Genomic DNA, 57,671 nt, shown 5'->3' on the forward strand with positions numbered 1-57,671 from the left:
GATTTGAGCTTCGTTACGCTCGCCTTTGTTTGGACGTGGTTGACCCAACGTTTCGACAAACAGCGAACGTAGAAGTCCTTCAACATGCTTATCGTTATGAAATTCGGCGGCACTTCCGTTGGCAGTGCCGAACGCATCGCCCAAGCCGCAGACCTCGCCGTCCGCAGCGCCCGGCAAGGCCACCAGGTCGTCGTCGTCACCTCAGCGATGAGCGGCGTCACCAATAAGCTAATCGCTGCGGCGGAAAATGCCGCCCAGGGCCATTGGCACAAAACGGTCAGCGATGAGCTTTACGAACCGCATCGCCAGGCCGCGCACATCCTGATGCCCGATGATGGCACGCGCCGCCGGCAGGCGTTGGACACCTTGCGCCAGCGCATCGAACGTTTCGAGACGTTGTGCAAGGGTTTGACGATGGTGCACGAGTTGACGCCGCGTTTGCTGGATGTGATTTCTGGCATGGGCGAACGGCTCTGCGCGCCCTTGCTGGCCGGGGCGATTGCCGCGCGCGAGGTTGAATCCGAAACCATCGAAGCCACCGAGTTGATCGTCACCAACGATCAGTTCGGCGCGGCGGAACCGTTGATGGAACAGACGCGAGTCAAGACACGCGCGCGCTTGTTGCCGTTGTTGGAAGCGGGCGCGATCCCAGTCATCACCGGCTTCATCGGCGCGACCGAAGACGGCGTGCAGACTACGCTGGGGCGCGGCGGTTCGGACTACTCTGCCTCGATCATCGGCGCGGCGCTGGATGCCGGCGAGGTTTGGATTTGGACGGATGTGAACGGCGTGATGACCGCCAATCCCAACGACGTTCCCGAAGCCCGCACGATGCGCGAGATCAGTTACAGCGAGGCTTCGGAACTGGCCTACTACGGCGCAAAAGTGCTGCACCACAAAACGATTCTGCCGGCCTTCAAGCAAAACATTCCTGTCTTGATCTTGAATAGCTTTCAACCCGGAGACCCCGGCACGCGGGTATCGGTGGAAGGGCACCCTTCGTCGCGCGGCGTCAAGGCGGTGACTTCGATCCGCAACGTCAGCCTGATTTCGATCAGCGGCAAAGGCATGCAGGGCATTCCGGGCATCGCGGCCAAGACCTTTGCCGCCGTCGCCAACGAACGCGCGAGCCTGTTGATGATTTCGCAGGCATCGTCCGAGAACAATCTCTGCTTCGTCGTCGGCGCAGGTGAAGCCGCCCGCGTGGTCAAAGCCTTGCGCGCCTCGCTCGAATTGGACTTGCTGCAAGGCCACATCGAAGACATTTCGGTTGATGATTCGATTGCCGTCGTCGCGGCGGTGGGCGACCGCATGCAAGGTTCGCCTGGCATCGCGGGCAAAGTCTTCGGCGCGTTAGGCACGGTGGGCGCAAACGTCATCGCCATTTCGCAAGGCTCCTCCGAACGCAACATCTCGTTGATTGTGCACGAAAACCAGGCCGCCGATGCGGTGCGCGCGATTCACCGGGCGTTTGAGTTGGATCAGCCCTCGCAATAATTCGCGGTTCGCAACAGCCAATAAAGAGAGATTACGGAACAGACGGAAATAACAGAACAAACGGAAGAAGAACCGAACCAACCCAAAAACTTTCCGTGTGTTCCGTTATTTCCGTCTGTTCCGTAATCTCCTTCTGCCCTATCTCATTTCCTGCCCGCGCAACGACTCGCGCAGATTCCAAAGATCGCTTTTGTCATGCCCCTTCGCAGTCTAAACTGTGTGCGCGGCTATAGCCGTTCACGATCAAAACACTACTCTCGATTCATGGTTTCCTATTTTTATGCCTTCACTGAAATGTATTCACTGCCAAACCGAATTCCCTACGACCGAACACCTTTACACCTGCCCGCAATGCGCGGGCTTACTGGATGTCGCCTATGACCTGAGCGCCGTCTCTGGCGAACGCTTGATCAGCGGCTGGGACTGGCGGCGCGCGTCGCCCAAAGCGATTGACCAGAGCGGCGTCTGGCGCTTCCGCGAATTGCTGCCCGAAGCGAGCGAGGACGAAGTCGTCACGCTGACCGAAGGTAATACGCAAATCTGGGATGCGCCGCGTTCGGCGGCCTACGCCGGGATGGAGCGGCTGGCCTTCAAACATCTGGGGATGAATCCGACCGGTTCGTTCAAGGATTTGGGCATGACGACCGGCATCACGCAGGCGCGGCGTTTGGGGGCGACCGCGGTCGCCTGCGCCAGCACGGGCAATACGTCGGCTTCGATGGCAGCGTATGCGGCGCGCGCGGGGATGAAGGCGTTCGTATTCATTCCCTCCGGGCAAATTGCATTGGGCAAGCTGTCGCAGGCGCTCGATTACGGCGCGGAGGTCTTGCAGATCGAAGGCGATTTTGACGATGCGATGCGGCTGGTGCGCGAGGTAGCGAACGAGACGCCGATTTACCTGCTCAATTCGGTCAACCCGTTCCGGCTGGAAGGCCAAAAGACCATCGCCTTTGAATTACTGCAACAACGCGGCTGGCAACTGCCAGATCGCATCGCCGTGCCGGGCGGCAACCTCGGCAATTCGTCGGCGATTGCCAAAGGGCTGCACGAATTGCAGCAGTGCGGCGTGATCGAACGCTTGCCGCAACTGACGATCATCCAGGCCGAGGGCGCGAATCCGCTTTATCGCATGTGGCAGGCACAGGCCGAAACGCTGACGCCGGTTGCGGGCGCGGCGACATTGGCGACCGCGATCAAGATCGGCAATCCGGTCTCGTGGCCCAAAGCCGTGCGCGGCTTGCGTTGGTGCGACGGCCTGGTCGAACACGTAACAGAACAGGAAATCGCCGACGCCAAAGCAATGATCGGGCGCGACGGCATCGGTTGCGAACCGGCTTCGGCAGTCACGCTGGCGGGGATCAAAAAGCTGGTCGCTGCGGGCGAGATTAAACCCAACGAAGACGTCGTCGCCATCCTGACCGGGCACGTCTTGAAAGACCCTGATTACACCGTCAGCTATCACGGCGGCACGCTTGGATGCACAGACAAGGCAGGCCAGCGGCACGCACTGACCTCGCAATTCGCCAATGCCTTTGTCAAAGTGCCCGCCGAGCGTGCAGCGATTTTGCGGGCGTTGGCGCTTTGACGCGCAGCGTCTTTGGAGTGCGGGCGGCACAGGCCGTCGCTTTAGTAATCCTTCGGCGCTTAGTCAATCAAGGGCATACCAAAGCGGCGGCCTGTGCCGCCCGCACTCCAAAGGCTTCGCCAAGCCAGGTGTTTAGTCGAACAGGAAAATACTTATGCAAACTGTCCTCGTTGCCGGAGCCACGGGCCAGCTTGGCCGTTGTGTCGTGCATGAACTCAAACAGCAAGGCCACCGCGTGCGCGTCTTGGCCCGCAACCCTGCCAACATTGAAGCCGATGAAACGAAGCAGGCCGATCTCACCAAGCCGGAGACGTTGGACGGCGCTTGCGCAGGCGTGGATGCAATCATTTCGTGCGCGGGCGCTGCGATGACGATGGGCGGCTTTGGCAATCGGCAGTCGTTTTACCAAGTGGATTGGCAAGGCAACGTCAATTTGCTGACCGAGGCGCAACGGCAGCGCGTGCCAAAGTTTGTTTATGTCTCGCTGGCGCACGCCAATACCATACGACAGGTCGAATACGCCGATGCGCACGCGCGCTTTGCCGAAGCCTTGCAAGCTTCGGGCCTGCCGCACACCGTCGTCAGCCCGACGGGCTTTTTTGGTTTCATGCTGGAGATTTTGAAATACGCCAAACAGGGGCGCGGCGTGCTGATTGGCGACGGCAGTTGCCGCACCAACCCGATTCACGAGGCCGATGTCGCGCGCGCTTGTGTCGAAGCCTTGACGAGCAACGAACGCGAAATGCTGGTTGGCGGGCCGGAGGTTTTCACTCGCAAAGAAATCACCGAACTCGCGTTTGACGTGCTAGGCCGTCCGCCCAAACTGATGAAAGTCCCGCCGGGCTTATTCAAAGCGTTGATCACGCCGCTCAAACTCATCAACCCGCGTCTGCACGCGCTGATGGATTTCGGCGTCGCGGTGACGCAGGTTGATTGCGTCGCGCCCGCGTATGGCCAGCAACGTTTGCGGGATTATTTCAACGCCGCCCTGCCCAGTTTGTAGCCGGAAGCGTTGCCACAGAGGCACGGAGGCACAGAGAAAAGACACGCAGGCGGGCAGTTTGGACACACTCTCTCGTTTCTTCTCTCTGTGTCTCCGTGCCTCTGTGGCAATCCTCTGCTGTGTGATTTAGAATCCGCCCACCTCTTAATCCCCCACACCGCAATTTTCCCTGAGTTGTTCCACCGGCGTGGCCGTCGTCCCAACCGGCTGCGAGTTTTGTAAGGAGATGTTATGCGTAACTGGATTCGCTGCCTGGCCTTCGCTCTGTGCGGCTTTGGCTTATTGCAATCACCCAACGCCACGGCGCAACAGGCCGCGTTCACCGGACCGGGCCGCTATCGCATTGAAAATGTCGCGTCGGGCAAATCGCTCGACGTGAAACAGGAAGACAAACGCACCGTGCAGCAATGGGCCACGCACGGCGCAGCCCATCAGCAGTGGGATGTCGAAGACGCGGGCAACGGCTATTACTGGCTGCGTTCGGCTGCCGATGGCAAGCTGTTGGATTTCGCCGAGAACCGCACGCGCGACGGCGTCAACCTGATCGTGGCTGATAAACGCGACAGCGATTATCAGTTGTGGAAGCTCAACGACGCGGGCAATGGGCAATACACCATCGTCAGCAAAACCGGCAAAGCGATTGACGTGCCCGCGACGGCACGCATGCAGGACGGCGCCAAATTGCAAGTGATGGGCGAGCACGGCTTGGAAAATCAGCGCTTCCGGTTTTATCGCCTGGGCGATTTGCCAGCCGTGGCGGGCGGCATCCGTCCGCGTGATCGCGAACTGGTGATGCGTCCGACGCCCACGCCGACGCCTGCGTTGGGACAGTACAGCGGGCCGGGTCGTTACTCAGTGCAAAGCGTGCACAGCGGCAAATACCTCGATCTGAAGCTGGAAGACCAAGAGACCTTACAACAATGGTCGCCGAGCGGCGCGCGTAATCAGCAGTGGGAAATCGAAGACGCGGGCGGCGGTTATGTTTACCTGCGCTCCGGCGAAAACGGCAAAGCGCTGGAAGTCGCCAACAGCCGGCCTACGGATGGCACGGCGGTGTTCGTGCGCAACAACCGCAGCAACACCGACACGCAAAAATGGCGCATTGTGGAGCAGGGCAACGGCGAATACGCCATCCTTTCGCGCACGGGCCGCGTACTCGACCTGGCCGAATTCAATCAGAACGACGGCGCGAAGCTTTACGTTTGGAAGGAAACGCGCGCGGCCAATCAACGCTTCCGATTCGCGCGCGTCACGCAAGGCGAAACATACACCGGTGGCCGCGTGCGCGGGCCGCAACCCACGCCCACACCAGCGCCGACACCTGCTCCCTATACGCCAGGCAAACTGGTTTGGCGGGGCCGCGTGGACATCGAAATCCTGCTCGATGTGCGCGGCGGCGTAGTGACTGAACGCAGCGTCGCGGGGCAATCTTTCAACAACGGGCGCATTCTCTCTTCAACCGGCGCAATGCCGTTGGTAACGCTGTTTCGGGCCGGGTAAAACGGCGCGCCGCCAGGTTCTTCAACCAGGTTTTTCAACCAGGTTTTTCAACCAGGAGTAGTGTCCTAAAGTTGTGTGGCCGGCGAGTGCAAAGCTTTTTCCCACGAAGCCACACGAAGAAAACACGAAGATGCTTGACGTTCTTCGTGTTTTCTTCGTGTGGCTTCGTGGGAAAACATCTTTATTTTAGGCAGCAACACAGGGACAGGACACAACTCAACCTCGCGGCGCGCCGTTTTGCGTTGGGCAGGAGGGTTACAATTCGGGCATCCGTCCGCTGTCAGTGCCGCCATCAGCCATCATCAAGCTTCCGCGCTGCGGCGACACGTGCAAAACCGCCGCTTCGGTTTGTTGCTTCAGCGCCGGTTTCAAGGGCCGCGTAATCAGCACCGGGCAAGATGCCTGGCGCAAGACGCGGTCGGCGTTGGACCCAAACAGGGCGTGCATCGAGAAACCCGCGCCTTGGGCGCCCAGGCAGATCAAGTCCATTTCGTGATCTTCGGCATACGTCAGAATCTCGCGGTAGGGCTGGCCCGAACGCACGACCTGTTTGATCTGGCACCACAAAAACGCTTCGGCGGGCACGGCGGATTGCAAACGGCGCGCGGCCTGGTGAAAGGCAGCGGCCTCGCTGTTCGGCATCACCGCCAAGGCCGGCACAGGTTCATACGGCAGCACGTGCATCAGATGCACTTCGGCTTGATACTCCTGGGCCAGCAGCAACCCGTAGGACAACGCTAATTCCGAATCGTTGGAAAAATCGTGCGCGATTAGCAGCCGCCGCAACTTGAGGTCGCCCTCTTGCAAGCCCTCCCATTCGTGTTCGTTTGAATGCGTGACGAAGACCGGGCAAGGCGCTGTCCGGCAAATCGCCTCAGCGGTCGAACCGAGTAACGCTGCGGCGAGGGGGCGGCGGCGCGAACGCATCACAATCAAATCCACGCGGCGCTCAGCGGCGGCAGCCGGGATTTCTGACACCGGATCGCCTTCGATCAACAAGACCTGGCAAGCAATCGGCCTAGGCCCATTCAACTCGTGCAAGAGCGCTTCAAAGGTCTGCCGCAAATGCGCCGCGTGCTCTGCGGTGAGCGGGTCTGAAGTGCAATGACAGACAAACAACTCAGCCTCGTATGCGGCAGCTAAGGCGACGGCATAACGCAACGCCTCCACCGCGTCTGCCGCCGTGGGCAAATGATTTAGCGGACAAAGAATGCGTTTGACATCAACCATGGCAACACCGCCTTTCGGAGAAAACCGCCCACACTTGCGTAACCTTGCGCGTGGGCTGAATGCTGCCGTCCTTCTGGCAACGCCCGTGCCGTGCGGCCAACAACGGGCGGAGCAGGATCAGCGTGGAATATGGCTCAACCATTAGCGGGAATTTGCTCAGACCATAAAAGATAGGGCTTACGCAGAAGCATTGCCACAGAGGCACGGAGACACAGAGGAAAGCCTTGCCAGACCGGAAACCTAGCTCTCTGGCTCTGTGTCTCCGTGCCTCTGTGGCAATGTTTCCGGCTTTTGCGTAAGTCCTAAAAGAGAAATGCCGCAGAAAGCGCCTTCAACGGCTTCTTTCTGCGGCATTGGGCTGCGGCATCGCGTTGCTGCGGTGAATCTGGCCGGCTCAGAGAAAGCCTAGGCCGTCTTCACCGCGACTTGCACTGGCGCTGGCGTGGCGATTTTGGTCAGGGTGAGTTCCAGCACGCCTTCCTTGATCGTCGCGGCAGCGCTAGCCGGGTCAACTTCACCCGGCAATGTGAGGGCGCGGCAAAACTGATTCGCGCGCCATTCCGAATAAACCGTCTGCGCTTCCTGTTTTTCTTCCTGCGTGGTGGTCTTGCCGCTGATGACGAGGCGTTGCGGTTCGACGCTCACCTTGATTTCTTCCGCCTTGAAGCCCGGCACTTCAGCACGCACGATCAACTTGCCGCTCTCTTCTTTGATCTCGACGGGCACGCGCCGCGCCATCTCGGCTTCGGCCCGGAACCAGTCGTCCAATTCGCGGCCAAACTCACGCCCCCGCGCTTCAAAGAAATCATAAGCGCGCTTGGCGATATTTTGGGTCAACTCTTTCATCTGCTCGAACAACTGTTCGGCTTCGACAAAGAGCGGTTTGGATTCCGCCGCTGTCACCGCCTTGGGTTTCGCTGCGGCCAGCGGTTCAGGTTGTTTCGCAACTGCTTGAGACGTTTGCATAGTCTTTTCTCCTTATCTCATGGGAATAACGATCTGTTGAGTATTCACCTCGAATGACTCGCCCAAGCAGAGAGGTGCAACAGATGTGCCAGCCACTGCACAGGTATTTTCAGATGATTGTTGCGGAAGCCTGCCCAACGGCTGAGCAAAAGCGCGCAAGCAAGACTGTACAGCAGGCTGCCAGCCTGCTGCGGCCTGCGCCCGGGACGGAATGAAGGTGATCAGGACTTACGCAAAGATTTGCCACAGAGGCACGGAGACACAGAGGAAGACCGCGATCTCCGGCAGAACTGTAACAAAGCTCTGTGTCTCTGTGCCTCTGTGGCTATCGCGCGCGCGTTTTGCGTAAGTCCTGGTGATTTCGGCATTCATGCTATCGTCATCCGCATTGAGCTTGTTGCGACCTGCACGCAGGACCGAGGGAAAGTGATTGCGCCCTTACCGCCAAGCCGCAGCAGGCTCCCCAGCCTGCTGCGCACCGACACCGAAATTATTCGCTGCGCAGCGCCACCAACGGATCAACCGCTGTCGCGCGCCGCGCGGGCAGCCAGCACGCCAGGAACGCCACGCCCGTCAGCAGCAACGCAATCAAAGCAAAGGTCAGCGGATCGGTCGCGCTGACGCCAAACAACATGGCTTTCAACACGCGGGTCAACGCCAGCGCAGCCGCCACGCCCAGCGCTACGCCCAGCAACACCAGCTTCATGCCCTGCCCCAGCATCAACCGCAACAGCGCCCCCGGTTGCGCGCCCAGGGCCAGACGCAAGCTCAGTTCGGGCGTGCGTTGCGCGACGTTGTAACTCATCACGCCATAAATCCCGACAGCGGCCAGCGCCATGCCAAGCAGAGCGAACAGGCCCAACAAAGCCAGGTTGAAGCGTTCGCCCGCGACCGAACGATCCACGATCTCTTCCAGCGAACGCAGCGCCGTCACCGGCAAGGCGGCATCCACTTCGCGCAGTTGTTGCTGTACGGCGGCGCTCAACGCCAGCGGGTCGCCTGTCGTGCGCACCATAAACTTCACTGACAAAAACTTGCGCATCATCAGCGTGAGATCAGCGGGCGCTTGCGCGGCGGGGATGAACATCATCGGCGGCGCCGCTTCGTTCAAGCCGAAGTGTTTGGTGTCGCCGACGACGCCGACGATGCGGTGTTGCAGGGCGTTTGGCCCGCGCCCTATCTGCAACGGCTGGCCCAGCGGCTCAACGTTCGCCAGGAATTTCCGTGCAAACGCCTCGTTGACAACAGCGACGTGTTCCGTGCCCGTGTCATCAGTCGCCGCGAACGCGCGCCCTTGCCGCACGGGCACGCGCAACACGTTGAAATAATCGGCGGAGATCAACCGAAACTGCACCGATTCGCGCCGGGCGGGTTGGCCCGCAATCGCAAAAGGCATGCGGAATTGCGCGGAGAGCGGCAGGTTGCTGGTGACAGCGGCGGATTCGACGCCGGGCAAGGCGCGCAACCGTTCGAGCGCGCGGTCGTAAAAGGCCGCCGTCTTTGCCGTCGTGTCATAATTCGCGCCGTTGGGCGAGAGTTGAAAGGTCAGCACGTTGTGCGCATCAAAACCCGGCTTGACCTCGCGCAGATTGACGAAGGTGCGCGAGGTCAAGCCCGCGCCAACCAGCAGCAACAATGACAACGCAACTTCGGCGACGACCAACGCGGCGCGCAAACGCCCCTGGCTGGCGCTCGCCATCCCACGGTTCGCGCCGTCTTTGAGCGCCTGATTCACATCCACGCGCGACACTTGCCAGGCTGGCGCGAGGCCGAATAGCAAGCCCGTCGTGACCGCCGCCGCCAACGCGAATAGCAGCACGCGCCAATCCAGCGTGATGCCGCCCAGATAAGCCAAGCGTCCTTCTGGCACGCGCGCGGCTAGCCAATCCACGCCCCAGACGGCGAGCAGCAAGCCCGCCGCGCCGCCGCATAACGCTAACAACAGGCTTTCGGTCAGCAACTGCCGTAAGACGCGCGACCAGCCCGCGCCCAGCGCCTGCCGCACGGCCAATTCACGCTGCCGCGCCGTCGCGCGCGTCAATTGCAGGTTCGCCACATTCGCGCAGGCAATCAACAAGACGAAACCGACCGCGCCCAGCAACAACCACAACAGACCGCGCGCATCCGCCGTCATCGCCTGTTGCCAAGGCTCGACGCCGACAGTTTCATTCGGCTGCATGCGGCGCGGAAACTGGGCGCGATACTTTTCGCCGACCAACTGCATTTCGGCCTTGGCTTGCGCGGGCGTCACGCCGATTTTCAACCGGCCCAGCGCGCCGTAATTGGGGTCGCTGTCGCCTTTGAGCGAAGGACGTAGCGGCACATAGACATCGGATTCGGGCAGGAATTGGAAACCGCGCGGCAACACGCCGATGACGGTGTGAGGTACGCTGTCAATCAGCACGGTGCGCCCGATCAAATCAGCGCTTCCGCCAAAACGCCGCCGCCACAGACTTTCGCTCAACACCGCGACGGGTGTGCCGCTGGGCTGGTCTTCTGCGTTGACGAAGCTGCGGCCCAGTTGCGGCGCGACGCCGAGCACGCGGAAAAAATCTTGCGAGACTTTGAGCGCGGGCACGAATTCGGCTTCATTACCGCCCGCCAGATTGACGCCGGAACCGATGGATTGATAAAGCGCCAACGCCTCGAACGCTTGCTGGTTTTCGTGCCAGAAGAGGAACTTGGGTTCGCCCACCGAACCATCATCGCCGCCGGTGCCGCTCTGTCCCAGTTGCATCAACCGCTCCGGCTGCGGATAAGGCAGCGGACGCAGCAACACTGCGTTGACGACGCTGAACAGCGCCACATTCGCGCCGATGCCCAAGGCGAGTGAAAGCACCGCGACCACTGTCAAGCCGGGGCTTTTCAGTAGCATACGCGCACCGTAGCGTAAGTCGTGCAGGATGGTTTCCATCGTTGTTCCTCCTGCCGAGCGAGCTACCAACTCGCGTGCCAGGGCTAAATGACTGTTATGCAAAGCAAAGTTTTGACAAGGTTGTGGATGGCTGTTCGGAAGTGGGAAGGCGTGATCCCAAAAGTGAAGCTCCTGGGTACGCACGCTTCCAGCGTGCGAGCGCGCACATCGTGAGCCAGTCACAGAAACTATAGACTACAGTGTGCGCATGACCTTCAGCCTAAACAAAATGCCACGCTACGACCTCTCGGTCACAAGCTCGCGGCGCTCGCGTTCGCACGCTGGAAGCGTGCGAACCCAGGTGGCACGCAGTTTGGATAGTCTTGGCTGGAAAGGAACCAACATGAACTTGCTGGATGTTTACGAAGGCCGCCTGGCGTGGACGGATTACTTGCGGCAACAGCCCCAACTCGCCGCCACGGCTGAAACACCTTCGCTCAAGCTGGCGTTGAGCGAAGCGGTCTATCAGACCGCGTTGACCAGCGGCCTGGGCGGCGCGCGTATCGAACCACCAACCGTTGAACACACGCGCGAATTTGAACTGGCGGGCGCGCTGGCGCAACTCAACGCCGATTTTACGCCGCTGTTGGGCGATGCCGTGTGGCGGTTGGAATTGCAGCACGCGGCGCTGCTCGAAGTCTTGCAAGAGATTCGGCTGGCCGAATTCGAGCGCGCGGCCCGCGCCTATCGCACGCGGGCCGAACGCGCCTATCTGAATGGCTGGTATGCCGAGGCGCTCAGCGACTTCCTCAAAGCCGAACGGCGCAACTATCCCGATTTTGCCGTGCTGCGTTCCATCGCCAACATTTATCTTTATCATTCGATCAATCTGCCCAGGGCGCTCGAATACTTTCGCAAGGCCGCTAAGTACGCGCGTCCCGCCGATGCGCGGCAGGCCGCCGAGGCGCATTACTTCGCCGGGCTGGTCTGTTTGATCGAACAGCAGCCTGAACCCGCTTTGACCGAATTGCGCGAAGCGGTCGAGTTATTGCCGCAATTTTACGAGGCGCATTACCAGCGCGCCGCCGTGGCCGCCTTGCTCGGACAAAGCGACGAAGCCATCGCCAATCTGGAACAGGCGATCAGCGGCGATGCGCGGTATTACGAGCGTGTCAAAGGCGACGCTTGGTTTAACGGATTGCGCGCGGAAGTGCAGGCGCTGCTCGAACGTTTGGTCGAACCGGTGCAGGCGCGCGTCGCCCAGGTCAAACAGGATGCGGCGCAGTTGCAGGGTTATGTGATTGCCGTGGCCGAGCAGGAAAAACTCACGCGCGTGCTGCAAGAGTTAGAGCAGAAAGCGGCGCACGAAACGACCTATCACGACCGGTTAAAGCTGTTGGAACGGCTGACGCAGTTGCAGGAAGACTTGCAGCACATTCACGAACGTTTCGACAAACGCTATGCGATTGACCCGCGCGATTATGTGCGGGCGATTGCCTTCAGCCACGATGGGCGTTCGTTGGCGGCGGGTTTCTTGCACGGCGGCGTGCAACTTTGGGAAGTGGATTCGATGTTGCAACAGCACACGTTCACGGGCCATTACGCCAGTGTCAATTCGGTCGCCTTTAGCCCCAACGATCTGTTGCTGGCGACGGCCAGCCGTGATCGCGCGATCAAAATCTGGGAGGCCGACACCGGCAAGGAATTGCAAATACTGCACGGCCACAGCGCCGAGGTGCGCGCCGTCACGTTCAGCCCCGACGGTCAATGGCTGGTGTCGGGCAGCCACGACAAAACGATTCGCATCTGGCGCGCCGCCACCGGGCACGAAGTCGAAACGCTGCGCGGCCACACCCGGCCTGTGACCTCGGTGGTTTTTGCGCCCGACGGACAAATGCTGGCGTCGGGTAGTTGGGATCACACGATCATGCTGTGGGATTTGCATTCAGGCCGCGCCAGCAGCTTGCTCAGCGGTCACAGCAACGGCGTGGCGGCGCTGACCATCAGCCCCGACGGGCGCTGGCTGGCGTCGGGCGGCGAAGGCGGTGAGGTCAAGCTATGGGATTTGCAGGCCGGGCGCGAGGTGCGCAGCTTCACCGGCTTGCGCAACAGCGTCACGTCGGTGGCCTTCAGTCCGGATGGCGCGTTGTTGGCGGCGGGCAGTTTGGGCGTCAAAATCATGGTCTGGAAAACGGTGACCGCCGAAGTCGTGCGGAAACTGCAATACGAAAACATCAGCTACAACTCGGTGGCGTTTAGCCCGCGCGGGCACTGGCTGGCGCTGGGCAGCCGCGATTTGCAACTGTGGTTGAAAGCCATTCTGACCGAAGAGGAATACGCGGCGGTCAAAGCGGGCGAGGAACGCGCGGCGCGGGCGGCGCGCGAAAAAGAAGAGAAGCTGTTGCCCACGTATGTTTCGATTCTCACGGGCGCTTGAGCTATGGAACGGTGCCGCGCGCGTCAGCAAGCGGGCATCCGAGTATTGCCCATTCGTAAATGTCGGCGCCACCGCTGGCTGACGCGCGCGGTACTGCCACGGCTGGCTCAATCGAGGATGTCCGCCAGTTTCAAGGTGAACCCCGGCAGTAATGGTTCGCCGGAAAGCTCGGTGGGCTTGTCCGGAATTTCGACCGCCGTATTAGGGCGGTAAATGTGCACCTGCTTTTTCAATGGATCAATCAACCAGCCCAATTGCGCGCCGTTCGCCATGTACTCTTCCATTTTCCGTTGCAACGGTTTCAGCCGGTCTGAGGACGAACATAATTCGACGACAAAATCGGGGCAGATGCGCGCAAAAGTTTGGCGCTGCTCCGGCGATAAGGCGTCCCAACGTTCGCGCCGCATCCACGAAACATCAGGGGCGCGTTTGGCCCCGTTGGGCAAGGTGAATCCGGCAGAGGAGTCAAAACCTTTGCCTGTGCCATCGGCTTCGACCCAAATTGCAAAACGGCCGGTCAACAAAAAATTGCGGCCACCACCTTCGGAAACAACTGGCAGTTGAATAATCATTTCGCCCTCGCTGGTCATTTCGGTGCGGGGTTCAGGATGCGCGGCACAAAATTGCGCGTAGTCCTCATCGGTGCAGCGGTCGTGCTCGGCATCCGGCTGGAGGATGATGGCGCCCAGACCGGCGGGCCATTCAAGCGAAGACCAGAAGCTTTGGCTTGCACTTTTCGGGGCTTTTTTCGGTACCGTGGCAAATGCGGCATTGACAGTCATAAAGCGGTTCCTCCCTGCTAGTACTCCATCAAGCTGAAAATGAGGGATGTAGGGCGGGATTTAATCCCGCCCTACATCCCGGATGCGCTCTCAGCATCCATCACTTACAGCTTGATGGAGTACTAGGTCGTGCGTGAGGCCGCAGCATAGCCGCTCACCGCAACACGGGCAAGACAGGCTGACAGGCAATGGCGACTGTGCGCGGCTTTCAGACAATGCGTAACCACTCGACAGAACTCAGCGTCTGACATATTGTGCGGCAAGCAATCGCTGCTGGAATTGCACTTCAATCCAAAAATACACTGACAATCTGGCGACTCTTGCGAGTCAGTCGCCCAACTTGTCCGCCGCTTGCCGTTTGAGCTGCGGGCACAATCGCAACTCACAAGGAGCTACCTATGAAACTTTATCCATCCATTCTGCTGATCGTGGCGTTGGCCGTCACGGCCTTTGCTCAAAACGCCGCGCCCGCAGCCGCCGCGCCGCAAGCCGCCCCGTCCAACCCGCTCAGCGCCGAGGCCAAACAGATGTACAACGGCGTCAAAACCAATCTGATCAAGATGGCCGAAAAGATGCCGGAGGAAAACTATGCGTTCAAAGCCACGCCGGACGTGCGCACCTTTGGCGAACTGATCGCGCACGTCGCCGATTCGCAAGCGCGCACGTGTTCGACGGTGAATGGCGCGGCCAAAGCCGTCAACGCCGGTCAAAAGAAAACCAAGGCCGAATTGGTCGCGGCGCTCAAAGAGTCCTTCACGCTGTGCGATCAGGCGTTTGAAGGATTGACGACTGATGCCAAAGCCGTCGAATTGGTCACGATGGGCCAGCGCCAGCGCACGCGCATCGGCGCCTTGCTCCAGACTGTCTCGCACTCGAATGAAGAGTACGGCTATATGTGCGTTTACATGCGGCTCAAAGGCGTCGTGCCGCCCTCAAGCGAAGGACGCTAAATCAATTGGGACACTGGTACAGTACCGCGCGCGTGAGCAAGCGGCGCCACAGGTTTGGCGCTGCTTGGGTATGAGGTGACAACCGCCGCTTGCTCACGCGCGCGGTACTGTAAAAATTCTGGATAACCACTGATGAAAAGATTTCTCTGCACAATTCTTTTGCTCACGTTGACGGTGTTGGCCGCGCCCGCTGCCGCACCCATTCGCGTGATGCTGCTCGACGGCGAGAGCGGCGGGCCGTATCACAAATGGCAACTCACCACGCCCGTGCTGAAAAAACAGCTCGAAGAAACCGGCCTCTTTCAAGTTGATGTCGTCACCGCGCCCCCGGCGGGCGGCGATTACAGCGGCTTCAAACCGGAGTTCGGCAAGTATCAGGTCGTCGTTTGGAATTACGACGCGCCCGATGAACGCTGGCCTGCCGCGCTGAAAACCGCCTTTGAGGAATACGTCAAAAATGGCGGCGGGGTCGTCATTGTGCATGCCGCCGACAATGCCTTTGCGGGCTGGTCCGCCTTCAATGAAATGATCGGCATCGGCGGCTGGCGCAATCGCAACGAAAAAGCCGGGCCATTCTGGTACTTCAAAGACGACAAGCTGGTGTCGGACAACACGCCCGGCAATGCGGGCAATCACGGCGCGCGCACGGCTTACCAAATGAACATGCGCGATGCGAATCATCCGATCACCAAAGGCTTGCCGAAGCTCTGGATGCATCAAGGCGATGAACTCTATTCGCGCCTGCGCGGGCCGGGCAAAAACATGAACGTGCTGGCGACGGCCTATTCAGACCCGGCGAACAGAGGCACAGGCCGCGACGAGCCGTTGCTGCTGACGCTCAGTTACGGCAAAGGGCGCATCTTTCACACGGCGTTGGGCCACGACATTGTGGCGCTGAGCTGCGTCGGCTTCATCACGACCTTTCAACGCGGGACGGAATGGGCCGCGACGGGCAAGGTGACGCAAAAAGTCCCGGCCAATTTTCCGACGGCGAATTCGATCAGCTATCGCTCTGACATCTGGGCGCTGGACCCGAATTACAAACGCGGGCTGAACGGGCTGGATGCCGCCCGGTAAATCGAGTTTAGACCACTGGCAGAAAATGCGGCCCTGGCGACCAGGCGTTCAGAGTTCAAGCTTTAGCTTGTCCGGGCGCGACTACGGCGGACCCGGACAAGCTAAAGCTTGAACTCTGAACGCCTGCACCTGACGCACTCATTACGAACTCATCTTCGGAGAACGATATGTGTCATCAACGTAAATTCCGGCTGCTAGCCGTCGCGCTTGGCAGCGTCTTGTTGCTGGCCGTCACGGCAAACAATCCTAGTGCGCAAGAACCCGGCGGTGGCGGCGGACGGCGCGGCGGCAACCTGCGCGAGTTCCTGGGGCTAGGCCCAGCGCCTGATCCGGCGGCGGCGAAAAAGGGCGAGCCGCTCTATAAACAAAACTGTGGCGGCTGTCACGGCGCAGATGGCCGTGGGGCGCAAGCGCCCAATCTGCTGCGTTCGCCGCTGGTGCTGCACGATGTCAAAGGCGAAGAACTGACGCCGGTCATCAAACAGGGACGCGGCAATATGCCTGCCTTCCCTGGCCTGTCGGCGGATGACATTTACGCCATCTCGCAATACATCCATCTGCAAGTCGAATTGACGGCGAATCGTGGCACTTACGGTTCGACCTATGCATCGTTGCGCAATCAGGCGACGGGCGATGCCAAGCAGGGCGAGGCGTTTTTCAAAGCCAACTGCACGGCTTGCCATTCCGCGACGGGCGATTTGGCGAAAATCGGCGCGAAGTTCGCCCAGGTGACCGCCCTCAAGTCGCGCTTCCTCTGGCCTGCTGCGCAAGGCCCGGCCAAAGCCAAAGTGACGACGCCCGGCGGGCAGACGATCAGCGGCACAGTCAAGACGAATAACGATTTCGATATTTCGCTGATTGACGCCGCAGGCAATTACCATCACTGGCCGCGCCAACAGGTCAAAGTCGAAATCGAAGACAAGCTGACCGGCCATCGCGCCTTGCTGCCCAAATACACGGATGCTGACATCAACAACCTCGCGGCCTATCTGGTGACACTCAAATGAAAATCAACCGGCTATTACTCACGTTGACGCTGGCGCTCGCGGCTAGTTCGCTCAACGCGCAAGGGCTTGACCCCAAGACGCTCACCCTCTTCAAACAACCGGCGGATTGCTGGCCGACCTATAACGGCGATTATTCGGGACGGCGTTTCAGCGACTTGAAGCAGATCAATCAGACCAACGTTGACCTGCTGAAGATCGAATGGATGTACCGCATTCGCGGCATCGGCCCGCAGCGCGGTGTCGGCGACCCGACGATCAAATCCACTCCGCTGCTGGTGAATGGCATTTTGTATTTCACCATCCCCGATCACATCTTCGCCATCAACGCGCGCACCGGCGAGCACATTTGGCAATACGATTTTGAAGATCAGGGCGGTCACCTCGTCGGCCAGCGCGGCGTCGGGATGTATGGCGAATGGCTCTATTTTGAAAGTCCCGACGGCTGGTTCATCTCGCTCAATGCCAAAGACGGCAAGGAACGCTGGCGCAAAAAGATTGCCGATGAGAAGCAGCAATACTTCACCACGATGGCCCCGCTCGTCGTCAAAAACCACATCATCGTCGGCGTCGGCGGCGACGCGATGGACGTGCGCGGCTATCTGGAAGCGCGCGACCCCGACACCGGCGAATTGCAATGGCGCTGGTATACGACGCCCGAAAAGATGGGCGATCCCGGCTCTGAAACCTGGCCCGATCTGGACGCCATGCATCACGGCGGCGGCATGACCTGGATGCCCGGCACTTACGATCCTGATTTGAATTTGATTTATTGGGGCACCGGCAACGCGAACCCTGTGTTTGCGGGCCAAAGCCGCAAAGGCGCGAATCTGTGGACGGCCTGCATCGTCGCGCTCAATCCCGACACCGGCAAACTGGTCTGGTGGTTTCAACCTTCGCCGCACGACACACACGATTGGGACAATGTCGAAACGCCCGTCCTGTTTGACGCCGTCATCAACGGGCAGCCGCGCAAGTTATTGGGACAGGCCGCGCGCGCCGGATGGTTCTTCGTGCTGGATCGCACGAACGGCAAGAATCTGGTTTCCAAACCCTTCGCAGGCACCGGCAATTGGGCGCTGGGCGTGGACGCCAAAGGGCAGCCGATTCCCAACCCGGCGAAAGAGCCGACAGTGGACGGTTCGATGATTGACATGCCCGCGATGGGCGCGACCAATTGGCAGCCGCCCAGTTACAGTCCGTTGACTGAGTTGTTTTATTTTACCGGCACGCAAGGCTACGGCATGGCGGTTTTGTATGACACTTCAGAAAAGCCGCAAGGCTATGGTGGTGGGCCGGGCGGCAACTTCGATACGAGTTCGGCGCTCTTTGCGATGGACATTCGCACCGGCGCGGTCAAATGGAAGCACGAACACAAAGGCGGCGGCCCCGGCGGCGGCGCGCTGAATGGCGGCGTGTTGACGACGGCGGGCAGGTTGCTGTTCACCGGCGATTCCGGCGAACTGGTGGCCTTTGATCCGGCCAATGGCAACCCCATCTGGCATCAACGCCTGACCAGCGCGGTCAGCAATGGGCCTTCGACGTGGACGCTGGACGGCAAGCAATACTTGATCGTCGGCGCAGGCGATACGCTCTATGCGCTGACACTGGCGGGAAAAACCAAAGCGGAATAAGGCGTTGTTCAGAGTTCACGCTTCAGCGTGTTTGCCGCGCTCCAAACACGCTGAAGCGTGAACTCTGAACCCTAACTACTGTCCTAAGGAGATCAAATGACTGAGATCAGCAGAAGAGATTTTGTGAAGCACAGCGCCGTGCCGCTGGCAATGAGCGCAATGCCGCCTTCGTTATTTGCCAACACTACTGCACCGCTCAGCAAAATGGGCATCGCGTCTACGTCGTTTACGACCCCGCCAACGTCCGGCAATCCGGCGCAACCGGGAACCGGAACTGTGCCGCGTCCGCAAGGGCGCAGTGCGTATGATTTTTTAGAGAAATGCTACGCACTCGGTGCGGGCGGCATACAAACAGGACTGAACGGCGATCTGCCAAAGCTGCGCGCGCGCGCCGAAGAGTTGGGCATGTATCTCGAAGGCATGGTTTCGATCCCGCGTAACGGCGATATGAGCGCGCTGGAGAAAGGCCTCGCCGATGCCAAAGCCGCCGGGGTGAAAGTGGTGCGCGCCGCGATGCTGGGCGGTCGCCGTTATGAAACCTTCCCGACGCTGGCCGAGTGGAAGAAATGGGTGGATCAGAGCTACGCCGCGTTAACTGCCGCCCTGCCCATCATCGAAAAACACAAAGTCATCGTCGCCGTCGAGAATCACAAAGACTGGACGCTGGAAGATTTTCAGAAATTGCTGCGCACCTATCAAAGCGAATACCTGCAAGTCTGTTTGGATTTCGGCAACAACATTTCCCTGCTCGATGATCCGCTGGAAGTCATCGAGAAGCTCGCGCCTTATGCCAAGGCGACGCACATCAAAGATATGGGCGTGCAGCCATACGCCGACGGCTTCCTGCTGTCGGAAGTGCCGCTGGGCACGGGGCTGCTGGATTTGCCGAAGATCGTCGCCACCATTCAGAAGGCCAATCCGAACACGACCTTCTCGCTGGAAATGATGACGCGCGACCCGCTCAAAGTGCCGTGCATGACCAAGGCGTATTGGGAAGTCTTCCCCGACCGCAACGGCAAGTATCTGGCGCAGACCTTCAAGCTGGTGCAAACGAAGAGCAGCCACACTCCCTTGCCTGTCGTTGCGAATTTGTCGCGCCCGGAACTCATCAAGATTGAGGAAGACAACGTCAAGGCATGTTTTCGGTATGTCAGCGAGCAAAAGCTGATTGCGTAGCTTAGGCTACTGAAGCGTCTCCATTGAATCGTTCGTCAGTAATGCGGAAGCTGCGTTCGGTTTAATGCCGCGTCAATGAGCGTTCCCGCGTAGGCGTTGTCCAGGCTCGCTGGCGTGGCGAAGCTCATTCCGCCGCGCCAATGCTCCGGCGCTTCAGGATGAACGCCGGAAAGAATCACCCAGCCCTTGCCGGACATTCCTTCGACAATGGCAGGCGTCCCGTCGGGATACTTGCCCACCAGCGCACCCCAGCCGGTAAATTGCGGGCCATCCTCCCAGTAATGTTCAAGTGCTGGCGAACCGGCAACGGTGATTGCCACCGCAGCCTTGTGGATATTTCGATTCACGACCGCGTAAAAATCGAACCGCACGCCCGGCGTCAGTCTCAGACTGTTGGAAGGGGCATCTCCGGCAAGAAGTCCTCCCGCACAGATTCCCAGGTAGTTCAATCCACCTTGCACGGCATTGTGAATGTTCTGGGTTGTGCTGGAAGTCAGACCGTTGCCGATGTTGATGTAGTTGCCGCCGGGAATAATCAGCAGACGGTAAGCCATCAACTGTGCTTCGCTCATACCGTTCAACTGCCGTGAATTCGCAGTGGAATATTTGAGATGGTTGTCCTTCAGGATTGTCTCGACCGCCACAACATCATTGGGAGACGTTCCGGTTCCATTGAACAGAAGAAGGGGATGAGCATTGTTCGACGCCGGTGGAGCACAAGCCGTCATGGCAAGTGAGATGAAGATGAGTTGAGCAACTGTATAGATTGAGCCAGGCGCTGTGAACCAAAGACGGCGCGGAACCTCGCGAGGGATAAGGCTCGCTGGCAATTTGGTCATTGGTGCGTTCGCGCCCAGGATGGTAATTGAGCTGATGTTAGGCGCTGCTTGCAAGGAAGCGCACTTGCCGTCTTTCCCGTCGTTACTACGAGTTCCTTTCAAGATCATTGGATACGCATTCCCTTGAGCAGACTTATTAGGCGGCAATCAATCCCCAGCCCAGATGCCCAAGCACTGACTGGCATCGAATTCGACCACGGTACGGTAGGCCGGATCCTCCTTGTATGGAAGGATCACCATCCAGCGCTGCTCCCCGTTATATTGAATATCCTCTCGATCAATTAGCACGTGTGGCCCGATGAGGTGAATAGCAGGCTCAAGTATCTCCGGGTTGAAACCCTTGAACTGTCGCTCTACTTCACGAAGAAAGGACGGAAGGTTTGGCATGATGCTACGTGCGAGGTCTTTCTCGCTATCGCTTGGCAGCGGCGCTGGATGCGCCTCGATCGTGAGTCTCGTCATAAACAAAAGGTCAACTTCTGACGCGAACACAGACCCAAACGCAAGGGGTAAGTGAACTCGCCAGCCGAAAGGGTCGGCACTGAGTTCTGTCAATAGTTGCTCGAAAGATGGTTCACTCATCGCATACTCTTCCTTTGCCGCCTAGACCGGTTTGCAATTGCGTTTACGGGAGCGCGTTGGCCGGGACGGTACTGCGCGCGTGAGCAAGCGGCGCGTCAAGTTTACGCCGTTGGCCGAACCGCTCAGGCTCCGCTTGCTGACGCGCGCGGTACCGTCCCGCTGCGCAAGCCCCGCTTCTTACGCCGTCGGCTTATCCGGCAACGGCGCCGTCGCATAGAAATCCTGATAAAACCGCTCGGTATAACTGTCCAGTAATTCCTTCACTCGTTCGTGCGCGGGCGAGGCGACGATCAGCCCAGCGTGGTATTCCTTGTTCATCCGCCAAACGATTTCGGGATCGGTGTAAGCCGCCGTGTCGGGCCATTCCTGCTTGGCCAGCGAGATCAAAATGCCGGCGTAATCCTGCCGCAGCTCTTTCAAACGATATGGTTTCTCTGCCGTAGCAGTTTCGATCTTCGCCCATTCGCCCCAGAGATTCAGCCCGGTGGCCGCTTCGACCATCTCGGCGATGTTGGCCCCGCCGACGCGCGCGGCGATTTCCAGAAAGTAAAAATGCCCATCGGCGTGGCTGCGGATGAATTCGGCGTGCGTGACGCCGCGCACCATCTTGAGCGCGTGGATGACTTCGTGATTGATGGATTCGAGGGCGGCGGTTTCCAGACTTTCCCGCGGCAGGATGCGCGTGGTGAAGACACCGCCACTGTGCGCCACATTCATCGGCGTGTCGCCATATTTGCTGACGGCGGCAAAGACGACTTCGCGTTCAGAGACGACCGAATCCACATGATAAACACCGCCCGGCACGAAGCGTTCGAGCAGGTGATGCGATTGCTGGTCACCGAGTTGATCAAGCACCGGCCAAAGCTCTTGGGCGGTGTTGATTTTCTTGATGCCAATGGCCGAAGCCGACGAGCGCGGCTTCAACACCCAGGGGCCGGGCACGCGCGTCATGTATTCGCGCAGCTTGTCGTAATTGAGCACGGGCGCGAAATCGGGCACGCGGATGCCGTATTCGTGCGCCTGCGCGCGCATCGCCAGTTTGTCGCGGAAGTGGCGGCTGGTCGTTTCACCCATGCCGGGAATGCGCAAGTGTTCGCGCAAGGCGGCGGCCATCTCGATGTCAAATTCATCGAGCGCCACGATGCGGTCGAGGTGTTCGCGGCGCGCCAGATAGCTGACGGCGTTGCTGACCTCGGCGCGGATGGTCAGGCTGGGCATCAGGTAAACTTCGTCCAGACACTCGCGCGGCCAGTGGGCGTCTTTCAGCTTTTCATCGGTCAACAACAGCACACGCCAGCCTTGGCGCTTGCATTCGCGCATGAACTCCTGGCCTTTTTCATAACTGGTCATGCAAAGGATCGTCAGTTCGGACATAACGTTCGTTGCTCCTGTGTGAAAGTTTGAAGGCGATGATATTGGCGAATTGAAAGCGCCGTGACCGCTGGCGCGCTGGAAATTGCTGCGGTGAAGAGTAGCACAAGGGTTGCGGATGGGGCGAGTCAGCCGTTCAGGCGGATTGCAGTTTTCTACTTTAGCGGCGTGGCGCAGCCGCCAATGCGGTACAGGGAGCGGTAGCGATTTGGTCTCTCGGCGGGCTGCCTACGTGGAGTCGCCAGGTCGCTACCGCTCCTTGTACCGCACCGCCGCTTACAGCAACTGCGCGATGCGCATACCGAGCCAGGCACAGAGCAAGCCGAACAGCACGCTCGCGCTGGCATAGGTCACAGCCAGCACCCATTCACCCGCGCGCAAGAGCGACAGATTCTCCAGCGAATATGCAGAAAAAGTCGTGTAGCCGCCCAGCAAGCCGGTGATCAAGGCCAGCCGCCATTCCGCCGAGGTGAGCACTTGCAGGCGGTAAAGCTCGCCCAACATGCCAATCACAAAACTGCCGCTGAGGTTGATGAAAAGGGTTGCGTAAGGAAACTTCGGGTGTTTGAGCCAACTGTTGACCAGCAGCCCTACCGCGTAGCGGCACCCGCAACCGAGCGCGCCGCCGAGCATGACACAAAGCAGATTTGTCATAGTAGCTAAGACAAAGAAGGCCAGAGCGGTTAAGCCCTGGCCTTCTGAAAAAATGATTGATTGCAACCGGGGCGATGCTTGGCGAACCGCCCCGGTATAGCCTGTCTGCCGGCTTATTGGCAAGCTGGCGGAATGATCGGCACCGTCAGCGTGACGCTCGAATTCAAGGTCAGCTTATGCAAGTTGTGGCCTTGATTGAACGCGCCGGAACTCGAATTCGCATTCGAGTTCTGATTGATCTGCGCACCGATGATGCCGACAGTGGTGCTGGTCGAAGACAGCTTCATCCAGCCCGACCGGCCCGCCGGAATGAAGTTCGTAAAGCCGTTGAACAACCGCGGGAAGCTGTTGCTCAACTGCGAACGGAACTGGCAGGTCGAGACGTTCTGGGTATAGCTCAACCCGACCTCGGCATCGTCGTAAACAAAGCCGAACAGCGAAACCAGCGTCGCGCCGCTGCGGGTGTAATTGCCGCCAATCGCGTCCACAATCAGCAACGTGTTGTTCTGATCGGCCCGGCTCGGAATATTGTCGGACACCAGCAACGCCGGCAACCGGTTGTAATTCATGCCGTTGAAGTTCAGGTTCACAGTGGTCACAGAGGGATCCGTGCCCGCCGGGAACACCATCACTGCCGCCACCGCTTCGGCACCCAGGTTGGCCTGGTGCCCCGTCGCGAACTTCACGAACTCATCACCGATCAGACAGTTGAATGCGACCGGCAAGCCAGTGTTGTGATCAACTGCCACCGCCACAATGTACCCCGTGGCGCCCGGATCGAAGTCCGAAGCCAGGAATGTCGCGGTCTGATTCGGCGTCAGGCAGATGAAGGCATCCAGCACGGAGCAGGAAGCGCCATCCACCACGAACAAGTGCACCGTCGCCTGTTCAACACTTGAGATGTTGGTGACGCTGATGCGCGTGTTCTGCGAGTTCGGGTTCGCCGCATCCGAGGTATAGATCGGATACATCAGGATCGAACCCGCCTTTTGATCACTGATCTCAGCCGTCGCCGGGTAGCCTGGCACCGAACCTGGGCCAGGATCGTTCGGCGGCGGGCCAATGATCGTGTCGAAGAACGCGCGGTTGTTCGCCAACAGCAGCGTCCCCGGTGTGATGATCGAGGCGAAGCCCGAGAGCGGATTCGCTTGCACCGCCAGCGTGCCCGTTTCCGGCAGACAGTTCGTCGAAGTGACGGTCGCCGTGTTGGTCACGATGATGTTCGGATGCTTCTTGGGCACCCGCGCTTGCAGGGTAATGATGACCTGTGTCGCGCGCGGGGCGGCGCATTGATTGGCCGCGCCGACCACGCCCAGATTGATCGTCACCGTTTGCGTGCCAGCCGCATCGGTCGCCGTCGTCGCGTTCGGAGCAGCGATGCCGCCGCCGCCAGCGCCCGCCGTGATGGTCACGCTATTGTTCACCAGCGTGAAGCCTTTCGGCAGCACGTCGGTCACGACTACGCCATTCGCGTTGGACGGCCCCGCATTGTTGACCGTCAAGGTGTAGGTCACTACCGAATCCGGAATCGCCGAAGCCGGGCCGCTCTTGGCGATGCTCAGATCGGATTGCGCCTGTACCGTCGTCGTCGCCGACGCCACGACCGGATTGCCCACCAGATTCGGCGGCGTCAACGAGAAGATATTCGCGTTGTTGGTCAGGTTCTGCACGCACATCTGCGCATCCGTCAGGTTGCGAATCTGCTGGAAGTCCGCACAGACGCGCACAACGATGGTCAGCGTGCGCACGGTGCCGACCGGCGTCAAACCGCCTGCCGTACCGCCCGCTGCATCCCACACCGCCGTCACCGTCGGGCCACCCGCCACACCAGTACCGACCGAACCAACGGCAGGAAAGACCGTCGGCGTGGTTAGTGTTGCACCGGACGAGGCGACCGCCGAAACGAAGGCGGTGCCCTGCGGCAGCAAATCGCTGATGGTGAAGTTGAGCGCCGCGCTCGGCCCTTGCGGCGAAGCCGTGATCGTGTAGGTCAGCAAATTCCCCGCGATGACCGGGTCAGGCGTGTCCACCTTGGCGGCCGTCAGCGGTGAAACAAAGGTGATGTTGACGCGATCACAGACGCTGGAATTGACGAAACGTCCATTGGCGTCCGCCGTCGTATCCGGCAAGCCCGCTTGCACCGTCGGGCCGTCGCCCGCCGTGGTCGGGTCGAACGACATGGACTCGAAGGTCACGCAGTTGTCATAGAAGGTCGGCGCCGGTTGCGGCGTGTTTGGGTCTTGACGAACCTTGAACTTGAACTGAATCGTGCCCGCCGGGTTCGGATCGCCGTTCTGCTTCTTGTTCGGCGGCAGCGCTGGCCCGTCGCAAACCAGCGTCGCGCCATTGCCAAAGCCGATCAAGTTTGCCGGAGCGCACGTCCAGCCGGTCGGCAGAGTGATGTCAGCGACCTGCGGCACCACGCCCGCCTTCGCCACGATGGTCTGGAAGGCCGGAATGATGTCGTTCAAGCGCGGCATCGCCGCCGTGCTTGGGCCGTTGTTGGTCACGTCAATCGTGTACTCGAAAATCGTGCCCGCCACGACCGAGAGGCCGTCGGCGGAGGTATTCGTGTGCGATTTGACCGTCACGATGTCCGAAGTCGGGCCAACCGCGTTGGTTTGCACCGCCGTGGCCGACGTAGAGGTGTTGAAGTTGTTGATCGTCGCGTTGATGATCGCCGTGTTGGTCACGTCAACCTTCGTCGCGGGATCAATAAAGACGGTGATGTCGAACGCCGCCGTGTTATTCGGCGCGTTGGCCGACAGCAAGGGGGCAGTACATTGCACCTGACCGCCGTTCCCCGCCGGATCAACGATGCCAGTAGGCGCCGCGCAGGTGAAGGTGGCGCTGAAGGGCGCGATTTGATTGATCGCGACGTACTTGGCATTCGCCGGGATCAGGTCAAGGACGCGCACATTCGAGACATCCGATGGCCCGTTGTTGACGACGTTGATGCGGTAAGTCGCCAATGTACCCGGCACCAGCCCCGTCTGGCCCGCCGCGATGTCCACGAGGGTAACGCCTGGGACATTGCCGACCAGCGTGGCCGCGCCCGACGCCAGGTTGATGGTGTAAAGGCCCGAAGCGCCAGCCACGTTGAGCGAGGCATACGCCGTCGCGCCCCCGCCACTGGTAACGTCGAAGCCCACGTCCGCACTGGTATTGACGCCCAGATTGCCGACGGTCGTGACCGCGCCGGTGTTGGGCGAGGGCACGCCGTTGATGCCGCCGATGGTCACCAACTGGTCGGTGTTGAAGTCAATGCCGTAAAGCGTCGTTTGCGTGGCCCCGGCGTTGTTGCGGTCATACGCCGCCCCTGTCACCTGCGCGCCTGCCGTCAGCGCCGTGTCCACGCCAGCCACCGCACCCGTGATCGGGTTGAGGCGGAAGTTGTCGCGGCTGTTGGCCGTCACACGAATGCGATCCACGGTCGGGTTGAAATCAAACCCGTAATCCGTGCCCGCCGCGACGCCCGCCGATTGCGGCAACGTGAACGAAGCGCCGATCTGCGTCGCCGCGCCGGTGACTGTGTCAATCGTGTAAAGCCGCCCGGTCGTACCGCCGGTAACGCCCAACCCATAGAGCACGCCCGTCGCCGGACGGACATCAATGCCGCGTACCGACTCGCCTGCTTGCAGACCGACGATTGCCAATGGCGCACCGATCAGCGTGCCCGGCGTGGCCGCGTTGAACCGCACCAATTGATTGGCATTGGTCAACCCAAAGACGGTCGTCGTCGCGGGCAGCGCCTGGGCGAAGGTTCCGTTCTGCACGACCTTGGTAATCGCCAGTTGCGAGTTGGCGACCACCAGATTGCTGGTCGTCAGGCTGGTGTTGTTACCGGGGTTCGGGTCGGAGGTGCCCGGCGTGCTGCCTTGTGGCGCGGACGTGATGTTGGCCGCATTGCCCACAATCGTGCCGCCCGAAACCGATTCGTTGACCTTGACGAAGAAGGTCAGCGTGCCGGTGTAACTGGCAGGCAACACGCCCGCCAGGAAGGCCGGATTCACACCCGTGTTGTCCGCCGGTACGCACGTGATCTGCGCCGTGCCGGGGTTGCCCGCCACCGTGCAAGTCAGATTGATCGGGGCCGCTGGTGTGGTGTCGGCCTGGATCGTGAAGGTGAACGGCAGCGCGGGCGGTTGCGCCGCCGGCACGAAGACGCCACCGGTCGCCAGCGCGCCGACAAAGGCCGTGTTGCCCGGCACGTTGTCCGTGATGCGCACATTGACGGCGCTGGACGGGCCAGCATTGCCAAACGGCACGTCGTAGCGGATGTAACCACCCGCCGCCACGGAACCGGTCGGCGAATTGGCCGGGGGCAGCGCCACGGGCACAAGCGGGCCTGCGCCATCCGGGTCAACCACCGGGCTGGAAGTCTTGGCGATGCCCAGATCAGCCGACCCACGCACCAACGTCGTGTCGCAGGATTGGTTGTTGCCGTTCGCCGCCACCGTCACTACGTCAGCGTCGTTGTGTTGGCCGCCGCCGAGCGGATCAATTTCCGGCGTCGGATTGGTGTTGCGCAGCGTCACCGTCGCGCAATTAACCAGGTTCGTGCCGTCGGGCACATTCGAATCAATGTCAACCTTGACGATGATGTCGAGACTGGCCCCGGCGAAGAAGTTGCCCGCCGCGCCGGGCGCGTTCTTACAGAGCACTTCGCGCGTCGCCGCCGTGTAGGTGCAGGTGAAGCCGCCCGGCCCATTGGCAGGCACGAACGGATTGTTGGCGATGTTCGCCAGCGTGGTGCCCACTGGCAACACGTCGCGGACAATGATCGAACCGGCCCCGGTGGGCGGATTGCCTTGCGGCGGATTGTCGCCCAGCACATCGCTGGGCCCCAGGTTCCGCAGCGTCAACCGGTAATCAATGCGGGTACCCGCAATGCCGAAGTCCGGCGCTTCTTTCTTAATGGACATATCCGACTCGTGCCGCACGGTCGTGCGCTGAGTGGAAGTCGCAGTTTGCGCCACCAAGGGGCCGACCACGCCATTGCTGTCAGACCAGTTGATGACCACCGTGTTAAGCAGGCCAGCCGGATCATCCGGATTTTGCGGCAAGGCATTCGGCGGCACGCTCGGCAGCACTTTCACGACAATCGTGATGTTGGCCGTCGCTCCTGCCGGGAACACGCCACCCGGAATCGCGGTGCATGTCACCACGTTCGCTGCTTGCGCGCAGGAGTTGGCGGCGCTGAAGACGCCCGTACCAGTGGCGGAAAGGAACTGCACCTGCGTCGCGGGCGGCAGCGTGTCAACCACGCTCACAGCTTGCGCGTCGGAAGGGCCGTTATTGTTGACCGTGATGGTGTAAGTCAGATTGGTGCCCGCCACGACCGGGTCGGGATTGTCCGTCTTGATGACGGTCACGGCGGAATCAGTCGTCACGGTCGTGTTGACCGGACCGACCGCGTTGTTGGCCAGTACCGGATCGCTGGTGGTCGCTGAAACGGTGGCGTTGTTTGCCAGCACCGTGCCATTGGCGACACTCGCGGCTACCTTGCCGACGAGGGTGATCGTCGCGGTGTTGCTGCCCGAACGCGGCGGAATGATGTTCGGGTCGTTCGCAATCAGCGTCGCCGCCGTGCAATTGACCACGCCCGCATTGCCGTTGTCGGGCGTGCAGGTGAATTGATTGTTCGTGCTCGAAGCCGAGACGAAGCTAACGTTGGGCGGCAAGGTGTCTTTGACCACCACATTCTGCGCGTCAGATACGCCATTGTTAGTCACCGTTAGCGTGTAGGTGATGTTCGCGCCCGCATTGACGCTGGCCGGACCGGTCTTGGTGATGGCCAGGTTCGCTTCGGTGCGCACGCGGTTTTGCGTTTCGTTCGAGAGGTTATTGCCGCCATTCGGATCAGGTGTGGCCGGTGTCGCGCCGACGCCCTCTGAATGAATGGTCGCAGTGTTCTTGATTGCCGTGCCCTCAGCCACGTTTGCCAGCACGCGCGTGCGGAACGAAATCGTGCCGTTGGCACCCGCCGGCAACGTGCCGCCACCCGTCGGGGTGCAATCAAGTTGCGTGGGCAGTGGCGAGACCGTACAAGTCAGCGCTGGGCCAGCCGCCGGTGTCACCACAATCGAACCTGCCACGAATTGCACATTCGCCGGAATCACGTCACGAATATGAACGTTGACCGCATCGCCCAGCCCGCTGTTGCGATAGGTCAAGCCGTAGAAGATCTCGCCCTGACCGGTCACAATTGGCACCGGCAAAGCTGGCGGAGCCGCCGAGATCGCGCCGCCCGCCGTCACTTGCGCATCGAAAGCCGAACCGGCCAGCGTGTAGGAAGCCTTCTGAACAGACAAATCGGCACTCGGCCCAACCGGTGTATTCACTGTCGAAGTGTTATTGGCCGAAACCGGATCTATCGCATTTGATCCCGCGACGATGTTCACCGTCGCGGTGTTGTTGATAAAGCCACCCGGCTGGCCGCCGTTAAAGTTGGCGTTGACGGTGACAGTAAATTTGATCGTTGCCGATGCGCCTGCTGACAACGCTGACGTCGCAGTACAAGGGAACGCCGTAGCCAGGTTGCAACTAAAGCCTGCCGCAGTAATCACGGTGCCAGTCTTGAGCGTCGTACCGGTCGGAGGGAAAGGCGCATCTGCGACAACGAATTCACCCGCGCCGATGTCGCTGGGGCCGACGTTCTTGACCGTAATCGTGTAGTTGATGTCCTGACCAGCCAACACCGCATCCGGCGAATCATCTTTGGTGATTTGCAGATCGGAGCAATGATTGACCGTCGCCGTGCTGGTCGAAGTGCCAACCGCGATCGTGCCGGTACCAGCAGTCGTGATGGTTGCCGTATTTGCCAGCGCCCCACTCGGCGCGGTGGGCGACAGCTTGACCGTGATGTCGAGCGTGCTCTGACCGGTCGGGATGTCCACCGCCGCGCAAGTCACCGTGCCCGGCGTCCCGCCATTGTGTGAACAGCCGGTCAGGAAGCCGCCGTTCCCGCTTAAATTCAGGAACGTAGTGTTCGCCGGCAGCGGATCACTGATGGTCGCGTTGAGCGCCGTGCTCGAGCCACCATTATTGACCGTGATGTGGTAGGTGTAGGTGTCACCGGCACAAATCGTCGCCGGGCCAGCCTTCGTGATCGAAAGCGGCGCGTCCACCACAATGTTCTGCTGGACGCTCGCCGTGTTGGGCGCAACGTTGGGCGTAGGCTCCTGCGTGGCGGAAGCAACTGTCGCGGTGTTGGTGCGAACGCCACTCGCCACATTCGGTACAATCTGCGCAACGATAAAGATCGTCGAAGTAGAAACCGCAGCCGTGTTCGGATCCGGGCCGGGCAGGCTGCCGGTGCAAGTGACCGTTCCATTGGTGGCGTTTGGTGGCCCGGTGCAGATCAACCCGTACCCGGCGATGGCCGGATTGTTCACGACTCCCACATTCTGAAAGACGATGCCCGGCGGCAGCGGATCGGTCACGACGATGTTCTGCGCGTCCGATGGGCCATTATTGGTTACCACCAACGTGTAGCTGAAAGCCGCGCCGCCCGCCGTCGGAGTTGGGTTCGACGTCACTTTGGTGATGCCCAGGTCGGCCTTGGTGATGACCACATTCGAAGTCGTCAGCGAGGTATTGTTGCCAGCATTGATGTCTTCTGAGCCGTTGCTGGTGATCCGCGCCGAGTTGCCAATAATTTGATTAAGCGTGGCCGAAGCCAGCACGCGGAGGCGATAGGCGATGCGCGCCTGGAAGCCCGCCGGCAATACGCCCGGCGTATAGCCCGGATTGATGGCGATGTTGTTGCCCGGACGGCACGTCAGCAGCGCACCCGCGCCGAAGTCATGACAGCCGATGGCAAACGTGGTGGCAGTACCGACCGGCGGCCCACCCGTGTCATTGGCAATGCTCACGGCAATCACACCCAGAGCCGCTGGAATGATCGGCTGGCCTGGCACAGGCCCGGCGACCGGATAATCTTGCGGCGGGGCATTCACGCCCGCAAGCTGTACCGGCCCACCTGGGACTTGATCCTCAATAATGACGTTGGTGGCGTTGGCCGGACCGAGGTTGTTGACGGTCAGGACGTAGCTGATGTTGCCACGCCCTTCGTTCCCGATGCTGCCCAGGCTGATCATGCCCACCGAATTGCCACCCGCCAGAACCGAGTTCTGCGGATCGGGCAACGGCGGCTGCGCAGTCTGTGCGAACTTGGTGATCGCCAAATCGGCGGAGGGCGCGACGATGTGTGACACGATGTTGGAACCGATGAACACTTCATCAACACCATTGCCGTCAAGGTCGGTCTCGAAGAAGGCGGTGTCGTTGATGATGTTATTTGGTGTCGCGGCGGGCGACACGAGCATGTCCACCTTGAGCACTACAGTCTGGTTAGCGGCAAAAGTATCCGCGCCGCCACCAATGCCATCGCCTGCATAGCAGGTGAACTGATTGGTGCCATTTCCATTCGGAGTGATCGTGCAAGGCCCCCAAGCGCTCCCCCCGCCAGGCTGGGTCATCACACCTGTCGGGAACGCCGGGTTGAATTGGAACAGCCCTTGGGTCGTCGAGGTGTCGAAAGAGCGAATGAAACCATTACCAGCCGTCGTATCAGCCGTCGCACCATTCGTAATAGTGATGGTGTAGGTAATGATCTGCCCTTGCCCAACTGAACTGCCGCTGGGCGGTGTCGCAGACTTGGTGATGTTGTAGGGCGTAAACATCGCGGCTGTCGCCACAGGGGCAGCCGCGTTTTTATACGTTGATGGTAAAAGTTGCTTTTTGATGGCGGTGCGCAAGGGTGCGGGAGCGACAGATAATATCTTTTCCGCCGCCGCGCTGGCCTGCACGCGTGCCACCAAAGCCTGGCGGGCAGCCGCCACAGGCCGCATGGGCGCGAAAGCAAAGACCAGTCCTGCCAAAATCAACACTGCGCCGCTAATGAGGAACGCGCGCCGTGTCGTGAGGTGTTGTGTGTGTGTAATTCGCATCGGATTTCTCCTAAATCGCTAAAGGTTAAAACAGCGCGGAGGTCTAGGCCTCAAACGCAATAAGATCTAATGCAGTACTGGAGATAACTTTTCCCTGCGCCCCGGGCACAGAAAATCGCCGCTCTCAGCCAGTCCTTGCAACGAAAGCGTGAAATAAGGATTTGGAACTTGGGGCCGAGTAGCGAGTTCCTCGTGGTCGCAACTAATCGAGCCAGAATTCTTTGCCTGAGAAACGCTGCGCAAGCTTTGTAAGCCAACGCCGCTGCGCCGCGCCCCTTCAAGCCTGTTCCCGGGCTGAGAGCACAAGCAAATAACTGCGGCATTTGTGTGAAGCGACCAGAGCAGGTTGCCGGCCGATTGCTGATCCACCATCAGTTGCAGGGAATTTGAGAACTGATACATTCCAGCCAGGCCCACATCAAAAGGGCGCGAACCGGGGCTGCCGGGGTTAGTGGATGCAGAGGGCAAGACAGCTTGCTTCGAAAAGTGATTGGCGTTTGGTAAAGAGGCAAAATCGGCTGTCTGCGAGGTTGTAAAAGGTGAAACAACGTGCGTGTGGCCAGCCAAAGCTCCGCCCATTAACACGGCGTCAAAAAGCCTCAACAAGCTGTGCGTAAAAGCAGTCCCGGATTTGTGTGTGAGTGTGTGATGCATTCGGCCCCTTGGCGAAACTACCAAAGAACAATCAAAAACAAGGTGCCTTTGTTAAACCCAACCAGCCAGAGTCCTTCCCAAATACCAGCCATAGAAAGGCGATCTGAGATCACCGGCTCCCGCACCAGAACTGAAGACCTTTAATCTCTATAGGTACTAAAGCATATTCGCCGGTTATTCCCAGGCAAACACTAACCGGCGACCAAATTGTTTGGCGTAAGGTACAGAGCTTGTGAAGTGCCCGATGCCGATTGCGACTTCACAACGATAGACTCAACTGAAAATGTTGTAGCTGAATCTTGAGAGATTGATCAAACGGCCCTTGGTTTTCACTTCGACCTGGAATTTCTAGCGGGTCTTAAGCAAATGAGGCGAGAGACGTTTAATCACGTGCCGGAGTATATCGCCCGGTTCTGACCTTGGCAAGACACCGGTCTTAAGGTGCTTTTGAATTTACTGCCAGCCCATATTCTAGCCACGCATATCAGCGAGAAAAGGCAAATCACGGCGATATCTTTCCAAATCCGCCAGGCTCACCTCAGTTTGAATCACACCTTCAGACGCCGTCGCCGTAACCAACAGGTCGCCGCGCGGGCTGATAATGCGGCTGCTGCCAGAGTATGACAACGTGGGGTCTTGACCCGTTCGGTTGACGCCCAACACATAAGCTTGGTTTTCGATGGCACGCGCTTGCAGCAACACTTCCCAATGCATGATGCGCGTGACCGGCCAGTTGGCCATCACCAAAATCAAGTTCGCGCCCTGTTTGACCGCCGCGCGAAAGCTTTCCGGGAAACGCAGGTCGTAGCAAATGAACGGGGCGACTTTGAAGCCTTCCCAAGCGAACAGGCATACCTCTTCGCCGGGTTCATAGTGGTCGGACTCACCGCCGTAGGTAAACGGATGCCGCTTGCAGTAACGCGCGATTTCCTGGCCGACGGGGTCATATACCACGCATTCATTGCGCCCTTGGCCTGACTTGCCGGTGGTCACGACACCGCCCGCCAAATACACGCCAAAGGCCTTGGCGGTTTCCGCCAGGAACTGCTGGGTCTCTTGTGAGGCGGTGTCAGAAATGACGGCTGCCCGCATGCTGAAGCCGGTTGCGAACATCTCTGGCAACACGACCAGCGAGCCAGGCGCGGGCGGTGTTTGATCGAGCAACTGACGCACTTTCTGATGATTGGCGGCTTTGTCTTCCCAGACGATGTCCAGTTGGACGGCAAATACATTCATCTTGTTTCTTCTCCCATATCGTTTTCAGGACTTACGCAAAACTTTGCCACAGAGGCACAGAGACACGGAGGAAGTGGGAGAACGGCGCCAATACTATGAAAAGGCTCTGTGTCTCCGTGCCTCTGTGGCTAACCTGTTCGTGTCTTGCGTAAGCCCTGGTTTTGATTCCACGAGCCAGGTGACTCAACCCAATTCTCGGTCTGCCGCATCTGTCGCAGTTTTCCATCCTCACTTCAGGCTTTAGGCCTTACGCGCCCATGTCTCGATGTAAGTCCCCATTTCGACATAATTACTCAAATCCGAAATGATGCGTGCCGCCGCCTTTTCCGCAGCGCTGAGCCACCCGCCCGTGTGCGGCACTAGGCTGGTTCCACCATACATGCGCCATTCCAGCGGCGTCAGGCCATGTTTTGCCAATAACCGGCGCAAGGATTGCGGGGTAAACCCGAAAACATGAAAGGGCGAGAAGGTCGGCGAAAGATTAACCACCCAATTCCGCAAACGTAATCGTTGATAAAGATTACCGATGTGAAAATAGAGTCCCGCCTCGTTCGGAACATCCACAAAGAGCAGTCCGCCGGGTCTCAAGACCCGCGCAATGGAACGAATGACAGCATCCGGTTCATACAGATGTTCCAACACGGCAGCCAGGATAACGACCTCAAACGATTCAGCAGGCAGGCTGCAATTTTCGATGGCTTCGGTTAGCACTTCTACGCCGGAATTGCGCGCCGCCCAACGGGCGAACGGCGGCGATGGCTCGATGCCGACAACCTCCCAACCCGCCTGTTTGGCCGCGTACAAAATCTCGCCACGCCCGGCCCCAACATCCAACAAGCGCCCTTTGCCACGGCCTAGCGTTTCAGCCTTTTGCAACAAACGTACTGCGCTCTCGGCTTTGCCCGCTTCGTCGTGAGCCGCAAAATACTCTTCGGGCGGCAATCCATAATGCTGCTCCAAACCGCCTTTCGGAATGGGCATCGGGTTGGGGAAGATCAACCCACAGCCGCCGCAGCGCCAGAGGCGCGTTTCAATACCTAAACATTGCCGATGCGCGGCGCCGCCACGCCGGCCTAAATACCTGGCTGGTTCAGACACACAGATGGGGCAGGCTTGCGCACGCCAGTGATAGTCAGCTTCCGTGAGCTTAAGCCCTTTTTCCACGTTGAAGACCTCCCGGTTTTTATTCTCCTAAAATCGTTTTCACGCCGTGTACTAACCGCCCAACCCCTGCCCTGACCGTCTCCGGCTGCAACGCGCCATACGAAATGCGCAAGTAACAACCCGCACTGCCAAACGCGTTGCCGGGAATGGCGGCCACGCGGAATTCGCGGATGAGCCGTTCGACCAGCGCCAACGGAGGCAGCGACGTCGCCAGCTTCAGATAAAAATAGAAGGCCCCCTCGGCGGGCGGAACCTGGCAATGCGGCGCAAGCTGCGCCAGTTCACGCAGCACGGCCAACCGCACCTCCGCCAACTGGGCCAGATAGGCCGCGCTGTAGCTGCGGCCCACCTGCATGGCACTCAGGGCGGCAAGTTGTGAGACCACCGGCGGACAGATCAGGATCGTATCCTGCACCTTGTTGACGGCCTCGAAAAGATGTTCAGGAATCACCATCCAGCCGATCCGCCAACTGGCAAAGCCGTAGCCTTTCGACAAGGAATAAAGCGAAAGCGTATGCGCGCCGCTCCCGGCAATCGAAGCCGGTGAAAAGTGGCGGGCATCATCATAGGTGAAATACTCATACGCCTCATCGCTGATGTGATAGAGGCCGCGCGCGCGGCAGAGTTCGTTGACGGCGCGCAGGGCCTGTTCGGGATAAACCGCCCCGGTCGGATTGTTCGGCGAGACGGTCACAAGCGCGCGCGTCTTGGGGGTAATGGCGGCGGCGATCAAATCCGGCTGCAATTGGTAATTCGCGTCGGTCGGCACGAGTACCGGCGTACAATTCGCCATCGTGATGGCCATTTCGTGATTGAAATAGTAAGGCGCGGGCAGAATGACTTCGTCGCCCGGATCGCAAAGCGCCAGCACGGCATTCATAAACGCCATATTGCCGCCCGCCGTCACCACGATGCGATTGTCCTGGCCGACCTCGATGCCGTTTTCAATGCGCAATTTGCCGGCAATCTGTTCAACCAAGGCAGGCACGCCATAAACCGGCTGGTATTTGTGCAAGTCGGGACGCTGCTGCAATTCTTGCACGGCGGTGTAAATCTGTGGCGGCGGTTCATAAAAGACCACCCCCTGCCCCAGCGAAATCGTCCCGGGGGTTTGCCGGATCAGCTCAGCGACGACCGGAATGATCGGCGCTTGAACGGCCTGCATGCGTTGCGCTAGCTGCATTGTTTGGGAACCTCGTAAAAAGTGTGGTGCTCTCTTAGCGTGGCAAGCGGCATCTTGTCAAAAGCCCAGCCACGAAAGAGGTGCTGCTTGACAGTACCACAGGCATCGGCTACTTTTCCGGTTTGCCAACCACGTCAAATTCGCGTCTGTAGCGGGTGGGTACGCGGTCGCGCAAGTTTATCAATTAGTTTTTGATTCAATTTTGAGAGAAATTCTAGCGGGCCGAAGCGGCCAGAGAGGTGTGTTATGAAACCCAATACCCATCCTAACTATCAGGAATGCAAAGTCGTCTGCGCGTGCGGTTCGACTTGGACGACGCGCTCGACACGCAAAGAACTACACGTGGAAATCTGTTCGACCTGCCATCCCTTTTACACCGGCAAACAAAAGCTGGTGGACACGGCGGGCCGCGTTGAACGATTCCAAAAACGCTATGCTAAAAAGGCGGAGCCAAAGGCGGAACCAAAAGCGGAACCAGTGGCATAGGCGGACTGCCACCAAACGCTATGAAGCTGAGATTCGTTCATCACACATTGTCCGGCTTGAGCGCCCGCGCGCCTCGGCCGTTCTGTGTGTGCGTTCATCGCTAGCAGTCGTAAATTTACGAAGCCACAGCGCATCCCGTGCTGACCAAATGACCACTTGCGCTGGTCATTGTTGCGCACCGGGATTGCGGCTGTGGCTTTCTGTTTTGGGCGTGCGCGTGACAGATTTGTGCCGGAAGGAGCAGCAATGAAACCTGAAAAAGAAATCATCGTCGGCGGTCAGGCCGTGATTGAAGGCGTGATGATGCGCGCGCCGCATTCCTATGCGGTGGCCGTGCGCCGGCAGGACGGCCAGATTGTCAGCAAAGCTGAACCGCTGCCGAAGTTGGATGAAAAATATCCCTGGCTCAAAATTCCCGTCTTGCGCGGCAGCGCAGTGCTGATCCATTCGATGGCGCTCGGCATCAAGGCGCTCAACTTTTCGGCAACCGTGGCGATGGAAGAGCAGGAAGCGGTCGAGCAGCAAGTCCAGCCTGCCGTCAAAGCCGCCGCTGCGACCGGCGTGCTGATGACAACGGCTCACGCTATCGAAGCACCCGAAATGCTCCGCGCAGTGGCAGAAACTGAAGAAAAGCCCAAGTCATCCGCCGCTGCCGCCACGGCTGCCGGTTCGATGGTTTTCGCACTCATCTTCAACGTGTTGCTCTTCATTGTGCTGCCGCTGTTGGTGACCAATGCGCTGTTTATCTATTTCGGCTGGGGCAATGCGCCGCAAGCCACTTTCACTGCCGATGCCAATGCGCCCTGGTATCAGGCTGGCTGGCACTGGTTGCAAGCTTACATGAAACCGGTGCGCCCCTCGGTTTCTTTCAATCTACTCGACGGCGTGATTCGCATGGGCCTGTTTTTGCTGATGATTTGGAGCTTTTCGCGGCTGCAAGACATCAAGCGCATCTTTGAATATCACGGTGCCGAGCACAAAACCGTCTTCGCCTGGGAAGCGGGCGAAGAGTTAACCGTCGCCAATGCGCGCCGCCATCCGCGCCAGCATCCGCGTTGCGGCACCAGCTTCTTGATGGTGGTGATGCTGGTTTCCATCGTGCTTTTCTCGGTCGTCAAATTCGACGCGCTGCTTTTGAATATGTTGACGCGCATCGCGCTGATGCCGTTGATCGCGGGCATCTCCTACGAAATCATCCGCGCGGCGGGCAAGAAAGAATCCAGCGCGCTGTTCTCGTTGATGACACTGCCTGGTCTCTGGCTGCAAAACGTGACGACACAAGAACCCTCCGACGACCAGTTAGAAGTGGCAATCTACGCCCTAAAAGAATCGTTAAAGCTGGAGCCCCAAGAACCGTTAGCAGTCGGCAGTTAGCAGCGAGCAGTTTACTTGCTCCGCTACTGACTACTGACTACTGACTACTGACTACTCGCTTATGTTCGACAAACTTGAAGCCATCGAAAGAACCTACGAAGAGTTGACCCAGCAGATGACCGACAACGACGTCATCTCTGATCAGACGCGCTACACCAAGATCGCCAAGCAGCACCGCGACCTCGAAGCGATTGTCGAGAAATACCGCGAGATGAAGAAATTCGACAATGACATCGCGGGCGCGCGCCAGTTGCTCGCCGAAACGACCGAAGCTGAGATGCGCGAACTGGCCGAACTCGAACTTGCCGAAAATGAGGTGAACCGCGTCAGGGTCGAAGAGGAATTGAAAGTCCTGTTGCTGCCCAAAGATCCCAACGACGAAAAGAACGTCATCTTTGAAGTCCGCGCCGGCACGGGCGGCGAAGAGGCTTGTTTATTCGCGGCGGAAATCATGCGGATGTATGCCCGCTACGCCGAACGCCACGGCTGGAAATTCCAAATCACGGACATTTCCGAAACAGGTCTCGGCGGCATTCAAAAGGCCGAAGCCATCATCGAAGGCGACAAGGTTTACTCCAAACTCAAACACGAATCCGGCGTCCATCGCGTCCAGCGGGTGCCGCAAACCGAAACCAGCGGACGCATTCACACCTCCGCCGTCACTGTCGCCGTGCTGCCCGAAGCCGAAGACGTGGACGTAAAAATTGACGCCAAGGACATCCGCACCGACACCTTCTGCTCCTCCGGCCCCGGCGGCCAATCGGTCAACACGACTTATTCTGCGGTGCGCCTGACACACTTGCCCACCGGCCTCGTCGTTTCGATGCAGGATGAAAAGTCGCAGATCAAGAACCGCGAGAAAGCCATGCGCGTGCTGCGTTCGCGGCTCTACGAAATCGAGCAGCAGAAACAGCACGACGCCATCGCCGCCGAACGCCGTTCGATGGTCGGAAGCGGCGACCGTTCCGAAAAGATTCGCACCTACAATTTCAAAGAGAACCGCGTCACCGATCACCGCATCGGCCTGACGCTGCATCAACTCGATTTGATTATGGAAGGCGGGCTGGATGAGTTGATCAATTCGACGGTGGCGTTCTTCCAGGCAGAGAAATTGAAGCAGGAGACCGAGCGGCAAGTCGCGGGCGTGTAAGCCATGACCATCGCTGAAGTCTTAAAAGAAGCCAGCGCCGCCTTGCGCGCCGCCGCTGTTCCCAACGACCTGCTTGACGCGCAAACGCTGCTCGCCCACGCGCTCACTTGCGACCGCACGCATCTGATCGTGCATTTCAACCAGCAACTCACTGACGAACAACAAACCAGCTTCACCGCCTTGATCGCGCGCCGCGCCGCAGGCGAACCATTGCAATATATCACCGGCCAGCAGGAATTTTTCGGCTTGCCGTTTCTGGTTACGCCCGCCGTGCTAATTCCCCGCCCCGAAACCGAGATTCTCGTCGAAGAAGTCATTCGCCTCGCTCAACTGCACAACTGGACGAATCCGGTGATTGTGGATGCGGGCACCGGTTCGGGCTGCATCGCCGTAACGCTGGCGCGCGAATTGGAAGGCGCGCAAGTCATTGCCACGGACATCTCGACCACAGCGCTCGCCGTGGCGCGCCGCAATGCCGCATTGAATGGTGTGGCTGAGCGCGTGCAGTTCGTGCAAAGCGATTGGCTCGACGCAGTGCCAGCGGAACCCTTAGCCGACTTCATTGTCTCCAACCCGCCTTATGTCGCCGCGCACGAAATGCCGACGCTGCAACGCGAAGTGCGCGAGTGGGAACCGGCGCTGGCGCTCACCGATCAAGGTGATGGTTTGGGCTGTTATCGCCGGTTGCTGGCAGATGCTCCGGCGCGACTGAAGCCGGGCGGTTACTTCCTGTGTGAGTTGGGTTATACGCAATCGGCGGCGGTCAGTGCGTTGGCGGATCAAACCATCTGGACGGAGCCGCAGATGCTTGACGATTTGCAGGGCATTCCGCGCACGTTGGTGTTGCGGCGACGATAGCAACCCCTGGGTACGCACCGCTTCCAGCGTGCAGATTTGGCAGCGGACACGCGAAGGCCGGAGGGAATCCCTCCGGCCTTGTTGTTTCTGATCCCAAGACCGCACGCTGGAAGCGGTGCGTACCCAGGTTGCGGCTACTTACCAAACAAACGCGCCACCGGCTTCCCGGCCTGCGGATTGTTCTCGCTGTAATCGAATCCCAGCCAGCGGCAGAGCGTCGCGGCGGCCTGATTCTGGTAAATCGTTTCGGCATCCTTCCATTCGCCACGCAGCGCGCTGTCCGGGCTGACGAAAGCCATCCAGATGTATTGCGCTTCGGGGACTTTCTCGCCGTGATCCGTCCAGTCGCGGATGGTTTTGCCGCGCCCGTGATCGGTGGTGAACAGAATCGAAGTTTTGCCCTGATAACGCGGCGTGCGTTGCAGGTACTCCCAAATCGCTTTGATCTGTTGATCGTTGTGCGCGAACGAATCGAGCACGTGCGCGTATTCGCCGCCGTGCGCCCAATCGTCGGTTTCGCCCAGCGCGATGTGCACGACGCGGGGCTGATACTTTTGCATGTGCGCCAGCGCAAAGCGCACGGTGAAGTAATCGAAGCGCACGCTATCCCAGGGACTGAGCCGTTCGTTTTGCAGCTTGCTCAGCACTTTGATTTCCGGGTCGGTCGAAGGATATGGCTCGTGCCCGGCATTGATCGTCACCGCGCCTTCTTCGTGTTCGCCGATCCAGTTGAACACATCCCACGAACCGAACAGCGCGACCTGGTTTTGATTGAGCTTGAGCTTGCGTTTGAGGAATTCGAGCACGCTGGTGTTCGGATTGCGGTTGCGGTCGTTGCTGTTGATGACGTCGTCGTGCGCCTGCCCCGTGAGGATTTCGGAATAGCCGGGATAGGAAAACCACATTTTGTTGGTCGTCATCACGGCGCTGTTCAAACTGCGATTCCCGGCAATCGAACCGTATTGCTTCAGCAGCGTGCCCCAGAAAAAGGGCATCAACTTTTCGCGGCGTGCCGCAGGCGTGTCGGCCCAGTATTTTTTATAAAGCGCGGAGTCCTCGACTTTGCCGCGTTTGGTTTTGTCTTTGAGGATGTCGAGGTCGAGGCCGCCAAAAATCTCCTGCGTGCGCGCGCCGTCGAAGGTGATCAGGATGACGTTTTCGGTTTTGGTTTGCGCGGCGGCAGCCAGGGTCAGGGCGAAGAGGAAAACGAGGATGCGTAGGGTGTCTTTGGTTTTCATTGCAGCGTAGCCTTCAGGAAAAGCAGAGAGTACGGAACAGACGGAAAGAACGGAACAGACGGAAAAGCCCGTTGGTTTCCGTTCAGTCTGTTCCGTTCTTTCCGTCTGTTCCGTACTCTCCTTTAGTTTTTAGAAAATCAGCTTCAACGCGAACTGAAGCTGTCGCGCCGGGAAAGTGGTACGGATGGTGCCGTAACCGCCAGTTGCCGTGCGCGCATTCGTTGCAGTGGGGTCGGGCGCGCCGAAGTTGGTATGGTTGAAGAGATTGAAGGCTTCCATACGGAATTCCAGCTTGGTGCGCTCTTTCCAGACCGGGAACGCTTTGTGCAAGCCCAGATCGGTTTGCGCGAAGCCAGGCCCCCGCACGATGTTGCGGCTGGCGCTGCCGAATAACTGGTCGCCGGTGGGGATGGAAACTCCCGCGACGTTCAGATAATCGTTCGGGTCAACGCCGGGGCTGCGCAACGGCTGCCCCGTCAGGTTCGGGCGCAGGGTCGCCTGACCACCGACGCTGAAACCAGAAACTGCGTTGTAGAACAGATTGACGGGCAGCCCGCTGTTCAGGGTGTTGATGAGCGTCGCACGCCAGCCGCCGATGAGGTAATCGAGCGCGGTTGAACTATTGGCCAGCTTTCGGCCTTTGCCGAACGGCAAGTCATACACCACGCTGGTCGTGTTGTTGAGCGGTTGGTTGTAATTCGATAGCCCCTTGTCAGCACCGATGTTGCGAATGTTCAGGCGCGAGTTGTCGCCCGATTGCGTTTCCAAATGACCGGCGACGTTATCAATCGCCTTCGACCAGGTGAAGGAGTTGAGCAGGTACAGACCCTGGCTGAACCGCCGTTCCAGCTTGATCTGCAAGGCGTGGTAATTCGCAAAGCCGGCATTGAACGAAGCCTGCACGAAACCGAAATCAGCCAGCGGGCGGCGTGATTGGAGCGACGGGAGCGCTTTGCGGTTGGGATCGGTCGTCGGCAAATTCGACAAGCGAATCTCTTCCGCCGTCACTGTCCGCGCCTGGTTGTAATCGCCCAGCGCAACCAGTTTGACGCTGTGATTGCCGACGTAGCCCACGTCCAGCAGCAAGCCCTTCATCAATTCACGCTGCACGGTCAGATGCCAGCTTTGCACGTAACCCGTCCGCGTTTCGGCGGGCGAGAAGTTGGTGCGCGTCGTCAAGGTGGTGGCGCGCGCCGGCGAAATCAGCCCCGCCGGATAACCGGCCTGCGTCGGGCGGAAGCAGTTCAGGAAGTTGTCGCCCGTGCAAAGCGGCGACGTAATCGCCTGATCAATCGTCACGCCGATGATTTGCGGCAGGTTGAAGGCCAGCAGGTTTTCGCCGCCCAGCCGGTTGAAGTGGATGTAGCTGATGCCGTAGCCGCCGCGAATCACCGTCTTCGGCGTCAGGTTGTAAGCCAGCCCCAGGCGCGGCGACCAATTGTTGCGGTCGGGATTGACCAACGCGCGATTGTAAAGTGAGCCGCTGCTGGCGAAGATCAGCTTCTTCGCCACCGGATCGAAGTTGGTCAACTGGTTCTTGTCTTCGTACTGTGGTGTGGCGAATTCGTAGCGCACCCCCAGGTTGAGCGTCAGCTTTTGATTCACCTTGAAATCGTCCTGCAAGTAAGCGAAATGCATGCGCTGGCGGTATTGCGCCAGAAAGAAATTCGCCAACTGATATTGGCTGCGCGCGCCAAACAGGAAATCGGCGAAGTTGTAGATGTTGTTGCTCCCCGTTACCGTGGTCGGGCGGCTGAATTGACCGCTGTAAGCATCCTGCCCGTATTTCGGAGCGAAGTCTTCGACCTCGGTGTTGATCCGTTGGTATTCGTAACCGGCCTTCAAACTGTGGCGGCCCAGCACCTGCGTGTAGTTGACGCGCGGGTTCCAGATGAACGGGTCTTGATGCTGCGGGTTGGACGATTGACGGCCAATCTGCGTGAAACCGCTGATGGCCTGCGAGTTCAAACCGCCGCCAATGGTCGGATCGGTCGGCAAGCCCGGCAACAGAAAGTTCGGATCGCCCAAACCGGTCGGGTGCTTGCCCGCTTGGGTGCGCGAAATGCCGAGCCGGAATTCCACGATTGAATTGCTGGATAGGTTATAGGTCACGCCGCCGGCGAGTTGCTGGTTCAACACATAAATGAAGGCGTTACGTTCGCCGCTGAAGACCGGCCCGGGAATGACCGGCGCTTCATAATTGTTCACCTTGCGGTGGCTGACGCGCACGAAACCATTCAGTTTGCTATTGAAGGTGTGATCGAGCTTGAGGTCGAATTTGTCGTTATAAAACTTGCTACGCGGCAGGTTCTCATAGTTGTTCGAACCGACGCCAGTCGCGGTCGGATTGGTCACCGGCAGAGCCAGCGCAGCCAGCACGCTCTTGGCAAAAGGCGTGATTTCGTTCGCCGGGATGTTGCCGTCGGCATAGACCGTGCCGGTGAACGGATTCCGCACGGGCACCGCCAACTGTCCCGCGCGCTGCGCCGCCGTCGGCACGGTGCCGAATTGCAGCGTGCGAATGATGCGGCGGAAGCCTTCGTAATCGGCGAAAAAGAAGGTCTTATCGTGAATGATCGGACCGCCGATGGTGCCACCGAACTGATTCTGAAGCAGGACGGGTTTGAATCCGCGCGTCGGTTTGAAAAAGCCGACCGCGTTGAGCGACGTATTGCGCAGGAATTCGTAGGCCGTGCCGTGAAATTCATTGGTGCCGCTGCGAATTGCGGCGTTGATCACCGCGCCGCCCGCGCGCCCGAATTCGGCGCTGAAGTTGTTGGTCTGGACTTTGAATTCCTGCACGGCGTCGGGCGAAGCCTGCACGACCTGATTGGAAAAGCCCTGATTGCTGGTGCCGTATGAGTTGTTGTCTACGCCGTCAATAATGAAGTTATTGAGCGATGAGCGCAGCCCATTGACGTTGAACGAAGCATCGCGCGCGCCATTTTCCAGCGTCGCCAGCGCCGAACGCCGCACGCCGGGTGAGAGCAATGCCAGATCGGCATAAGCGCGGCCATTCAGCGGCAGATTGACGATCTGTTCGCGGTTGATGATCTGGCCGCGGTCGCTCGATTCGGATTGGAGCAGTTGCGCGCTATCGGCTGAGACCGTAACGGTGTCAGTCACCGCGCCGGCCTTCATCGCCAAATCCACGCGCAGGCGCGCGCCGACATTGACCTGAACATTTTCGGCCACAGCTTTGGAAAAGCCCGCGGCTTCGGCGCTGATCGTGTAAACGCCGATCTTGACGTTATTGATCTGGTAATTGCCTTCTTCGTCCGTTTGCACGGTATGGGTAATGCCGGTCGCCGTGTTTTTGACCGTCACATTGGCTTTGGGCAGCACCGCACCCGAGGCGTCGCGCACGGTACCTACGACCGTCGCGGTATCAAATTGCCCATACGCCAGCGGCGCAAACAGGCAGCATAGCAACGCAGCGGCAGACAGGCGCGTCAAGCGTTGCAAGGTGTAATTCAACTTCATCTTCTGACTCCTTGAGTGGATAGAGTATGTGAGTGCCAAGTGGCAAGCGTACCTTCGCGGCGTCAAGCTTGCGTTAGCTTACGTGCGAATTAACGTCAAAATTACATCCCAGCAAAGCAGGCTTCCTGTCTCGGATGGAAAAGTCATCGGCAGGATTTTTCGTTGGCATAGCTTCGCCGCAAGCGGCGGCATAGTCAACCGTCCAGACGGAGATTGGCCCCGGCAAAACAAAAGCTGCGAGCAGTGTTGTGCTGCTCGCAGCTTTTTCAGGCCAGGCTGTCAGTCTCCTACTTGAGTCGTTCGTCCTTGGAAATCTGTCCGTCCAGAATCGTCAGCACGCGATGCGCATGGGACGCAATGTCCGGCTCGTGCGTGACGACGATGATCGTATTGCCGCGTTCGTGCAGCCGTTCGAGCAAGGCCATGATTTCAACCGAGGTCTTGGAATCGAGGTTCCCGGTCGGTTCGTCGGCCAGAATGATCGAAGGGTTGTTGACCAGCGCGCGCGCGATGGCGACGCGTTGCCGCTGGCCGCCCGAAAGCTCGTTGGGTTTGTGGGTCATGCGCTGGCCCAATTCGACCGATTCCAGCGCCTTCTTCGCTTTCTCGAGGCGTTCGGCGGAGGGCGTGCCGTTGTATATCAGCGGCAATTCAACGTTGTGCAGCGCCGTCGCGCGCGGCAACAGGTTGAACGTCTGGAAAACGAAGCCGATCTCTTTGTTGCGGATGTAGGCCAGTTCATCGTCATCCATCTGCGAAACCAGCTTGCCGTTCAGCCAGTACTCGCCTTTGGTAGGCGTATCCAGACAGCCGATCATATTCATCAGCGTAGATTTGCCCGACCCCGAAGGCCCGATGATGGCGACGTATTCGCCCTGTTTGATCTCGAACGTAACCCCGCTCAAAGCGTGAATCTCTTCGTCGCCCATCACGTAAGTCTTCCAAAGATCCGTCGTGCGGATCATCGTGGGCCGTGCGTCTTCGTTTGTCCGCTCGCGTTGCATTTGGGGTTTGGCCTCTAGTTCCATCATTGCAGCAACCATAAATTACCTCGGTAGTCGGTAGCCGGTTGTTGGTAGTCGTTAGTCGGTTGTCGGCTTGCGATAGTTCCTAACCGACTACCGACTACCGACTACTTGCTCTCAGCCTTCTCGTCCTTCTTCTTGTTCTTGTCTTCGCGCTTGACGATGGTGTCGTCTTTGAGCGTGCGCAATTGGCGGTACGGCCCAATGATGAGTTCAATGCCTTCTTTCAAACCGCTCTTGATTTCGATGTCGTTCTCACCGGTGATGCCGGTTTCAACGGGCACGAACTTGGCCTTGTTGCCGGCCAACGTGAAGACGCCCTTTTGCGCCTTGCGTTCTTTCTTTTCGCCGGGCTTGGGCGAAGGCGCGCCTTTCTCTTCGGGCTGTTCGCGTTCAACCAGGGCTTGCAACGGAATAGCCACAACACTCTCGCGGCGGTCGGTGGTGACCGTGGCGGTCGCTGACATGCCGGGCCGCAACGCATTGCGCACCTCGTCATTCATGTTAATCAGGCGCACGACGACCTTGAAATCCTTGGCTTCCTGATTGCCGCTGGTTTGCGTTTGCACGATGTTTTGGCCGGTGCGCGTGATGGCCGAAGCGGCCTTCTCGACGACTTCGCCTTCGATCTCGCGTTCGCCCAGGGCATCCACTTTGACCTTGACCTTCTGGCCGACCTGCACATTTTTGATGTCGGTTTCATCCACGCGGACTTCGACGTTAATCAGCGACATGTCCGCGATGATCATCAGCGGCGTGGACGAAAAGCTGGCTGTCGCAAAGGTGCCGACCTGAATCGGCAGGTTGGCGATGACGCCGTTGATGGGCGAATACTGCGTGGTCTTGGCCAACAGATCGGATTGGCTGCGCAATTGCGCTTGTGACTGGGCCGCGCGCGCTTGCGAGGCCGCCAGACTGGCGCTCGCTTGACTGACGCGAATCTCGGCGTCCTTGATCTGCACTTCAGCCTGTTTGACACGCGATTCAGCCGAATTGACGGCAGCCGTGGACGCATCGAACCGCGCCTTGGCCGTGTCATAAACCGAACGTGAATTGATGCCCGCCTCAACCAACTCGGTGTTGCGCTTCAATTCGATCTCGGCGTTGGCGCGGTCAATTCTGGCGCGTTCCAAATCAGCCTGCGCCACGCTCAACGCCGCGCGCATATTGTTGATGGTGTTTTCCGCCGCCGAGACGGCCACGGTCTGGTTTTGCACATCCGCTTGCGAAGCGCGCAAAGCAGCCTCTTGCAAAGTGGTCGCCGACGACTGCTGCGTCGGGTCAACGCGCAACAGCGGTTTGCCTTTGTTGACGACATCGCCTTCTTTGACATAGATGTCGGTCACGCGGCCCGGCACTTCAGAGGTTAGGTTGATCAGGTGGACAGGGCGGACTTCCCCATTGGCGGTGACTTTGGATTCGAGCGCATTGCGGCGCTCGACTTTGGCGACTTGGACTTCGGGGGCATCGGTGCGGCGCGCCCAGACGCTGGCCCCGATGATGCCCGCTAACACGAGAATCACCACGGCAGTGATTCCTATCTTTTTATTTCTGGACATCGGCATTGCGATCTACTCTCCTTCTCCGGGCTTCAAACTCCGGACTTCAAAGCTGAAGCCAATCAGAAGTCTTGGGATTCTGTTTATTGTTTTTAGGACGTACTCTCGGTTGCGTCAACTTCCTGAGCCGTGCGCCTATACGTCTTCAGTTTCGGCCTTGTTTCAAACTTCTTGGACGAAAATATAAGGGGCCATTCTAGCAACCAGCCCTGCTATGTCCAAACGATAATTTCCTGTCAGTATTAACAACCAAAATAAAATTGCTGGCTGCCACGAGTCGGCGCCTTCAAGCTAATGAGCCCCAGCGCCCACGCAACGCACGCCCTGCCGGACTGCGATGCTAACGAGTTCCCTGGCTCTGGCGCTGCCGCGCGCTGCTTTTTTTGCGACGAGCGGTGGGCGGTATATGATGCCGCCCGTTACCGGACTGAACTGGCAGGAATCATCTCAATGACATTGCACATTCGCCCGGCGCGGGCGGACGAAATCCCGGCGCTGGAACAATTGATTGCCCGCTCGGTGCGCGCGCTCAGCGTGGGCTATTACACGCTCCGCCAGATCGAGTTGGCGCTGGTGCACGTCTTCGGCGTGGATTCGCAATTGATCGCCGACGGCACGTATTTCGTGGCCGAAGTAGCCGGCCAACTGGCGGCCTGTGGCGGTTGGAGCAAGCGCCGCACGCTCTATGGCGGCGACCAGATGAAAGCGGGGGAGGACAACCTGCTCGACCCGCGCAGCGAGGCGGCCCGCATCCGCGCCTTTTTCGTAGACCCGGCGTTTGCGCGGCGCGGCATCGGCAAACAATTGCTCGCAGCCTGCGAAGCGGCGGCCCGCGCGGCAGGCTTCACCCGCTTGGAAATGGGTGCGACCTTGCCGGGCGAACCGCTCTACACCGCCGCCGGGTATCGCGCGGTCGAACACTTGGCCGCGCCATTGCCTGAGGGCGAAACGCTGCCCATCATTCGTATGGAAAAACTGTTGCCCGCATGATCATGCTCGATCAGGCTTTTCGCGCCCACAGCACCCAACCGGCAGAGATGGATTTGCTCTGGGCTAATGGCTGGCGTCATTTTGGCGCTTACTTTTTCCGTTATTCGCTGGCCGAACACGGCGGGCGGATTTGCAGCGTAATCCCGTTGCGCGTGGATTTAGAGCGCTTCGCCCCCTCGCGCAGCCAGAAACGCGCGCTGGCCCGCAACCGCGACCTGACGGTCATCATCCGCGACAGTTTTATTGATGAAGAGAAAGAGGCCTTGTTCAACCGCCATCGTGTGCGTTTCACCGACAACGTGCCCGATTCGCTATACACGTTTCTCTCGCGTCAGCCTGCGCGGATGCCCTGTCAGAATCAGGAAATCTGCGTTTACGATGGCGCGCGTTTGCTGGCCGCCAGCTTTCTGGATTTGGGCGAGACCGCGACCTCGGCGGTCTATGCGGTCTTCGAGCCGGAGGAGCACAAGCGCAGCCTGGGCATTTTCACGATGCTGCGCGCCATTGAGTATTCGCGCGAATTGGGCTGCCGCTATTACTATCCCGGCTACGCCTACCGCGAGCCAAGCGTTTACGATTACAAAAAGAACTTCGCCGCGTTGGAGTATCTGGATTGGAGCGAAGGCTGGCAACAATTCAACCACGACAATCAATGAAATCGCGCCGCGCAAGCTGGAACAAAGGCTTTGCCACAGAGGCACCGAGACACAGAGAAAAGAATTGGGGCTGACAACCGCTCCCTTTCCTCGCTCTGTGCCTCCGTGACTCTGTGGCAAATTCTGCGTGCCAATCATGCCCGGCCTGATTAGCAAATCACTTCGGAGAGATCGAACTATGAACAAACTGCGCTGGGGTGTGCTGAGCACCTCAAATTTCGCCCTGACCAAAACCCTTCCCGCCATGCTGAAGGCCCAGCATTTGGAAGTCGCCGCCATCGCTTCGCGCGATTTGAGCAAGGCCGCAGCAGCGGCGGCGCGCTTCAACATCGGCAAAGCCTACGGCAGTTATGAGGCGTTGCTGGCCGATCCTAAAATTGACGTGGTGTACAACCCAATGCCGAACCACCTGCACGTGCCGTGGACGATCAAGGCGCTGGCAGCGGGCAAACACGTGCTGTGCGAAAAACCCATCGGGATGTCGGCGGCAGAGGCCCAGCAACTGCTCGAAGTTTCGCAACAGCATCCGCGCTTGAAAGTCATGGAAGCGTTTATGTATCGGCTACACCCGCAATGGCAGCGCGCCAAACAGATTGTCCAAGCGGGCGGCATCGGTGAACTGCGCACGATTCAATCCTTCTTTTCGTATTACAACGTCAACCCAGCCAACGTGCGCAATCAGGCCGACATCGGCGGCGGCGGGTTGATGGACATCGGCTGTTACAACATCTCGCTCGCGCGCTTTATTTTTGACGCCGAGCCGAAGCGTGTGCTGGGCCTCGTCGAATACGATCCGACGTTCCAGACTGACCGCATCGCGTCCGGCATTTTGGATTTCGGCCCCTCTTTGGGAAATGCCACTTCGACGTTCACCTGTTCGACGCAACTCGCGCCGTATCAGCGCGTCAACATTCTGGGCACGACGGGCCGCGTAGAGATCGAAATCCCGTTCAACGCGCCGCCCGACCAGCCGTGCAAGCTCTGGCATCAGCACGACGGCCAGCTCGAAGAAATCAGCTTCGACATCTGCGATCAATACACGCTTGAAGCCGACGCCTTTTCGCTGGCGGTGTTAAACGATACGCCCGTGCCGACGCCGCTGACCGATGCGGTGGCCAATATGAAGGTGATCGAGGCGGTGGTTTTGAGTGGGAAAAGTGATGGGTGGGTAAAGCTGGGATAGGGAGAAAATCAAAAGGCAAAAGTCAAAAATGCGGAGCTCGTTTTCAAGGTAAGAAAGAAAGTGCCGACCTTTTGATTTTTGCCTTTTGCCTTTTGCCTTTTGATTTCTTACTCCCCCGCCTTTGACCGTCGCAGCCAAAAATACGCCAACACGCCGCCAATCACCGCGCCGATGAAATCGCTCTGCAAATCATTGGGCGTGTCGTAAGCGCCGTGAATGCGCCAGCCCGGCGTCGGATGCATGTATTTGTCGTCCCACAGTTCCAGCACTTCGTAAAAGCCTGAGACGGTGAATAGCAACGCGACTGCAAACACGGTCGTCAGCGCCAGCGGCAGACGGTAATTGAACCGTGTCAGTCCTTCATCCAACAGCCACACGATGCACGGCACGACCAACAAGGGCACGGCCGTATGCGTCAATTCGTCATACGCCATTCCTGCCAGCCCATTGCGATACCAGCCAAAGATGTTGCCCAGCCAATCCAGCCCGACCGAAATCCAACACAGCAGCAACAGGAAATACGGAATCGCCAGGCCATAGCGCGTTTGAATATACGCGCGAAACGCCAGCAACAACGCCGCGCCGACCGGCAGGCTGATGTAGCCCGGCAGATAGGCCATGCGAAAGAGGAAGAACGAACCGGCGACAATAAAGAAAAGGGCAATCAACGGTTCAAACCGTTTGACCAACTGTTCCATGCACGCTCCGTTGTTTGAAAGAGTTGTTTGAAAGAAAAGATGACCAGCGCTAGCCACAGGCCGCACGACACGACCGTCAGCCAATTGCCCACGCGCCGCACCGGCGTCGAGCGAAACTCCAGCACGACCGTGTGTTCGCCGGCTGGCATCGCCAGCGTGATATTGCCAACTGGCCCGCGCGCGCTGGGCACGACGCGCCCATCCAGCAAAGCCGTCCAGCCGGGAAAATCGGAAGTGCGAAGCTGCAATTGCTCTGCGTGCTTCGCCCGCACCTGCAAGCGGCGAAATTCCGGTTGCCAAACAAGCACCTTGATTTCGCCCGCGTCAGCGTTGACGAATTGCGCTTCGGGCAGTGGCGGCGCTTCCCGCGGCACCTGGGCGGGCAACGTGGCGTAGTTGTAATGCTGTGGGTTTTCCCGAAACGCCTCGGCCCGCACCATTGGCCAGGCAACTTTCCAAAAACTTACGCCCGCAGAAGCAAACAGCATCAACCAGGCAATCGAAACCAAAGCGAACCGCCGCCACTTCGCCGTTTCGTTATTTGCTTCCTGCAAAGCCGCCTGCACGCACAGACCCGCCAGCAACGCAACGACCAAACTGGTAAGGCCCAGCATCCGCCACGCAAAGACACCGATTTCCAGCTTCGGAATCAAGCGGCCCAGCGGCGCCGAATAGCGCGTCATCAAGAAGCTGGCGAACACGCCTGAGGCCAACCAAATCGCGTTTGGAGTTCCGCCTTCAGGCGGCTGCCCCGTCAACCGCAACGATTGCCGAAACGCCGGACTCCAACGCAGCAATGCACGCGCACCCAGTAACAGCAACCCCGCATTGAACGCCCACAGAAAATCCAGCCGGGCGATGAACGGATCGAAGCGGTTGAAGCGCGTTTGCCGATAATCGAAGACGTAGGTCGTGTGATACGGCCACGTCTCGCTGACATCGTTGGCGTGAATGAAAGGCTGCTCTAAAAACGCCGGGACGAAATACGCGCCCGCCAGCATTGCGCCAAACAACAAGGCCGCCGCGAGCAAGGCCAGCGTGCGCCCTTGCCTGCGCCAAATTGCCAGGCCAGCGATAAACACGCCGAATACGAGCGTGAATTGATACGCCGTGGGCGGATGCGAAAAGAGGAAGGCGCCGTAACAAAATGCTAAGCCGCAAGCGGCAGCCAGCAGGGTTTTGTGATTGCCAGCCATTGCTTCAGTAACGGTGGCAGCCGCGCCTGCGGCACGGTCGGCGGGCAGGGCCGCCCGCGCTCCCAGGCGCTCCGCGAAAAGCAAACACAGTGGCATCCAGACAAAGCTTAATTGCTCGGCCAACGCGCCACGCTGATATTGATTCAGCAAGTGATACGGCATCACCACATATACTGTCATTGCCAGCAACGCAGCGCCGTGCCCCAACGATTCCCGCGCATACGCATACAGCGCCAAGCCCGAAGCAAACAGCATCGTCCACCACGTCAACAGCCAAACCCGTTGCCAATCACGCGTGATGAGGTACCAAAACGAAGTCAGGTAATACGCGCCCGGCGGATAAAAGCTTAGTGTTGGCGCGCCATAGCCGTTGTGCGTAGCCTCATCCCAGCGCGGATAGACGCGCCCCGCCGCTAAGCCGCGCGCAAAGGCTTGCATCTGGTTAAAGTGCATCCAGGCATCGTGTGTGATTGGCGCTTCGCCGCCGCAACAACCGACGGCGCGGTCTTCACCGATGTAAAAGAATGGCAAGGCCGCGACGGCGGATACGATCAGGCACAACAACATTGCAGTCAGCCATTCGCGCTGCTTGCTTTCTGTTCGTTTCGTCAATGTGTTTGTCTTGCTCCCCGCCCAAATAGTTTGGTGATGAGGGCGTAGATTGTGGCACGCGCTCCCCAGCTCAGCAATCGGCATGCCGCGCGTCATTTGCGGCCAAACGCCGCTGCAAGTGTCGGAGGAAAGCGTCAATTGCCAAGCCTGGCTGACGGGCAGCGCAACGTCGCGCTGGTGGGAACCCGCTCAATCGAAGACGAGCCGCGCGAACCTATGACGCTGACCTGCCATTCCTTATTCTCGATTCGTCATTCTGCATTCGTAAGCAGATGCCCCGACTGAGCCGACTCTGTCTCTGTCTGCGAATGCAGAATGACGAATTGAGAATGAGGAATGCCTGCCATCCGCTTGTTCCAATCCCGGTTGGTTTGATTTAGAGTAACGGGCGGTTTCAACCATTACCTAATTCAACCTGGATTCAGAAAAGGACGTACCACCAATGGAAGCTTTTCGCGACAGCATGCTGCAACTCATCACCCAGACCGCGACTAATCTGCCGCCCGATGTGCGCCGCGCGATGGCCCGCGCGACCGAGAGCGAAACCGGCGCGCGTTCGCTGCAAGCGTTGAACGTCATCGGCACCAACATTGATATGGCCTGCGACAACGAAGGCCCGATCTGTCAGGACACCGGCTGGCCTACGTTTGAGATCAAAACGCCCGTCGGTGTGAATCAACTCGTGATGAAAACGCAGATTCGCGCAGCCGTCGCCGAGGCGACCAAACGCGGCAAACTGCGCACCAATTCGGTGAATTCGCTGACCGGCGTCAACGCTGCGGACAACCTTGGCCCAGGCACGCCGACCATGCATTTTGAACAGTGGGAAGGCGACGACATCGAAGTCCGCCTCTTGTTGAAAGGCGGCGGTTGCGAGAACAAGAACATCCAGTATTCGCTGCCGATGGAAATCCCGCATCTGGGCAAAGCCGGGCGCGATTTGGACGGGGTGCGCAAATGCATCCTGCACGCCGTCTGGCAGGCGCAAGGCCAGGGTTGCAGCGCCGGCGCCGTGGGCGTGTGCATCGGCGGCGACCGTGCGCAAGGTTACATCAATGCCAAAGAGCAACTTTTCCGCCTGCTGGACGACACAAATGCGATTCCCGAATTGGCGAAGCTGGAAGATTACGTGATGCAAACGGCCAACACGCTGGGCATAGGCACGATGGGCTTCGGCGGCGGCGCGACGCTCATCGGTTGCAAGATCGGTGTGCTGAACCGCCTGCCCGCCAGCTTCTTCGTTTCAGTAGCATACGACTGCTGGGCCTTCCGCCGCTTGGGCGTGGTGCTGGACGCGCAAACCGGCGCGATCAAACGCTGGTTGTACCGGGACGCCGCGACGCCCGAACAGAAGATGTCGCACGGCGCCAATGGGGGCGGCTTTGTCAGAACCGGCAACGAGAAAGTCCTGCGCGCGCCGCTCACCGAAGCGCAGATGCGCGAATTGCAAGTCGGCGATGTCGTGCTGATTTCGGGCGAAGTCTTTACCGGACGCGACGCCGTCCACGCGCACCTGATGAAAAACGATCCGCCCGTGAACCTGAACGGCGCGATTCTTTATCACTGCGGCCCCGTCGTGCTGAAAGACGGCGACAAGTACACGATCAAAGCCGCTGGCCCGACGACTTCGATCCGCGAAGAACCCTACCAAGGTGACATCATCAAACGCTACGGCGTGCGCGCGGTGATGGGCAAGGGCGGCATGGGCGCGAAAACGCTGGCGGCGCTCAAAGAACACGGCGCGGTGTACCTCAATGCCATCGGTGGCGCGGCCCAGTATTACGCCAAAAGCATTGACGAAGTCCTCGGCGTCAACCTGCTCGAATTCGGCATCCCCGAAGCGCTGTGGCAACTGCGCGTGACCGACTTCCCCGCGATTGTGACGATGGACGCGCACGGCAATTCGCTGCACGCGGAGGTGGAGCAAGCGTCGGCGACGGTGTTGGCGAAGTTGAGTGAGCCGGTGTTTTGAGCCAACCGACGAAAGGCGTTGCGATTCGATTAAAGGAGGCACGATGAAAAATCAAAGCCACAAAACCAGGTTAAGGGCGGTTTGTTTGTGGGTGATGTTCGCCGCTTCAGTTGCGCCTGCCCAACAAACAGCCGCGCTGACCGGGCCGCAGATTTTTGAGCAGGTCAAAGCCAACTACGCGCAATGTCAGAGTTATATGGACACAGGTCGCGTGGAGACGGTGTTCATCACGGAGCGCGGACGGCGCACGGTTCTCAAGCCCTTCACGACGGCGTTTGTGCGGCCCGAAGCCTTTCGCTTTGAGTTTCAGGAGCGCCGGGGCGAAGCAGAGTGGGATCGTTATATCGTGTGGCAGCAAGGAGCAGCGATTAAGAGCTTGTGGACGATGAATCAACAGGAGCGCGAGTTCACTGACTTGGGGCAAGCGTTGGCAGGGCCGTCGGGCGTTTCTGGTGGTTCAGCCGTTCTGGTACCTGGGTTATTGTTGCCGAATGCAGGGCGCGGCGGTTCGTTAAAAGCGCTGACCAACGTGACATTGGTGGGCGAAGAAACGGTGGACAAACGCGCGGCCTATAAACTCGAAGCACAAGACATGCGCGGTGGGGCGCTGACGCTTTGGATAGACAAGACACAACTGGTGATTTTGAAACTTTACCGAAAGCAAAAGATTGATCCAGCCAAGTTGCCCGGCGGCAAAGGCGCGCCGTTTGAAACGCAAACCACGACGACGTTCAGTCCCCAGATCAACGAACCTGTTCCGCACGAGCGCTTGGAGTTTTTTGCATACATCACGAAATAGCCGGCGTCTGACCACGCAAGCTTGCGAGTGTGCCCGGCGTTGAAATGAACAACAAAGAGAGGCTTGGCTTTCCGCCTGAGGGACAGACCAAGCGGAGAAAGTTCGCCCATGAAAAGACTCATCGGTTGCCTTTGCTCATTTCTTACCCTGATGGGCTGCCTGTTTCCCTTTGCCACGCCGTTGGCCGCCCCACAAATTACCATCCAGACGCCAATGTCGCCGCCAACGTGGGCACTGTTGGAGCGCGAAGTATTGCGCGCGAGCACGGCAGGCTGCGAAGAATTCTTTGCCAAGTATTTCGACGAGCGCGGCTATTTGCTGTGTGTGCCGCGCTGGGGCGGCGATGACGGGCCGGATGACGCCATCGAGAATTTAGCGTTGTGGCCGGAGTTGCACGCGTTGGGCGCGTCTGATGTCATTCGCCAGATGTATGTCAAAGCCATTGAAGGGCACATCCGCCAATACACTGAGGCCAAGACCGTGGACGTGCCGCTGGCGCGCGATGGGATGTATTACAAAGAGTTCCCCGTGATGTTCGATTGGCAGCACAACGCCGAGGGTTTGCGCGTCTTCAATGCGATGGGGCTGTCCGATCCGCACGATGCAAACTATCGCAGGCGGGTGCGGCGCTATGCCGGCTTTTATATGGATGAGGACGCGGGCGCGGCGAATTACGATCCGAAGCTGAAGCTGATTCGCAGCTTGTTCAATGGCAGCCGGGGGCCGCTCTTGCGCAAGGCGACGGCGCTGGATTGGACAGGCGATCCCATCGAAGTGAAAAACCGCTTTCCCAGTCTGGTGCACGGCGAACAAAGCTACGAGCAGATGCTGGCGCATTTCAAAGAGTACGGCGACATCGTGGGCGATCATCCACTCAACTTGCTGAGCACAACGCTGGCGCTGAATGCCTATCTGGCGACGGGCGAGCAAAAGTATCGCGATTGGCTGCTGGGTTATGTTGACGCCTGGCGCGAGCGTATGGCCGCGAACGGCAACATCATTCCGTCGAATGTCGGGCTGGATGGGAAGATTGGTGGCGAAACGGGCGGCAAATGGTGGGGCGGCGTGTATGGCTGGGGCTTCTCGCCGGTGGTGCCGCAAACCGGCGCGCGCCAACATCGCAATCGCGTGCCGTGGAGCTTTATCGGCTTTATGAACGCCTACCTGCTGACGCGCGACGACAAGTACGTTGACGCTTGGCGCAAACAGGCGGACGCAATCAACGCCAACGTTAAAACCGAGAATGGGCGCACGCTTTATCCGCACATGCGCGGCGAGCAGGGCTGGTATGACTACACGCTAGAAAAGTTCAACGCCTATGCGCTCGAAGCTTATTACCTGACATTGACGCCGGAAGACCGCGCGCGGGTGCCGCGCAACGAGTGGCTGGAATTTCTGGAAGGTCACAATCCAACGTTCCCGGAAGAAGCCTTGCGGCGCGAGTTGGAACGTGTGCGCAGCCGTGTGCAAGCGATTCGCAAAGATGAGACGACGCCCGACACGCGGCTGGCCGATGATCCGTTGAATCTGAATCCGGCGTCGGTGAGCGCGCTGATGCAATTGATGTGGGGCGCGCTGCCGCCCGATGTGCGGGCGCGGGCGCTGTTTGCCAGCCTGCGCTATTTCGATCCGGCCAAGCGGCGTGCCGGGATTCCTGACGATGTGGCGGCGCTGGTCGAACAGATGACGGGCGAGGCATTGACGGTCACGCTGGTCAACCACAACCAAAGTGCAAGCCGCGAGGTCATCGTGCAGGCGGGCGGTTATGGCGAACACCAGTTCGAGTCCGTGCAATGGAACGGCCAGACCTTGCCGTTGAATGCGCGCGATGTGGCGGTGCGGCTGGAGCCAGGCGCGGGCGGCAAGCTGGCGTTCAAGTTGCGCCGGTTCGTGAATGCGCCGACGGTGGCGTTTCCGTGGGAGCGCAAGTAAAGCGGAGCAGTACCGCGCGCGTGGGCAAGCGGAGGCGTCACAAAATGCTTATATGGCATAACCTCCACCAACCGCTTGCTCACGCGCGCGGTACTGCTCCGATGCTACGCGCCTTGTCATTTACACAA

40 protein-coding genes (1 of these 40 cut by a window edge) are annotated in these 57,671 nt (G+C 59.1%); 21 read left to right on the forward strand and 19 right to left on the reverse strand.

Annotated features, from left to right (window positions below):
• The 5 genes from HY011_00870 to HY011_00890 all read left to right on the forward strand — a co-directional run.
• Positions 1-72 carry the end of a hypothetical protein gene (locus HY011_00870; GenBank protein MBI3421465.1) on the forward strand. Its footprint begins 240 nt before the window's first position, so 72 of the gene's 312 nt are visible here — the last part of the coding sequence; the start codon falls outside the window, past its left edge; it ends in the stop codon at positions 70-72.
• Between the two features lie 12 nt (positions 73-84).
• Complete coding sequence (locus tag HY011_00875) at positions 85-1,497, forward strand: aspartate kinase (protein MBI3421466.1); 1,413 nt, start codon at positions 85-87, stop codon at positions 1,495-1,497.
• Between the two features lie 280 nt (positions 1,498-1,777).
• Positions 1,778-3,082, forward strand: a complete 1,305-nt coding sequence (locus tag HY011_00880; GenBank protein ID MBI3421467.1) for a threonine synthase — start codon at positions 1,778-1,780, stop codon at positions 3,080-3,082.
• Positions 3,083-3,236: 154 nt separating this feature from the next.
• Positions 3,237-4,085, forward strand: coding sequence for an SDR family oxidoreductase (locus HY011_00885; GenBank protein MBI3421468.1), 849 nt, complete (start codon positions 3,237-3,239; stop codon positions 4,083-4,085).
• Positions 4,086-4,316: 231 nt separating this feature from the next.
• Positions 4,317-5,585, forward strand: a complete 1,269-nt coding sequence (locus tag HY011_00890; GenBank protein MBI3421469.1) for an RICIN domain-containing protein — start codon at positions 4,317-4,319, stop codon at positions 5,583-5,585.
• A gap of 255 nt (positions 5,586-5,840) precedes the next feature.
• Here HY011_00890 and HY011_00895 read toward each other — a convergent pair whose 3' ends face one another.
• The 3 genes from HY011_00895 to HY011_00905 all read right to left on the reverse strand — a co-directional run bounded on the left by HY011_00895 (position 5,841) and on the right by HY011_00905 (position 10,695).
• Complete coding sequence (locus HY011_00895) at positions 5,841-6,815, reverse strand: universal stress protein (GenBank protein ID MBI3421470.1); 975 nt, start codon at positions 6,813-6,815, stop codon at positions 5,841-5,843.
• Between the two features lie 405 nt (positions 6,816-7,220).
• A complete protein-coding gene (locus HY011_00900) occupies positions 7,221-7,781 on the reverse strand; it encodes an Hsp20 family protein (protein ID MBI3421471.1) in 561 nt (186 codons plus the stop codon).
• Between the two features lie 490 nt (positions 7,782-8,271).
• Complete coding sequence (locus tag HY011_00905; GenBank protein ID MBI3421472.1) at positions 8,272-10,695, reverse strand: ABC transporter permease; 2,424 nt, start codon at positions 10,693-10,695, stop codon at positions 8,272-8,274.
• A gap of 343 nt (positions 10,696-11,038) precedes the next feature.
• Between HY011_00905 and HY011_00910 the strand changes: the two genes are divergently transcribed.
• Positions 11,039-13,072: a hypothetical protein gene (locus tag HY011_00910; protein MBI3421473.1), complete on the forward strand. Its 2,034-nt coding sequence runs from the start codon at positions 11,039-11,041 to the stop codon at positions 13,070-13,072.
• A 107-nt stretch (positions 13,073-13,179) separates the two neighbouring features.
• Here the strand turns inward: HY011_00910 and HY011_00915 are convergent, their stop codons facing one another.
• The gene (locus HY011_00915) at positions 13,180-13,854 is read right to left on the reverse strand and encodes a Uma2 family endonuclease (GenBank protein MBI3421474.1); all 675 of its coding nucleotides are present in this window, start codon (positions 13,852-13,854) and stop codon (positions 13,180-13,182) included.
• Positions 13,855-14,252: 398 nt separating this feature from the next.
• Here HY011_00915 and HY011_00920 point away from each other — a divergent pair, with 398 nt between their 5' ends.
• From HY011_00920 to HY011_00940, 5 genes are all read left to right on the forward strand, one after another.
• A complete protein-coding gene (locus HY011_00920) occupies positions 14,253-14,804 on the forward strand; it encodes a DinB family protein (GenBank protein MBI3421475.1) in 552 nt (183 codons plus the stop codon).
• A gap of 132 nt (positions 14,805-14,936) precedes the next feature.
• Positions 14,937-15,881 (forward strand): ThuA domain-containing protein, encoded by a 945-nt coding sequence (locus tag HY011_00925; GenBank protein ID MBI3421476.1) that lies wholly within the window; start codon positions 14,937-14,939, stop codon positions 15,879-15,881.
• Positions 15,882-16,048: 167 nt separating this feature from the next.
• Positions 16,049-16,888 (forward strand): c-type cytochrome, encoded by an 840-nt coding sequence (locus HY011_00930; GenBank protein ID MBI3421477.1) that lies wholly within the window; start codon positions 16,049-16,051, stop codon positions 16,886-16,888.
• On the forward strand, positions 16,885-18,519 hold the full coding sequence (locus HY011_00935; GenBank protein ID MBI3421478.1) for an acido-empty-quinoprotein group A: 1,635 nt from the start codon (positions 16,885-16,887) through the stop codon (positions 18,517-18,519). Before HY011_00930 ends, HY011_00935 begins: the two co-directional genes overlap by 4 nt.
• A 96-nt stretch (positions 18,520-18,615) precedes the next feature.
• Positions 18,616-19,695 (forward strand): sugar phosphate isomerase/epimerase, encoded by a 1,080-nt coding sequence (locus HY011_00940; protein MBI3421479.1) that lies wholly within the window; start codon positions 18,616-18,618, stop codon positions 19,693-19,695.
• Between the two features lie 35 nt (positions 19,696-19,730).
• On the opposite strand, the gene HY011_00945 is transcribed toward HY011_00940, so the two are convergent.
• The 9 genes from HY011_00945 to HY011_00985 form a co-directional block, all read right to left on the reverse strand.
• Positions 19,731-20,642: a hypothetical protein gene (locus HY011_00945; GenBank protein MBI3421480.1), complete on the reverse strand. Its 912-nt coding sequence runs from the start codon at positions 20,640-20,642 to the stop codon at positions 19,731-19,733.
• A gap of 39 nt (positions 20,643-20,681) precedes the next feature.
• Positions 20,682-21,116 carry a hypothetical protein gene (locus tag HY011_00950; GenBank protein ID MBI3421481.1) on the reverse strand — a complete coding sequence of 145 codons (435 nt, stop codon included), beginning with the start codon at positions 21,114-21,116 and terminating at the stop codon, positions 20,682-20,684.
• Between the two features lie 177 nt (positions 21,117-21,293).
• Entirely contained in the window at positions 21,294-22,490 is a 1,197-nt protein-coding gene (locus HY011_00955) for an ATP-grasp domain-containing protein (protein ID MBI3421482.1), read from the reverse strand.
• Positions 22,491-22,763: 273 nt separating this feature from the next.
• Positions 22,764-23,141 carry a fluoride efflux transporter CrcB gene (crcB, locus tag HY011_00960; GenBank protein ID MBI3421483.1) on the reverse strand — a complete coding sequence of 126 codons (378 nt, stop codon included), beginning with the start codon at positions 23,139-23,141 and terminating at the stop codon, positions 22,764-22,766.
• A gap of 113 nt (positions 23,142-23,254) precedes the next feature.
• Positions 23,255-32,095 (reverse strand): DUF11 domain-containing protein, encoded by an 8,841-nt coding sequence (locus HY011_00965; GenBank protein MBI3421484.1) that lies wholly within the window; start codon positions 32,093-32,095, stop codon positions 23,255-23,257.
• Positions 32,096-32,161: 66 nt separating this feature from the next.
• Positions 32,162-32,749 carry a hypothetical protein gene (locus tag HY011_00970; GenBank protein MBI3421485.1) on the reverse strand — a complete coding sequence of 196 codons (588 nt, stop codon included), beginning with the start codon at positions 32,747-32,749 and terminating at the stop codon, positions 32,162-32,164.
• 471 nt (positions 32,750-33,220) lie between these two features.
• On the reverse strand, positions 33,221-33,985 hold the full coding sequence (locus tag HY011_00975; GenBank protein MBI3421486.1) for a carbon-nitrogen family hydrolase: 765 nt from the start codon (positions 33,983-33,985) through the stop codon (positions 33,221-33,223).
• Between the two features lie 240 nt (positions 33,986-34,225).
• Complete coding sequence (locus tag HY011_00980; protein ID MBI3421487.1) at positions 34,226-35,149, reverse strand: methyltransferase domain-containing protein; 924 nt, start codon at positions 35,147-35,149, stop codon at positions 34,226-34,228.
• Positions 35,150-35,168: 19 nt separating this feature from the next.
• Positions 35,169-36,332 carry a pyridoxal phosphate-dependent aminotransferase gene (locus tag HY011_00985; GenBank protein MBI3421488.1) on the reverse strand — a complete coding sequence of 388 codons (1,164 nt, stop codon included), beginning with the start codon at positions 36,330-36,332 and terminating at the stop codon, positions 35,169-35,171.
• Between the two features lie 246 nt (positions 36,333-36,578).
• Between HY011_00985 and rpmE the strand changes: the two genes are divergently transcribed.
• The 4 genes from rpmE (at position 36,579) to prmC (ending at position 40,200) form a co-directional block, all read left to right on the forward strand.
• Positions 36,579-36,818, forward strand: coding sequence for a 50S ribosomal protein L31 (gene rpmE, locus HY011_00990; protein MBI3421489.1), 240 nt, complete (start codon positions 36,579-36,581; stop codon positions 36,816-36,818).
• A gap of 246 nt (positions 36,819-37,064) precedes the next feature.
• Positions 37,065-38,192, forward strand: coding sequence for a DUF1385 domain-containing protein (locus tag HY011_00995; protein ID MBI3421490.1), 1,128 nt, complete (start codon positions 37,065-37,067; stop codon positions 38,190-38,192).
• Positions 38,193-38,253: 61 nt separating this feature from the next.
• Entirely contained in the window at positions 38,254-39,342 is a 1,089-nt protein-coding gene (prfA, locus tag HY011_01000) for a peptide chain release factor 1 (protein ID MBI3421491.1), read from the forward strand.
• 3 nt (positions 39,343-39,345) lie between these two features.
• On the forward strand, positions 39,346-40,200 hold the full coding sequence (prmC, locus tag HY011_01005; protein ID MBI3421492.1) for a peptide chain release factor N(5)-glutamine methyltransferase: 855 nt from the start codon (positions 39,346-39,348) through the stop codon (positions 40,198-40,200).
• A gap of 134 nt (positions 40,201-40,334) precedes the next feature.
• On the opposite strand, the gene HY011_01010 is transcribed toward prmC, so the two are convergent.
• The 4 genes from HY011_01010 to HY011_01025 all read right to left on the reverse strand — a co-directional run bounded on the left by HY011_01010 (position 40,335) and on the right by HY011_01025 (position 47,511).
• The gene (locus tag HY011_01010) at positions 40,335-41,438 is read right to left on the reverse strand and encodes a phosphoglyceromutase (GenBank protein MBI3421493.1); all 1,104 of its coding nucleotides are present in this window, start codon (positions 41,436-41,438) and stop codon (positions 40,335-40,337) included.
• Positions 41,439-41,567: 129 nt separating this feature from the next.
• Positions 41,568-44,921 (reverse strand): TonB-dependent receptor, encoded by a 3,354-nt coding sequence (locus HY011_01015; protein MBI3421494.1) that lies wholly within the window; start codon positions 44,919-44,921, stop codon positions 41,568-41,570.
• A gap of 287 nt (positions 44,922-45,208) precedes the next feature.
• Positions 45,209-45,886, reverse strand: a complete 678-nt coding sequence (locus HY011_01020; GenBank protein MBI3421495.1) for an ABC transporter ATP-binding protein — start codon at positions 45,884-45,886, stop codon at positions 45,209-45,211.
• A gap of 167 nt (positions 45,887-46,053) precedes the next feature.
• Positions 46,054-47,511, reverse strand: coding sequence for an efflux RND transporter periplasmic adaptor subunit (locus HY011_01025; protein ID MBI3421496.1), 1,458 nt, complete (start codon positions 47,509-47,511; stop codon positions 46,054-46,056).
• 444 nt (positions 47,512-47,955) lie between these two features.
• Between HY011_01025 and HY011_01030 the strand changes: the two genes are divergently transcribed.
• The 3 genes from HY011_01030 (at position 47,956) to HY011_01040 (ending at position 50,334) form a co-directional block, all read left to right on the forward strand.
• On the forward strand, positions 47,956-48,495 hold the full coding sequence (locus HY011_01030; protein MBI3421497.1) for a GNAT family N-acetyltransferase: 540 nt from the start codon (positions 47,956-47,958) through the stop codon (positions 48,493-48,495).
• 2 nt (positions 48,496-48,497) lie between these two features.
• Positions 48,498-49,151 carry an arginine-tRNA-protein transferase gene (locus HY011_01035; protein MBI3421498.1) on the forward strand — a complete coding sequence of 218 codons (654 nt, stop codon included), beginning with the start codon at positions 48,498-48,500 and terminating at the stop codon, positions 49,149-49,151.
• 178 nt (positions 49,152-49,329) lie between these two features.
• A complete protein-coding gene (locus tag HY011_01040) occupies positions 49,330-50,334 on the forward strand; it encodes a Gfo/Idh/MocA family oxidoreductase (protein ID MBI3421499.1) in 1,005 nt (334 codons plus the stop codon).
• 107 nt (positions 50,335-50,441) lie between these two features.
• Here the strand turns inward: HY011_01040 and HY011_01045 are convergent, their stop codons facing one another.
• Entirely contained in the window at positions 50,442-51,032 is a 591-nt protein-coding gene (locus HY011_01045; GenBank protein MBI3421500.1) for a DUF2238 domain-containing protein, read from the reverse strand.
• Positions 50,999-52,840 (reverse strand): hypothetical protein, encoded by a 1,842-nt coding sequence (locus tag HY011_01050; protein MBI3421501.1) that lies wholly within the window; start codon positions 52,838-52,840, stop codon positions 50,999-51,001. Before HY011_01050 ends, HY011_01045 begins: the two co-directional genes overlap by 34 nt.
• A 442-nt stretch (positions 52,841-53,282) precedes the next feature.
• On the opposite strand from HY011_01050, the gene HY011_01055 reads away from it, so the two are divergent.
• The 3 genes from HY011_01055 (at position 53,283) to HY011_01065 (ending at position 57,543) form a co-directional block, all read left to right on the forward strand.
• Entirely contained in the window at positions 53,283-54,812 is a 1,530-nt protein-coding gene (locus HY011_01055; GenBank protein MBI3421502.1) for a fumarate hydratase, read from the forward strand.
• A gap of 43 nt (positions 54,813-54,855) precedes the next feature.
• Positions 54,856-55,611 (forward strand): hypothetical protein, encoded by a 756-nt coding sequence (locus HY011_01060; GenBank protein ID MBI3421503.1) that lies wholly within the window; start codon positions 54,856-54,858, stop codon positions 55,609-55,611.
• A 150-nt stretch (positions 55,612-55,761) separates the two neighbouring features.
• A complete protein-coding gene (locus tag HY011_01065; GenBank protein ID MBI3421504.1) occupies positions 55,762-57,543 on the forward strand; it encodes a hypothetical protein in 1,782 nt (593 codons plus the stop codon).
• The last annotated feature ends 128 nt before the right edge of the window (positions 57,544-57,671 follow it).

This window comes from Acidobacteriota bacterium, assembly GCA_016196035.1.
Classification (GTDB): Bacteria; Acidobacteriota; Blastocatellia; order RBC074; family RBC074; genus JACPYM01.

Bases quoted from the DNA above. Each gene is read 5' to 3' on its own strand.
- HY011_00875 (MBI3421466.1), top strand. From the start codon at position 85: ATGCTTATCGTTATGAAATTCGGCGGCACTTCCGTTGGCAGTGCCGAA.
- HY011_00880 (MBI3421467.1), top strand. From the start codon at position 1,778: ATGCCTTCACTGAAATGTATTCACTGCCAAACCGAATTCCCTACGACC.
- HY011_00885 (MBI3421468.1), top strand. From the start codon at position 3,237: ATGCAAACTGTCCTCGTTGCCGGAGCCACGGGCCAGCTTGGCCGTTGT.
- HY011_00890 (MBI3421469.1), top strand. From the start codon at position 4,317: ATGCGTAACTGGATTCGCTGCCTGGCCTTCGCTCTGTGCGGCTTTGGC.
- HY011_00895 (MBI3421470.1), bottom strand. From the start codon at position 6,815: ATGGTTGATGTCAAACGCATTCTTTGTCCGCTAAATCATTTGCCCACG.
- HY011_00900 (MBI3421471.1), bottom strand. From the start codon at position 7,781: ATGCAAACGTCTCAAGCAGTTGCGAAACAACCTGAACCGCTGGCCGCA.
- HY011_00905 (MBI3421472.1), bottom strand. From the start codon at position 10,695: ATGGAAACCATCCTGCACGACTTACGCTACGGTGCGCGTATGCTACTG.
- HY011_00910 (MBI3421473.1), top strand. From the start codon at position 11,039: ATGAACTTGCTGGATGTTTACGAAGGCCGCCTGGCGTGGACGGATTAC.
- HY011_00915 (MBI3421474.1), bottom strand. From the start codon at position 13,854: ATGACTGTCAATGCCGCATTTGCCACGGTACCGAAAAAAGCCCCGAAA.
- HY011_00920 (MBI3421475.1), top strand. From the start codon at position 14,253: ATGAAACTTTATCCATCCATTCTGCTGATCGTGGCGTTGGCCGTCACG.
- HY011_00925 (MBI3421476.1), top strand. From the start codon at position 14,937: ATGAAAAGATTTCTCTGCACAATTCTTTTGCTCACGTTGACGGTGTTG.
- HY011_00930 (MBI3421477.1), top strand. From the start codon at position 16,049: ATGTGTCATCAACGTAAATTCCGGCTGCTAGCCGTCGCGCTTGGCAGC.
- HY011_00935 (MBI3421478.1), top strand. From the start codon at position 16,885: ATGAAAATCAACCGGCTATTACTCACGTTGACGCTGGCGCTCGCGGCT.
- HY011_00940 (MBI3421479.1), top strand. From the start codon at position 18,616: ATGACTGAGATCAGCAGAAGAGATTTTGTGAAGCACAGCGCCGTGCCG.
- HY011_00945 (MBI3421480.1), bottom strand. From the start codon at position 20,642: ATGATCTTGAAAGGAACTCGTAGTAACGACGGGAAAGACGGCAAGTGC.
- HY011_00950 (MBI3421481.1), bottom strand. From the start codon at position 21,116: ATGAGTGAACCATCTTTCGAGCAACTATTGACAGAACTCAGTGCCGAC.
- HY011_00955 (MBI3421482.1), bottom strand. From the start codon at position 22,490: ATGTCCGAACTGACGATCCTTTGCATGACCAGTTATGAAAAAGGCCAG.
- crcB (MBI3421483.1), bottom strand. From the start codon at position 23,141: ATGACAAATCTGCTTTGTGTCATGCTCGGCGGCGCGCTCGGTTGCGGG.
- HY011_00965 (MBI3421484.1), bottom strand. From the start codon at position 32,095: ATGCGAATTACACACACACAACACCTCACGACACGGCGCGCGTTCCTC.
- HY011_00970 (MBI3421485.1), bottom strand. From the start codon at position 32,749: ATGCATCACACACTCACACACAAATCCGGGACTGCTTTTACGCACAGC.
- HY011_00975 (MBI3421486.1), bottom strand. From the start codon at position 33,985: ATGAATGTATTTGCCGTCCAACTGGACATCGTCTGGGAAGACAAAGCC.
- HY011_00985 (MBI3421488.1), bottom strand. From the start codon at position 36,332: ATGCAGCTAGCGCAACGCATGCAGGCCGTTCAAGCGCCGATCATTCCG.
- rpmE (MBI3421489.1), top strand. From the start codon at position 36,579: ATGAAACCCAATACCCATCCTAACTATCAGGAATGCAAAGTCGTCTGC.
- HY011_00995 (MBI3421490.1), top strand. From the start codon at position 37,065: ATGAAACCTGAAAAAGAAATCATCGTCGGCGGTCAGGCCGTGATTGAA.
- prfA (MBI3421491.1), top strand. From the start codon at position 38,254: ATGTTCGACAAACTTGAAGCCATCGAAAGAACCTACGAAGAGTTGACC.
- prmC (MBI3421492.1), top strand. From the start codon at position 39,346: ATGACCATCGCTGAAGTCTTAAAAGAAGCCAGCGCCGCCTTGCGCGCC.
- HY011_01010 (MBI3421493.1), bottom strand. From the start codon at position 41,438: ATGAAAACCAAAGACACCCTACGCATCCTCGTTTTCCTCTTCGCCCTG.
- HY011_01015 (MBI3421494.1), bottom strand. From the start codon at position 44,921: ATGAAGTTGAATTACACCTTGCAACGCTTGACGCGCCTGTCTGCCGCT.
- HY011_01020 (MBI3421495.1), bottom strand. From the start codon at position 45,886: ATGATCCGCACGACGGATCTTTGGAAGACTTACGTGATGGGCGACGAA.
- HY011_01025 (MBI3421496.1), bottom strand. From the start codon at position 47,511: ATGCCGATGTCCAGAAATAAAAAGATAGGAATCACTGCCGTGGTGATT.
- HY011_01030 (MBI3421497.1), top strand. From the start codon at position 47,956: ATGACATTGCACATTCGCCCGGCGCGGGCGGACGAAATCCCGGCGCTG.
- HY011_01035 (MBI3421498.1), top strand. From the start codon at position 48,498: ATGCTCGATCAGGCTTTTCGCGCCCACAGCACCCAACCGGCAGAGATG.
- HY011_01040 (MBI3421499.1), top strand. From the start codon at position 49,330: ATGAACAAACTGCGCTGGGGTGTGCTGAGCACCTCAAATTTCGCCCTG.
- HY011_01045 (MBI3421500.1), bottom strand. From the start codon at position 51,032: ATGGAACAGTTGGTCAAACGGTTTGAACCGTTGATTGCCCTTTTCTTT.
- HY011_01055 (MBI3421502.1), top strand. From the start codon at position 53,283: ATGGAAGCTTTTCGCGACAGCATGCTGCAACTCATCACCCAGACCGCG.
- HY011_01060 (MBI3421503.1), top strand. From the start codon at position 54,856: ATGAAAAATCAAAGCCACAAAACCAGGTTAAGGGCGGTTTGTTTGTGG.
- HY011_01065 (MBI3421504.1), top strand. From the start codon at position 55,762: ATGGGCTGCCTGTTTCCCTTTGCCACGCCGTTGGCCGCCCCACAAATT.